Annotated in this window: 57 protein-coding genes and 1 pseudogene (2 of these 58 cut by a window edge); 32 read left to right on the forward strand and 26 right to left on the reverse strand. The window is 45.4% G+C overall.

Translation table 11 applies throughout. The features are described 5' to 3' along the window. The 19 genes from secY to NDA03_RS10405 form a co-directional block, all read left to right on the forward strand. Positions 1–489 carry the 3' portion of a preprotein translocase subunit SecY gene (gene secY, locus NDA03_RS10315; protein ID WP_190411881.1) on the forward strand. Its footprint begins 852 nt before the window's first position, so the window shows 489 of its 1,341 coding nt (coding positions 853–1,341); its start codon lies beyond the left edge, outside the window; the stop codon is at positions 487–489. Then, complete coding sequence (locus NDA03_RS10320) at positions 489–1,055, forward strand: adenylate kinase (protein ID WP_190425621.1); 567 nt, start codon at positions 489–491, stop codon at positions 1,053–1,055. Before secY ends, NDA03_RS10320 begins: the two co-directional genes overlap by 1 nt. Before the next feature lie 194 nt (positions 1,056–1,249). After that, positions 1,250–1,477 (forward strand): translation initiation factor IF-1, encoded by a 228-nt coding sequence (gene infA / locus NDA03_RS10325; protein ID WP_015203280.1) that lies wholly within the window; start codon positions 1,250–1,252, stop codon positions 1,475–1,477. Positions 1,478–1,604: 127 nt separating this feature from the next. Beyond that, positions 1,605–1,718, forward strand: a complete 114-nt coding sequence (rpmJ, locus tag NDA03_RS10330) for a 50S ribosomal protein L36 (protein ID WP_071782548.1) — start codon at positions 1,605–1,607, stop codon at positions 1,716–1,718. 61 nt (positions 1,719–1,779) lie between these two features. Then, complete coding sequence (gene rpsM, locus NDA03_RS10335; RefSeq protein ID WP_190411879.1) at positions 1,780–2,163, forward strand: 30S ribosomal protein S13; 384 nt, start codon at positions 1,780–1,782, stop codon at positions 2,161–2,163. A 117-nt stretch (positions 2,164–2,280) separates the two neighbouring features. Then, positions 2,281–2,676, forward strand: coding sequence for a 30S ribosomal protein S11 (gene rpsK, locus NDA03_RS10340; protein ID WP_190411878.1), 396 nt, complete (start codon positions 2,281–2,283; stop codon positions 2,674–2,676). 135 nt (positions 2,677–2,811) lie between these two features. Next, positions 2,812–3,780 (forward strand): DNA-directed RNA polymerase subunit alpha, encoded by a 969-nt coding sequence (locus NDA03_RS10345; protein ID WP_190411877.1) that lies wholly within the window; start codon positions 2,812–2,814, stop codon positions 3,778–3,780. Between the two features lie 107 nt (positions 3,781–3,887). Continuing rightward, a complete protein-coding gene (rplQ, locus tag NDA03_RS10350) occupies positions 3,888–4,238 on the forward strand; it encodes a 50S ribosomal protein L17 (protein ID WP_190411876.1) in 351 nt (116 codons plus the stop codon). 58 nt (positions 4,239–4,296) lie between these two features. Beyond that, positions 4,297–5,145: a tRNA pseudouridine(38-40) synthase TruA gene (gene truA / locus NDA03_RS10355; protein WP_190529469.1), complete on the forward strand. Its 849-nt coding sequence runs from the start codon at positions 4,297–4,299 to the stop codon at positions 5,143–5,145. Positions 5,146–5,246: 101 nt separating this feature from the next. Beyond that, positions 5,247–5,702 carry a 50S ribosomal protein L13 gene (rplM, locus tag NDA03_RS10360; protein WP_190411874.1) on the forward strand — a complete coding sequence of 152 codons (456 nt, stop codon included), beginning with the start codon at positions 5,247–5,249 and terminating at the stop codon, positions 5,700–5,702. After that, entirely contained in the window at positions 5,702–6,115 is a 414-nt protein-coding gene (gene rpsI, locus NDA03_RS10365; RefSeq protein WP_190411873.1) for a 30S ribosomal protein S9, read from the forward strand. The genes rplM and rpsI overlap by 1 nt, the downstream gene beginning before the upstream one ends. Before the next feature lie 113 nt (positions 6,116–6,228). Beyond that, a complete protein-coding gene (gene rpmE, locus NDA03_RS10370; protein ID WP_190529471.1) occupies positions 6,229–6,483 on the forward strand; it encodes a 50S ribosomal protein L31 in 255 nt (84 codons plus the stop codon). Between the two features lie 93 nt (positions 6,484–6,576). Next, on the forward strand, positions 6,577–7,689 hold the full coding sequence (prfA, locus tag NDA03_RS10375; protein ID WP_190426507.1) for a peptide chain release factor 1: 1,113 nt from the start codon (positions 6,577–6,579) through the stop codon (positions 7,687–7,689). Positions 7,690–8,262: 573 nt separating this feature from the next. Continuing rightward, complete coding sequence (locus NDA03_RS10380) at positions 8,263–8,760, forward strand: hypothetical protein (protein ID WP_348237969.1); 498 nt, start codon at positions 8,263–8,265, stop codon at positions 8,758–8,760. 395 nt (positions 8,761–9,155) lie between these two features. After that, entirely contained in the window at positions 9,156–10,850 is a 1,695-nt protein-coding gene (locus NDA03_RS10385) for an ABC-F family ATP-binding cassette domain-containing protein (RefSeq protein ID WP_348237970.1), read from the forward strand. A 303-nt stretch (positions 10,851–11,153) separates the two neighbouring features. Further along, positions 11,154–11,330 (forward strand): hypothetical protein, encoded by a 177-nt coding sequence (locus NDA03_RS10390; RefSeq protein ID WP_348237971.1) that lies wholly within the window; start codon positions 11,154–11,156, stop codon positions 11,328–11,330. Positions 11,331–11,800: 470 nt separating this feature from the next. After that, entirely contained in the window at positions 11,801–13,399 is a 1,599-nt protein-coding gene (gpmI, locus tag NDA03_RS10395) for a 2,3-bisphosphoglycerate-independent phosphoglycerate mutase (protein ID WP_348237972.1), read from the forward strand. A 111-nt stretch (positions 13,400–13,510) separates the two neighbouring features. Further along, entirely contained in the window at positions 13,511–13,744 is a 234-nt protein-coding gene (secG, locus tag NDA03_RS10400) for a preprotein translocase subunit SecG (RefSeq protein ID WP_190411866.1), read from the forward strand. A 23-nt stretch (positions 13,745–13,767) separates the two neighbouring features. Further along, positions 13,768–14,733, forward strand: a complete 966-nt coding sequence (locus tag NDA03_RS10405; protein ID WP_348237973.1) for a peptidase — start codon at positions 13,768–13,770, stop codon at positions 14,731–14,733. Here the strand turns inward: NDA03_RS10405 and NDA03_RS10410 are convergent. From NDA03_RS10410 to deoC, 4 genes and pseudogenes are all read right to left on the reverse strand, one after another. Continuing rightward, the gene (locus NDA03_RS10410) at positions 14,726–15,916 is read right to left on the reverse strand and encodes a glycosyltransferase family 4 protein (protein ID WP_190529477.1); all 1,191 of its coding nucleotides are present in this window, start codon (positions 15,914–15,916) and stop codon (positions 14,726–14,728) included. The genes NDA03_RS10405 and NDA03_RS10410 overlap by 8 nt on opposite strands. A 77-nt stretch (positions 15,917–15,993) precedes the next feature. Then, on the reverse strand, positions 15,994–17,688 hold the full coding sequence (locus tag NDA03_RS10415) for an MFS transporter (RefSeq protein WP_348237974.1): 1,695 nt from the start codon (positions 17,686–17,688) through the stop codon (positions 15,994–15,996). Next, a pseudogene (gene recO, locus NDA03_RS10420) lies at positions 17,672–18,696 on the reverse strand (DNA repair protein RecO). Before recO ends, NDA03_RS10415 begins: the two are co-directional and overlap by 17 nt. A gap of 86 nt (positions 18,697–18,782) precedes the next feature. Then, entirely contained in the window at positions 18,783–19,472 is a 690-nt protein-coding gene (gene deoC / locus NDA03_RS10425; RefSeq protein ID WP_190411862.1) for a deoxyribose-phosphate aldolase, read from the reverse strand. Between the two features lie 253 nt (positions 19,473–19,725). On the opposite strand from deoC, the gene NDA03_RS10430 reads away from it, so the two are divergent. After that, positions 19,726–20,184: a DUF3592 domain-containing protein gene (locus NDA03_RS10430; protein WP_348237975.1), complete on the forward strand. Its 459-nt coding sequence runs from the start codon at positions 19,726–19,728 to the stop codon at positions 20,182–20,184. A gap of 230 nt (positions 20,185–20,414) precedes the next feature. Here NDA03_RS10430 and NDA03_RS10435 read toward each other — a convergent pair whose 3' ends face one another. Next, positions 20,415–21,458, reverse strand: coding sequence for a metal ABC transporter substrate-binding protein (locus NDA03_RS10435; RefSeq protein ID WP_348237976.1), 1,044 nt, complete (start codon positions 21,456–21,458; stop codon positions 20,415–20,417). A gap of 141 nt (positions 21,459–21,599) precedes the next feature. Between NDA03_RS10435 and NDA03_RS10440 the strand changes: the two genes are divergently transcribed. Continuing rightward, the gene (locus NDA03_RS10440) at positions 21,600–22,370 is read left to right on the forward strand and encodes a metal ABC transporter ATP-binding protein (protein ID WP_242031488.1); all 771 of its coding nucleotides are present in this window, start codon (positions 21,600–21,602) and stop codon (positions 22,368–22,370) included. A 148-nt stretch (positions 22,371–22,518) separates the two neighbouring features. Continuing rightward, a complete protein-coding gene (locus NDA03_RS10445) occupies positions 22,519–23,418 on the forward strand; it encodes a metal ABC transporter permease (protein ID WP_190411858.1) in 900 nt (299 codons plus the stop codon). A 23-nt stretch (positions 23,419–23,441) separates the two neighbouring features. Here NDA03_RS10445 and NDA03_RS10450 read toward each other — a convergent pair whose 3' ends face one another. Then, on the reverse strand, positions 23,442–23,849 hold the full coding sequence (locus tag NDA03_RS10450; protein WP_190411857.1) for a hypothetical protein: 408 nt from the start codon (positions 23,847–23,849) through the stop codon (positions 23,442–23,444). A 586-nt stretch (positions 23,850–24,435) separates the two neighbouring features. After that, positions 24,436–25,092 (reverse strand): ribosome-associated translation inhibitor RaiA, encoded by a 657-nt coding sequence (gene raiA / locus NDA03_RS10455; protein WP_190411856.1) that lies wholly within the window; start codon positions 25,090–25,092, stop codon positions 24,436–24,438. 498 nt (positions 25,093–25,590) lie between these two features. Between raiA and lipB the strand changes: the two genes are divergently transcribed. Continuing rightward, positions 25,591–26,286 (forward strand): lipoyl(octanoyl) transferase LipB, encoded by a 696-nt coding sequence (gene lipB, locus NDA03_RS10460; RefSeq protein ID WP_348237977.1) that lies wholly within the window; start codon positions 25,591–25,593, stop codon positions 26,284–26,286. Between the two features lie 14 nt (positions 26,287–26,300). Here lipB and NDA03_RS10465 read toward each other — a convergent pair whose 3' ends face one another. After that, positions 26,301–27,290: an FHA domain-containing protein gene (locus tag NDA03_RS10465; protein WP_190411854.1), complete on the reverse strand. Its 990-nt coding sequence runs from the start codon at positions 27,288–27,290 to the stop codon at positions 26,301–26,303. A 139-nt stretch (positions 27,291–27,429) separates the two neighbouring features. Then, complete coding sequence (locus NDA03_RS10470) at positions 27,430–28,095, reverse strand: DUF3120 domain-containing protein (RefSeq protein WP_348237999.1); 666 nt, start codon at positions 28,093–28,095, stop codon at positions 27,430–27,432. Positions 28,096–28,477: 382 nt separating this feature from the next. On the opposite strand from NDA03_RS10470, the gene NDA03_RS10475 reads away from it, so the two are divergent. Further along, entirely contained in the window at positions 28,478–29,443 is a 966-nt protein-coding gene (locus NDA03_RS10475; protein WP_348237978.1) for an undecaprenyl-diphosphate phosphatase, read from the forward strand. 55 nt (positions 29,444–29,498) lie between these two features. Then, positions 29,499–30,830 carry a TIGR03279 family radical SAM protein gene (locus NDA03_RS10480; RefSeq protein ID WP_348237979.1) on the forward strand — a complete coding sequence of 444 codons (1,332 nt, stop codon included), beginning with the start codon at positions 29,499–29,501 and terminating at the stop codon, positions 30,828–30,830. Here the strand turns inward: NDA03_RS10480 and NDA03_RS10485 are convergent. The 3 genes from NDA03_RS10485 to NDA03_RS10495 all read right to left on the reverse strand — a co-directional run bounded on the left by NDA03_RS10485 (position 30,821) and on the right by NDA03_RS10495 (position 34,304). After that, on the reverse strand, positions 30,821–32,086 hold the full coding sequence (locus tag NDA03_RS10485) for a glycosyltransferase family 4 protein (protein WP_348237980.1): 1,266 nt from the start codon (positions 32,084–32,086) through the stop codon (positions 30,821–30,823). The two genes, NDA03_RS10480 and NDA03_RS10485, sit on opposite strands and share 10 nt — an antisense overlap. 146 nt (positions 32,087–32,232) lie before the next feature. Continuing rightward, the gene (locus NDA03_RS10490; protein ID WP_190411849.1) at positions 32,233–33,435 is read right to left on the reverse strand and encodes a glycosyltransferase family 4 protein; all 1,203 of its coding nucleotides are present in this window, start codon (positions 33,433–33,435) and stop codon (positions 32,233–32,235) included. Further along, entirely contained in the window at positions 33,432–34,304 is an 873-nt protein-coding gene (locus tag NDA03_RS10495) for a glycosyltransferase family 2 protein (RefSeq protein WP_190411848.1), read from the reverse strand. The genes NDA03_RS10490 and NDA03_RS10495 overlap by 4 nt, the downstream gene beginning before the upstream one ends. A gap of 251 nt (positions 34,305–34,555) precedes the next feature. On the opposite strand from NDA03_RS10495, the gene NDA03_RS10500 reads away from it, so the two are divergent. After that, complete coding sequence (locus NDA03_RS10500) at positions 34,556–35,158, forward strand: methyltransferase domain-containing protein (protein ID WP_339380615.1); 603 nt, start codon at positions 34,556–34,558, stop codon at positions 35,156–35,158. A 46-nt stretch (positions 35,159–35,204) separates the two neighbouring features. On the opposite strand, the gene NDA03_RS10505 is transcribed toward NDA03_RS10500, so the two are convergent. The 10 genes from NDA03_RS10505 to NDA03_RS10550 all read right to left on the reverse strand — a co-directional run bounded on the left by NDA03_RS10505 (position 35,205) and on the right by NDA03_RS10550 (position 46,344). Continuing rightward, positions 35,205–36,695 carry a hypothetical protein gene (locus NDA03_RS10505; protein WP_190411846.1) on the reverse strand — a complete coding sequence of 497 codons (1,491 nt, stop codon included), beginning with the start codon at positions 36,693–36,695 and terminating at the stop codon, positions 35,205–35,207. Positions 36,696–36,725: 30 nt separating this feature from the next. After that, positions 36,726–37,859, reverse strand: a complete 1,134-nt coding sequence (locus NDA03_RS10510; RefSeq protein WP_339380614.1) for a glycosyltransferase family 1 protein — start codon at positions 37,857–37,859, stop codon at positions 36,726–36,728. 23 nt (positions 37,860–37,882) lie between these two features. Continuing rightward, positions 37,883–38,806, reverse strand: coding sequence for an NAD-dependent epimerase/dehydratase family protein (locus NDA03_RS10515; protein ID WP_190411844.1), 924 nt, complete (start codon positions 38,804–38,806; stop codon positions 37,883–37,885). Positions 38,807–38,856: 50 nt separating this feature from the next. Further along, entirely contained in the window at positions 38,857–39,588 is a 732-nt protein-coding gene (locus NDA03_RS10520; RefSeq protein ID WP_348237981.1) for an acyltransferase, read from the reverse strand. A gap of 6 nt (positions 39,589–39,594) precedes the next feature. Next, a complete protein-coding gene (locus NDA03_RS10525) occupies positions 39,595–40,212 on the reverse strand; it encodes an acyltransferase (RefSeq protein ID WP_190411842.1) in 618 nt (205 codons plus the stop codon). A 14-nt stretch (positions 40,213–40,226) separates the two neighbouring features. Further along, positions 40,227–41,135 carry a glycosyltransferase family 2 protein gene (locus NDA03_RS10530; protein WP_348232665.1) on the reverse strand — a complete coding sequence of 303 codons (909 nt, stop codon included), beginning with the start codon at positions 41,133–41,135 and terminating at the stop codon, positions 40,227–40,229. Between the two features lie 2 nt (positions 41,136–41,137). After that, positions 41,138–42,331 carry a hypothetical protein gene (locus tag NDA03_RS10535; protein WP_190411840.1) on the reverse strand — a complete coding sequence of 398 codons (1,194 nt, stop codon included), beginning with the start codon at positions 42,329–42,331 and terminating at the stop codon, positions 41,138–41,140. Further along, positions 42,328–43,686 carry a flippase gene (locus NDA03_RS10540; RefSeq protein WP_190411839.1) on the reverse strand — a complete coding sequence of 453 codons (1,359 nt, stop codon included), beginning with the start codon at positions 43,684–43,686 and terminating at the stop codon, positions 42,328–42,330. The genes NDA03_RS10535 and NDA03_RS10540 overlap by 4 nt, the downstream gene beginning before the upstream one ends. A 98-nt stretch (positions 43,687–43,784) precedes the next feature. Then, positions 43,785–44,699 carry a phytanoyl-CoA dioxygenase family protein gene (locus NDA03_RS10545; RefSeq protein ID WP_190411838.1) on the reverse strand — a complete coding sequence of 305 codons (915 nt, stop codon included), beginning with the start codon at positions 44,697–44,699 and terminating at the stop codon, positions 43,785–43,787. Between the two features lie 274 nt (positions 44,700–44,973). Continuing rightward, on the reverse strand, positions 44,974–46,344 hold the full coding sequence (locus NDA03_RS10550) for an O-antigen ligase family protein (RefSeq protein WP_190411837.1): 1,371 nt from the start codon (positions 46,342–46,344) through the stop codon (positions 44,974–44,976). 270 nt (positions 46,345–46,614) lie between these two features. Between NDA03_RS10550 and NDA03_RS10555 the strand changes: the two genes are divergently transcribed. The 4 genes from NDA03_RS10555 (at position 46,615) to NDA03_RS10570 (ending at position 53,449) form a co-directional block, all read left to right on the forward strand. Continuing rightward, entirely contained in the window at positions 46,615–48,090 is a 1,476-nt protein-coding gene (locus NDA03_RS10555) for an SLBB domain-containing protein (protein WP_190411836.1), read from the forward strand. Between the two features lie 88 nt (positions 48,091–48,178). After that, the gene (locus NDA03_RS10560; protein ID WP_190411835.1) at positions 48,179–50,470 is read left to right on the forward strand and encodes a polysaccharide biosynthesis tyrosine autokinase; all 2,292 of its coding nucleotides are present in this window, start codon (positions 48,179–48,181) and stop codon (positions 50,468–50,470) included. A 191-nt stretch (positions 50,471–50,661) separates the two neighbouring features. After that, positions 50,662–52,476: an alpha/beta fold hydrolase gene (locus NDA03_RS10565; RefSeq protein WP_348237982.1), complete on the forward strand. Its 1,815-nt coding sequence runs from the start codon at positions 50,662–50,664 to the stop codon at positions 52,474–52,476. Between the two features lie 160 nt (positions 52,477–52,636). Next, positions 52,637–53,449 carry a stomatin-like protein gene (locus tag NDA03_RS10570; RefSeq protein WP_190429171.1) on the forward strand — a complete coding sequence of 271 codons (813 nt, stop codon included), beginning with the start codon at positions 52,637–52,639 and terminating at the stop codon, positions 53,447–53,449. Positions 53,450–53,560: 111 nt separating this feature from the next. Here the strand turns inward: NDA03_RS10570 and folP are convergent, their stop codons facing one another. Next, the gene (gene folP / locus NDA03_RS10575; protein WP_347277018.1) at positions 53,561–54,514 is read right to left on the reverse strand and encodes a dihydropteroate synthase; all 954 of its coding nucleotides are present in this window, start codon (positions 54,512–54,514) and stop codon (positions 53,561–53,563) included. Between the two features lie 54 nt (positions 54,515–54,568). After that, positions 54,569–55,300 carry a triose-phosphate isomerase gene (tpiA, locus tag NDA03_RS10580; protein ID WP_190411832.1) on the reverse strand — a complete coding sequence of 244 codons (732 nt, stop codon included), beginning with the start codon at positions 55,298–55,300 and terminating at the stop codon, positions 54,569–54,571. Between the two features lie 22 nt (positions 55,301–55,322). Between tpiA and NDA03_RS10585 the strand changes: the two genes are divergently transcribed. Both NDA03_RS10585 and NDA03_RS10590 read left to right on the forward strand, forming a co-directional pair. Further along, positions 55,323–55,505 carry a hypothetical protein gene (locus NDA03_RS10585; RefSeq protein WP_190411831.1) on the forward strand — a complete coding sequence of 61 codons (183 nt, stop codon included), beginning with the start codon at positions 55,323–55,325 and terminating at the stop codon, positions 55,503–55,505. Positions 55,506–55,651: 146 nt separating this feature from the next. Continuing rightward, on the forward strand, positions 55,652–56,059 hold the full coding sequence (locus NDA03_RS10590) for a pentapeptide repeat-containing protein (RefSeq protein ID WP_190411830.1): 408 nt from the start codon (positions 55,652–55,654) through the stop codon (positions 56,057–56,059). 108 nt (positions 56,060–56,167) lie between these two features. Here NDA03_RS10590 and NDA03_RS10595 read toward each other — a convergent pair whose 3' ends face one another. After that, on the reverse strand, positions 56,168–56,533 hold the full coding sequence (locus NDA03_RS10595) for a hypothetical protein (RefSeq protein WP_242031478.1): 366 nt from the start codon (positions 56,531–56,533) through the stop codon (positions 56,168–56,170). Positions 56,534–56,751: 218 nt separating this feature from the next. After that, positions 56,752–57,671: the 3' portion of a glycosyltransferase family 1 protein gene (locus tag NDA03_RS10600; protein WP_348237983.1), read on the reverse strand. It continues 358 nt past the right edge of the window; only the last 920 of its 1,278 coding nucleotides appear in the window; its start codon lies beyond the right edge, outside the window; its stop codon occupies positions 56,752–56,754.

The raw sequence follows: 57,671 nt of genomic DNA on the forward strand, positions 1-57,671 counted from the left end.
TTCCCAGGTTTCCTAGCTCAGATGACTCAAAATACGGGCAATAATCCGGTCTTGAGTCAAATACATCAAGTTCTCAATCAAGTTGCGAATGCTCTAAATCCCAATAGTCAGACGCCCGGAGTTTATGAGGTTGTTTATCTGATCTTGATTCTGTTTTTCAGCTACTTTTACGCATCTTTGATTGTAAATCCTGTGGATTTATCACAGAACTTGAAAAAGATGGGAGCCAGCATACCTGGCATCCGTCCAGGTCGGGCTACTAGCGATTACGTGGAAGGAGTTTTGAATCGGCTAACTTTCTTAGGCGCTATCTTTTTGGGATTAGTGGCAATTGTGCCCACAATTGTAGAAAGAGCCACCGGCATTACAACTTTTCAAGGGCTGGGAGCTACTTCTTTGCTGATTTTGGTGGGCGTGGCAATTGATACAGCAAAGCAAATCCAAACCTATGTCATTTCCCAGCGCTATGAAGGAATGGTGAAGCAGTAGTGACGCGATTGATTTTTTTGGGGCCGCCAGGAGCGGGGAAGGGAACTCAGGCACATATCCTCGCTCAAGAGCTGGAAATTCCTCATGTTTCCACGGGTGATATCTTGAGAAATGCCAAGGCGGCTGGAACTGAACTCGGTTTGAAGGCGAAGTCCTATATGGATCGAGGTGAGTTGGTTCCCGATGCTTTGATATTGGATTTGGTGCGCGATCGCTTGACCCAAACAGATGCCCAACCTGGTTGGATTTTAGATGGTTTCCCCCGTAACGTCTCTCAGGCAACTTTTCTGGATGAATTGTTGCAAAAATTAGACCAAGTCTCCGATTACGTTCTCAATCTGGAAGTTGCGGACGAAGTTTTGGTAGATCGGATGCTGGAACGAGGTCGCAAGCAAGGACGAACAGATGATACAGAAGAAGTCATTCGTCATCGTTTGGAAGTTTATCGCAACCAAACGGCTCCGCTAATTGATTTCTACAAGCAGCGCCAACAGTTGGTTTCAATTGATGGCGATCGCTCTCTAGAGGAAGTTACTTCCGCACTCAAACAAGTTGTTCATTCTTGACAGGAGCGGGTGCGATCTCCCAATGTCAGGGGTCAGTTCGTTGCCAATCTACTTTCCGACAGGCGGCTGGGACTGACCCCCAACCTGATGAAGTAAATTTTTGATAAAATATGTTAATAAGACCTTGACTGTCAGTCAGGGGAATGAGCTGTGAATGACAGTAGGCAAGCTGAAGAATTGAGGAAAAGGATAACTTGGCTAAACAAGATTTAATTGAAATGGAAGGCACGGTAACAGAATCCCTGCCTAATGCAATGTTTCGCGTTGATTTAGACAATGGGTTTAATGTATTAGCCCATATTTCCGGGAAAATCCGCCGGAATTACATCAAGATTCTACCGGGTGATCGCGTCAAAGTGGAACTCACCCCATACGACCTAACCAAAGGCAGAATAACTTACCGGCTACGCAACAAAAAGTAGTTGCCAAAAAAAGCGACTCGCTCGTTTTTAAAAGCTTGTGTTATGAAAAACTTCATCAATTAGATGAACTTTTAAATACACTTAAAAAGTGATATAATGTAGAGCTTGCAATGTAGCCAAAATAGGCATGAAAGTTCGAGCATCAGTCCGAAAAATTTGTGAAAAATGCCGCGTCATTCGGCGGCGCGGTCGAGTCATGGTGATTTGTTCTAACCCAAAACACAAGCAACGCCAAGGTTAACTCAACCCGATCCTCAGGACAAGTTTATAGCACTAAAAGCAAGACTAGGGAGACAACAAGCGTGGCACGGATTGCTGGGGTAGACCTTCCTCGCGATAAACGCGTAGAAATTGGTCTGACTTACATTTATGGAATTGGACTCTCGCGCTCCAAAGAAATTTTGGCAGCATCCAAAGTTAATCCAGACACAAGAGTAAAAGACTTAAGCGATTCCGACGTTGCTGCTCTGCGCGAAGCAGTGGAAAGCAACTATCAAATTGAAGGGGATCTCAGACGCTGGGAGGCGATGAACATCAAGCGCCTGATTGACATTGGCACCTACCGGGGTCGGCGTCATCGAATGGGCTTGCCAGTACGGGGTCAACGAACTCGTACAAATGCGCGAACCCGTCGCGGTAGACGTCTCACAGTCGCAGGCAAGAGAAAGGCACCAGGGCCGAAATAACCTTCTTCTGCTAGCTGAAAAGCTAAAAGCAGAGGCTTGGATTTCGTTCATTTGCTAAAAGCAAAATTGACCAACCAATTCAGCCAACCCATTATAACTACTGTCAACTAGATCCACATGGCGCGACAACCAACAAAAAAAACAGGTCCGAAAAAACAAAAACGCAACGTACCTAATGGCGTAGCCTTCATCCAGTCTACTTTTAACAACACGATTGTCACGATTTCTGACACGAATGGAGACGTCCTCTCCTGGGCTTCAGCTGGCTCAAGTGGCTTTAAAGGAGCGAAAAAAGGAACTCCTTTTGCAGCGCAAACCGCAGCTGAAAGCGCGGCTCGCCGAGCGACCGATCAGGGGATGCGTCAAATTGAAGTCATGGTTAGCGGTCCAGGAGCTGGTCGAGAAACCGCGATTCGAGCGCTGCAAGGGGCGGGGCTAGAAATTACCTTAATTCGAGATGTGACGCCAATCCCCCACAATGGCTGCCGTCCGCCCAAGCGACGTCGAGTCTAGAATTGCTTTGACAGCGATCGCTGTCAAAGCAATTCGTAATTAGCAGCAAGTGGCAAACAGCTAACTGCTAAATTGGCATTGAGACAGTAGGGGCAATGCTAGGGAAGAGCTTCTAGCGTTCTTTCCAGGGGTTTTATGAAGAAGGGAGGTCACTCCGTGGCGCAGTTTCAAATTGAGTGTGTAGAGTCCAAAACTGAGAATAATCGGAGCCAATATAGCAAATTTGTCCTGGAGCCTCTAGAACGGGGTCAAGGTACCACCGTCGGCAATGCACTGAGGCGGGTTCTACTGTCTAATTTAGAAGGGACAGCCGTGACAGCTGTTCGGATTGCTGGGGTTAATCATGAGTTTGCCACAGTTGAGGGAGTTCGGGAGGATGTCCTAGAAATTCTGCTGAACATGAAGGACATTGTACTCAAAAGTCACTCCTCCCATCCCCAAATTGCTCGATTAACTGTCACAGGCCCAGCAACGGTGACAGCCGGACGATTTGATTTACCCTCTGAAGTTGAGGTGGTCGATCCTAATCAATACGTTGCTACCCTAGCAGACGACGCTAGGTTGGAAATGGAATTCCGCATCGAACGAGGAAAGGGATATCGCGCCGTAGACCGGGGACGAGATGACACTGCTGCTTTAGACTTCCTCCAGATTGACGCTGTGTTTATGCCCGTGCATAAAGTTAACTACAGCATTGAAGATGCCCGGATTGACGGTTCTCTGGAAAGAGACCGACTAATCCTTGAAATCTGGACGAATGGCAGCCTCAGTCCCCAAGAGGCACTTTCTCAAGCGGCAAGTATTCTGGTGGATTTGTTCAATCCCCTGAAAGATATCACCCTCGATCCGATGACGGTAGACTATGCCGATGATGAAGATCCTACCAGCCAGATCCCAATCGAAGAATTGCAGCTTTCGGTGAGGGCATACAACTGTCTCAAGCGAGCGCAAATTAACTCTGTAGCTGACTTGCTGGATTACAGCCAAGAGGATCTACTAGAGATTAAAAACTTTGGTCAAAAGTCGGCAGAAGAAGTCATCGAAGCCTTACAGCGGCGACTAGGAATTACCCTGCCTCACGAAAAGGCTGCGAAAACAACTTGAAGTAAAGAGTAATGGTAATAGGTAGAATTAATTACCGATTACCCATTACTTCTTCACCGAGTACCCATTAGCAGTTACCAATTCCCAATTAGCAATTCAAAATCGTTATGCGTCACTGTCGTCGTATTCCAAAACTAGGTAAGCCTGCCGACCAGCGTCGAGCGCTGTTAAGGGCGCTGACAACCGAATTAATCCGTCAGGGCCGAATCACAACCACAAAGACGCGTGCTAAGGCGCTGCGCCCGGAAGTGGAAAAAATGATTACTCTGGCAAAGGACGGCTCTCTGGCAGCCCGCAGGCAAGCCATGGGCTACATTTATGACAAACAGTTGGTTCATGCCCTGTTTGAGCAAGCCGCTAGCCGTTACGGCGAACGCAACGGGGGATACACCCGTATCCTGCGAACTGTGCCACGTCGGGGTGATAATGCTGAAATGGCAATCATCGAGCTGGTTTAACGTGAGGACTGAGGACTGAGAGAATTCAAAACTCATTACTCACTACTCAAAGCTCATCATGTTACAAGCCATGCCATTATCAACCCAGCGAGTTGCCCTGGTAATCCAATACCTGGGCACTCATTTTCATGGCTGGCAGCGACAACCTAATGGGCGCACCGTGCAGGAAGAGATTGAAACAGTTCTGTCTAAGGTGCAGGAACGACCTGTTACTCTACACGGTGCGGGGCGCACTGATAGCGGTGTGCATGCAGCAGCACAAGTGGCACACTTTGAGGCTACGGGTCCCATTCCGGCTGAGAAATGGGCTGCGATTCTTAATTCTCATCTGCCCGATGATATTCTGATTCGAGCCTCAGCGGCTGTAGGTTCAAATTGGCACGCTCGGTTTTCTGCGAGCTGGCGTCGGTATCGATACACGCTCTATACAGATCCCAAGCCAAACTTGTTTGTGCAGCCCTTCAGTTGGCATTATTATTATGCACCGCTAGATGAATCTCTCATCCAGGCAGCTTTAACCCCTTTGATAGGTAGCCATCATTTGGCTGCTTTTCACAGGGCAAATTCGGCGCGATCGCATTCCTGGGTGGATGTGCAGGCGGCAGAGTGCTACCGAGACGGCTCATTTATTCATATTGAGATTCAAGCCAACGGATTTTTGTATGGCATGGTGCGGCTGCTGGTGGGATTACTGGTGCAGGTAGGAAAGGGAGAGCGATCGCCAGAAAGCTTCACCGAGTTGTGGGTAAACCAGCGTCGTCACGAAGTAAAGTACTCTGCGCCCGCTAAAGGCTTGTGCCTGTTGCGAGTTGGCTACCCAGAGTTTCCCTTTCCCCCGGAAGTCTGGTTTGACACCCAGCCTAAGTTGGTCTTGCCGACTGTCACCGCCGAATATTGCCTAAGTTGAAAGCTTGAAGATGAGAAGGTTGAAGGTTACAAGGTTCTTCAACATTCAAAGCTCCAACTTACCAACTTTTGACTCACCCCTTGAAGCGTATAAAAAGAACCATGAACAAAACCCCCATCCCATCTCAAGATTCCATCGAACGCAATTGGTACGTCGTTGATGCCGCAGAGCAGCGGCTGGGTCGTCTGGCGAGTGAAATTGCCATGATTCTCAGAGGCAAAAACAAGCCTACCTTTACTCCCCATCTGGATACCGGCGATTTCGTGATCGTCGTCAATGCCGAAAAAGTGGTAGTCACCGGAAAAAAACGCACTCAAAAGCTCTACCGGAAACATTCTGGACGTCCGGGCGGAATGAAGACGGAAACCTTTGCTAAGCTACAGGGCCGTATCCCAGAGCGGATTATCGAACACGCCGTGCGCGGGATGTTGCCCAAGAGTTCTCTAGGGAAACAACTGTTCACCAAGCTGAAAGTTTATCCGGGACCATCCCATCCCCATGAATCTCAACAGCCCCAGGAACTCAAAATTCAAACAATTCCAGGAGGAGAAAATTAATGCAAGCAGTAGAACAAAGTGGTCGAGTCGTTTATTGGGGAACAGGTCGCCGGAAGTCGTCCGTAGCAAGAGTTCGCCTGGTTCCCGGAAGCGGTCAAATGATTGTCAATGACCGACCGGGCGACAATTACTTCAATTACCAACCGGCTTATATGTCAGCGGCAAAAGCCCCCCTGGAAACTCTGGGTCTGGAAAATGAGTATGACATTCTGGTGAAAGCCCACGGTGGTGGATTAACGGGGCAAGCTGATTCGATTCGTTTGGGAGTAGCGAGAGCCTTGTGCCAACTCGACCCGGACAATCGCCAACCGCTGAAAAGCGAAGGCTACTTAACCCGCGATCCCAGAGCGAAAGAGCGGAAGAAATACGGCTTGCACAAAGCCCGGAAGGCTCCGCAGTACTCGAAGCGATAAAAAAGCGATCGCATTTGAGTTGGTTATCGATGGTAGGTGCGAGGTCTGCCTCGCACTCGCTGATGCTGGAAAGCTAGAATTATATAGGGACATTACCCAGTCGAGGAGTAATCATGGCAAGACAAGGAATTCATCCAGAGTGGTATCCAGAAGCAAAAGTTTACTGCAACGGAGAAGTGGTAATGACCGTTGGCTCAACACAGCCAGAACTTCACGTTGATGTTTGGTCGGGGAACCACCCCTTTTACACTGGAACCCAGAAAATTATTGACACCGAAGGTCGGGTAGAGCGCTTCATGCGGAAATATGGAATGTTGGAAACTACCCAACCCCAAGGTGATGATTCGGGTTCCCAAGGCAAAAAGTAGCGGGTCGGCTTGCTCGTAGCGAGACCCGCCTGTTGGGTCGAAGTTATTGATGATAAGCTTTCCTGCTGTTTTTGTGGAGCGATCGCATTTCCTATGGCTGAAACATACCTGCTGGAAAAATTAAATTCCGTTGAGCAAACCTTTAATGAGTTAACTCGCCGACTGGCAGATCCAGATACCGCCTCCAATCCAGATGAGTATCAACGGGTGGCAAAAGCTCGTTCCTCATTGGAGGACGTTGTTAATACCTATGAAAGCTGGAAAACCACTCAGCAAAACTTGGTAGGAGCAAAACTGGTACAGAAGGAATCTGCCAGCGATCCTGAGTTGCAGGAAATGGCAGCCTTGGAAGTGGAAGAACTGGAAAGCAAGCTTGAGCATTTGGAAACACGCCTCAAGATTTTACTTTTGCCCCGCGATCCTAATGATGACAAAAACATCATGTTGGAAATTCGCGCGGGTACAGGTGGAGATGAGGCGAGTATCTGGGCTGGAGATTTGGTGCGGATGTACTCGTACTATGCCCAAACTCAAAACTGGAAGATTAAGTTACTCAGCGAGTCGCGGGCAGAGTCGGGTGGTTTTAAAGAAGCCATCTTGGAAATCCAAGGCGACAACGTTTACAGCCAACTGAAATTTGAAGCAGGCGTTCATCGGGTACAACGAGTGCCAGTGACGGAAGCTGGAGGGAGGGTTCACACCTCAACGGCAACAGTGGCGGTGATGCCAGAGGTGGATGATGTAGAGATACACATTGACCCGAAGGATATTGAAATGAGTACAGCTCGCTCTGGCGGTGCTGGCGGTCAAAATGTGAACAAGGTAGAAACTGCTGCCGACTTGTTCCACAAGCCGACGGGGATTCGGATTTTTTGTACGGAAGAGCGATCGCAGTTGCAAAACAAAGAACGCGCGATGCAAATCCTCCGTGCCAAGCTTTACGAAATGAAGCTGCGCGAACAGCAGGAAGCTGTGACCTCCATGCGGCGTTCTCAGGTAGGTACTGGCTCCCGTTCGGAAAAAATTCGTACTTACAATTACAAAGATAACCGCGTCACCGACCATCGCCTGGGTCAGAATTACAGCCTTAACCCAGTTCTGCAAGGCGACCTAGAACATATTATTCAGGCTTGTATTTCTCAAGATCAGCAAGAACGCTTGGCAGAATTAGCCGCTTCCACTACCAACGCTGAGTCGCTTAATTAAGATGAGCGCTAAATGTATCGACAGATACGATTAATCGCGTTTTTGCCATCCTGAACCCAGCCGACGTATAAACGGCTGGGTTTTTATTTTTATCCAGATCATCTCTAGTAAATTGCCCATAATCAGGGAAACTCAGCCTGCCAGCGAATGCTGGAAAATTAACAAACCTGCTCTTAGACGCGATCGCTTCAACATCAGCGGTTTTGCCTCCTATATCACTATCCGCAGGCTGAAATTCTGGCAAAATTAGCTAAGGAACGGTTAGACCCTGCTGTGTTGCTCGAAAATTGGAATAGCGATCGCCCTTACCTAAAAAAGAGCTAACTTTTCCTCTATCTATGTGGATTGGAAGTGAGACTAGGATAAATCAAACTGTCCAAATGCCTTTTTTTCTTGTATTTTATTCTTATTAGAGAGATATCAATAATTCCTCATGTATTATTAATAACACTATTAAGTCAAGGTTCTCTAACTCTATGTTTAAGTAAATCAATGTAAAAATAGACTCTTGTAAATTCCTTAAAAAAACCGTTCTAAAGGCTTGTATAAATAGCGTTGACCAGAGGTACCGAGATGCCAAACAATAATCAAGCTTCGGATTGGAATTACGATCCAAACGATCCCTATTCTCCAATTTACTATAAAGGAGCAGTCGTTGGATTTATAAAATCAGAATATGCACTCCGAATCGTTGACTTTCTCAATGAAGATGAACGGCTACGCAAAGCTCTCAAAATGGCTTGTTTTGACTTGATAACTGAGGCGGGGGGCGATACGAGTAGAGTCGATCTTCTAATGAAAAAATATATTGCAAGTACCGAACGCCCTAAATATGGATCGGCGGCGGTTGCCCTGCTATTAAGGGATAGACAAGATGAACTTGATATTAGCGATAAAGAATTTGCCCGATTTTGCGATTCTTATCGATTGTCTTGGAAAGAGCTGAAGGAAATTTTCCTAGGAAAAGACATTAACGATAATCAGCTAGGACCAATTGCACGAATCGTAGGGAAATCCATCGAAGAGCTGATTGAAGTGCGGGATGGGCCACCTCCCAGAGGCGATCGCTAATGTGAGTAAGCGTGCGGGAAAAATTAAATACAACTGACTATTTGGGAAATTTGAGGCTGGAGAAGATTTACCAATCTTTGATCGCTTTCCTGAATCAAGGACTACTAGTAGTTGTTATTTGCTCTGAGCAGGTGATAACAAAAGCGCCTGAAGTCATAGACGAGAAGAAGGACTTATGTAATCTAAAATCAGCTTTCCACTCAGTACACCTAGAGAAAGGCGATCGCGCTGTCGGATTTTCAACTTGCCTTCCAACAGTTGCCAATTCCGATTTTAGAATTAAATTTTGTTAAGATAAACTGGACTCTCGCGATCGCCTGACGGACTTACTGGCAATACCAACCGACATCCGTCAAATAATTCGCTCATTCCCCCAGCATCCTTGGAGACTCTTGATGTTACGACTTGAACATATCAGTAAAATTTATCCCACCGGCGAAGTTCTCAAGGATGTCAACTGGGAAGTCAAACCGGGCGATCGCATTGGCTTAGTCGGCGTTAACGGTGCCGGAAAATCGACTCAGCTCAAAATTATTGCAGGGGAAATGGAACCCACTGCTGGGGAAGTGATTCGTCCTGCAAATTTGCACATTGCCTATCTGACTCAAGAATTTGAGGTAGATCCGACGCGCACTGTGCGAGAAGAACTTTGGACGGTTTTTAAAGAAGCCAACGAAGTACAGCACGCTCTAGCGCAGGTGCCGAGAGAAATGGAAACTGCGAATCCAGAGGAATTAGACCGCCTGATCCACAAATTGGATCGGCTACAGCGGCAATTTGAAGCGTTGGATGGCTATGGGTTAGATGCACGGATTGAGAAGATGTTGCCAGAAATGGGGTTTGCGCCAGAAGATGGCGATCGCCTCGTTAGCGCTTTCAGCGGTGGCTGGCAAATGCGGATGAGTTTGGGCAAAATCTTACTCCAAAAACCCGATTTATTACTACTGGATGAACCGACGAACCACCTGGATCTAGAAACCATTGAGTGGCTGGAAACCTACCTCAAAGGGCTGAAGACTCCAATCGTGATAGTATCGCACGACCGAGAATTTCTCGACCGTCTTTGCACCCAAATTGTAGAAACAGAACGCGGCGTTTCTACCACCTACTTAGGCAACTATTCTTCTTATTTACAACAAAAAGCGGAAAACCAAGAAGCCCAACTTAGCGCCTACGAACGCCAGCAAAAAGAACTAGAAAAGCAGCAAGTCTTTGTTGACCGTTTCCGTGCCAGTGCTACTCGCAGCACCCAAGCGAAAAGCCGTGAGAAACAACTAGAAAAAATCGAACGGATTGAAGCGCCGACTGGGGGATTACGAACCCTGCGCTTCCGCTTTCCTGACGCTCCCCGCAGTGGTCGCGAGGTAGTAGAAATTCAGAATTTGGTACATACTTACGACGAAAAAATTCTATTTTTAGATGCGAATCTACTAATGGAACGAGGCGATCGCATTGCCTTTCTCGGCCCGAATGGAGCTGGAAAATCTACCTTGTTGCGTCTAATTATGGGCATGGAAAAACCTACTGAAGGTTCAGTGCAATTAGGCGCTCACAACGTTATTCCTGGCTACTTCGAGCAAAATCAGGCGGAAGCGTTGGATCTGTCTAGAACTGTCATGGAAACTATCCATGATGAAGTACCTGAATGGAAAAACGAGGAAGTTCGGACACTTCTAGGGCGCTTTTTGTTCAGCGGTGACACCGTATTTAAAAAAGTTGAGGCTCTTAGTGGGGGTGAAAAGGCTCGTCTGGCGTTAGCAAAAATGCTTTTGCGCCCAGTTAATTTAATGATTTTGGACGAGCCTACTAACCACTTGGATATTCCGGCTAAAGAAATGTTGGAAGAGGCAATCCAAAACTACGAAGGTACGGTAATTTTAGTCTCCCACGACCGATATTTTATTTCCAAAGTTGCCAATAAAATTGTCGAGATCCGTGACGGCGAATTCCGCCTGTATCGAGGAGATTACCATTACTATCTAGACAAAATTGCTGAAGAAAAAGAGCAGGCAAGATTAGAGGCGATCGCTGCTGATAAAGCTGCTAAGAAAGCTGCAAAAGCTGCTAAGGAATCTAGCAAACGCAAATAAAGTCTAGAAGTCGTTTTTTAAATGCAGAGAACGTAAAGAATCGTTGCAAAGGAACGTCAGCAGTAGTCTCACCACTGCTGACGTTCCTTTGGCAATAAAGATAGGTTTAAACCCTTGCTTATTGCGTTCTTGAGAGCTAAAAAGGTACGGCGCTTAGGGTGGGCTTTCTAAGTTTCCAAAAGTCTTACTTTAGGTAGATGCAAGTTATAATAAAAAGACTAAGCTTCCATCGCTGGAGGAAATCGTGCCACTTTCCTCGACCTGGCGAACAACCAGCAACAAGCCTTAGAAATCCCGGAGCCTTTGAAGCCGCTTTATGCAGACTTTCCTTGTCATCTCAATTACGAACCGCCTGTGCATCTGCTGCTGGCTGTAACTATGGCGGCTCAAGGCACCGACGAGCTAGCTAACCAAGTCACCGCAGAACTGTATCGCTGGTTTCTCAATGCGATCGCGATCGCTCTTGGCAGATCCCGCTGAGTTAGAAACCACTCTACGCTCCAGCAAGAATCGGGAATTGTTTCGTTTTCTTGACATATCACGGTCGATCTGTTCTTAAAGCCAAAAAGCCTGCTTGCAAAGCCTGTACCTTATTAGACTTGTTTGCTAGTGCGGGTTAGATGGTTTAACAGACACAACAACCGGGGAAGACCAACGCATCGTGGCAGACTAGGCGATGTGTAAGCTTGACGCCTACTGATCTTGCAAGTGCGTCAAGCGGTTGTCATCAAGGGAGTAGCGCTCCCTTACATACTTTTAGCGATCGCTTCCTACCAGGACTGTCTTCAGAACCCTGTAACAAAATAGTCATCCGAGCTAGAGAGAATTGCTGTGCTGTCCCTGGCAAAAAAACTAAAAAAGCTAGCAGAAGCTACTAAAAATAACACTGCGAGTACAAAGGGCGATGATATCATGACGGAGAAATTACTGAAAACAAAGGGCAATTGAGTATGGCGCAAGCACCTGTCTCTCCCGTGGTGCTAGTCATTCTAGACGGCTGGGGGTACCGCGAAGAAACCGATGGCAACGCCATAGCCGCCGCTAACACACCTGTGATGGATAGCCTCTGGGAAGTCTATCCCCACACACTCATCTATACCTCCGGCAAGGCTGTAGGGTTGCCAGAAGGTCAGATGGGTAACTCAGAAGTAGGCCATCTCAACATTGGTGCTGGTCGGGTTGTACCGCAAGAATTAGTTCGTATTTCAGACGCCGTGGAAGACGGTAGTTTACTGAGCAATCCTGCACTGGTGCAAGTCTGTCAGGAAGTCAAGAGCCGGGGTGGTAAGCTTCACCTAGTTGGGCTTTGTTCCGAAGGTGGGGTGCATTCTCATCTGGCGCATCTTCTAGGATTACTAGATTTAGCGAAAGCGCAAGAGATTCCCTCAGTTTGTATCCACGCGATCGCAGATGGACGCGATACCTATCCCCACGAGGGGATAGAGGCAATTCAGAAGATTCAAGACCACATTGACCAGATTGGGGTCGGGCGCATTGTCACCCTCAGCGGTCGCTACTACGCAATGGATCGAGACCAGCGGTGGGATCGGGTGAAACGCGCCTACGATGTGATGACTCAGGATGGGTTAGAAGATGGTCGCTCGGCGCAAGAAGTTTTGCAGGCTTCCTATGCTGAAAATGTCACAGATGAATTTATCATCCCAACCCGAATTGCTCCTGGAGCTATAGAAGCGGGGGATGGTGTGATTTTCTTTAACTTCCGACCTGATAGATCCAGACAACTTACCCAAGCCTTCGTGTCTCCAGGCTTTAAGAGGTTCGAACGACAGCATATCGAGCCACTGAGCTTTGTTACTTTTACTCAGTACGAACCGAATTTACCAGTTTTGGTGGCTTTTGAACCCCAGAACTTGAGTAACATCCTGGGAGAAGTCATTGCCAGTCGGGGACTGCGCCAGTTTCGGACTGCTGAAACCGAAAAATACGCTCACGTTACTTATTTCTTCAACGGCGGTCGGGAACAGCCTTTTGAAGGGGAAGATCGGGAACTGGTACCGAGTCCAATGGTTCCAACCTATGACCAAGCACCGGAGATGTCAGCAGCAGCGGCGACGGATGTAGCGATCGCTGCCGTTGAAAAACGCATTTACTCCTTCATGGTCATCAACTACGCCAACCCAGACATGGTGGGGCATACAGGTCAGATGGAACCCACCATTCAAGCACTGGAAACGGTAGACCGATGTTTGGGACGCCTTCTAGAAAGCATCAATAAGGCGGGTGGTACGGCGATCATCATTGCCGACCACGGGAACGCTGAATATATGCAGGATAAAGAAGGCAACCCTTGGACGGCTCACACAACGAACCCTGTGCCCTTTATCCTGGTGGAAGGGGAAGGGTTAAAAATTCCCGGCTATGGGACTGAAGTGACTTTGCGAAGTGATGGACGTTTGTCGGACATTGCACCGACGATTCTGGAAATCTTAAAGCTGCCACAGCCAGTAGAGATGACAGGTCGTTCGATGCTGGTTCCTCTGGAATTTGATGTCCGCGCCAATCGCACACCCGTGCGAGTTTCTCTGTAAAGTGCTAGGAGCTAATAGCTAATGACTCATTGCATCTTTCTGATGCTTAGCGGTTAGCTCTTAACGATCCGCAATTCACAATTCTTAAAAACTGACACCGAACAACCAACTATGAATCTATATAGCATCCTGCAAATTATATGGGCGGTTTCTTCCGCAATTCTGATTGTTTTAGTGCTGCTACATAGTCCTAAAGGAGACGGAATTGGGGGGATTGGCGGACAGGCTCAATTGTTTACCAGCACTAGAAGTGCAGAAACAGCCCTAAACCGAGTAACCTGGATATTCACTGTCATCTTTCTGGGTTTGTCGGTAATTTTGAGCATGGATCGGTTATGGCAATAGCATCAAATCGTGACGCATGATAAATGATGATTTTTGAGTGGAAAAAGGAGAAAAGTGGGAAAGTAAAAAAGGCGAAACCCTCAAACTTTCAAACTCTTAAACGAAGCCTACAGAACCGCCTGTGGTATCCAAACTCTTTTCAAAACTCAAAACGATTCATTCGGGTGGGGATCGCGATCGCTACTTGCTTATTGGCGGTTTTAGCCCATTTTCGGGTGGTGGATGCGGGTGATGTTTGGGCGTCTGAAGGGTCACGCCCGCTATCAGCAACCTCCTTACCGACACTCCAAGCGCACGTCTTACCACCGACACTGTTGCAATGGCAAGATACCAGCAACAGTGGTGATTACTTCTCTCAGGTGAAGCCTACCCCCGTTGGCTATCTGGTTTGGTCGCAGTTTCCGGTTAAGGTGTTCGTAGAGATGCCAGAAACTTCCACCGCCAGCCAACAGTGGGCAAGTGCTGTGTTAAAAGCTGTGCAGGAATGGCGCGTTTATTTGCCCCTCCAAGTGGTCGAGCAGTCAGAGATAGCTGATATCAAGATCGTGCGATCGCTTCCTCCCCTCAAGCCATCCTTTAACCGCCGCACCGGGGAATTTCACCTGCCTCGCGCTCGTTCTGCTGAAACCCGCTATGAATTCTACCTCAACCCAGCGACGGGCACGCCATCTGTACTATCCCATCGATTTACGATCCAATTGAGTCCAACTCAAACCGGCGACTATATTCAATCCGCTGCCCGTCACGAACTAGGTCACGCACTAGGTATCTGGGGGCACAGTCCTTTAGAAACAGACGCCCTGTATTTTTCCCAGGTGCGTAATCCTCCCCAGATTTCTTCGAGAGATATTAACACCCTCAAGCGGATCTACGAGCAGCCAACGCGACTGGGATGGCCTTTGTCCAATGCCACCCAAAGCCAGCTTCAGCTTAGAGTAGTGGCGAATAAAACAATACGCGATTACTCCTTGAGAAGGATGACTAGCTGATTTTCGTTCTCCCTGGATAACGCCAATCACTCAACTGGACTCGCCGTTCCTGTAGCAACTCAGTATAAAGTTTTACTAATTGCTCGATGTTGCGGCTGAGGGTGTATCGCTCTAAAACCCTTGCGATCGCTTTTTGTCCCAGTCGCTGCGTAAACTCCGGGTTGCCTCGTAACACAGGCAGTAGAGTTCGCAACTGCCCCGCAACCCCTTGAGTTCTGAGAATTATCCCAGCGTCTCCCTCTAATGGATTCCCCTCCAAAACTTCACCATCAGCACCAGCATCAGTTGCTACACAGGCGACGCCACAAGCCATTGCTTCTAGTAGGGAAAGTGAAAGTCCTTCCACCAGAGAAGGCAGAATAAACACATCAGCTCCCCGCAAAATTTCGATTCGCCGTTGCTCATCCGGTTCGGTTCCCCACCAGATGATGCCGTATTCTGAGTCGTAAAAAGGCTCTAAAGAGGGCTTCATCGGCCCGTCGCCGACAATTAATAATTTACACTCTGGCCCCATTTCTGACTCTTTCCAGGCTCGGAGCATTGCTTCCACATTTTTTTCGGTAGCAATTCGACCCTGGTAGACAAAGAGGCGCTTAGCGTTTAATTCAGATTTGATGTTAGAAGGCCCTGGACAATACTTCTGGACATCAACGCCATTCGGAATCACAGCTACCTTTGATGCTGCCACTCCCAATCGTGCGAGTAAATCCCGCTGAACTTGAGAAAAGATAACCGTTCGGTCGTAATACGCCAGGAAAGGTGCATACAGCTGATAAGTCAAAAGCTGAGTCCCTGATTTGAGATTTCGTCGCTTCCCGTCAAAAGGGGTATGGAAGGTGGAAACCAGGGGTAAATTCAGTTCTTCGCAGATTTCCGGCAGTAGGAAATCTAGGGGTGATAAAGTGAGCGAGGCATGCACCAGGTCTGGCTTTAGCTCTTCAAGCGATTGCGTCAAAACCTTTCTCGATCTCAGGGTGGGAATCGTATAAACCTGGGACTTGTACAGGAAAGGTAGAGACACTTCTTCACATCCAGGCCAAGCCTGGAGGTCAGATTCTTCGTCTTGGGCAAAGTGGAGAAAGCTAACTCGATGGCCCTGGTCTAACAACGCATTCGTAACTTCTCGACTGTAGGTGACATTGCCGCAAAAGGGTGATTTTTTTCCGAGCCAGGCTATGTGCATTTTCTAAGAGTTTTGAGTTTTTAGTTTTGAGTTTTGAGTTATGAGTTAATCATTCAAAACTCGTCATTCAAAACTCATCACTTTTCTTTTCCTGTACCGGAAATATACCAGGTTAAGAGTCCTCCTGCGATCGCAATCGCTGCTAAACCGAGAAATACTGCCTGTAACCCTAAAATCGTCTCTGCAACGCCTGCTAAGGCTAAAGGCAAGCTGAGAGCAATATTAATGACGTTGTTTTGTAACCCAAAGACTTTCCCTCGCATTTGGTCGGGAGTTTCGGCTTGGATGGTTGTCTGCATCGGGATAGCCACCAGCGACCCAAAAAAGCCCAAAAGCGTTGTCAACAGGAATGCCAGCAATAGCTGCTTCGTAAACAATCCCAGACCAACCAAAGAGGCTGCCGTTCCGATAGAACCATAGAGGCTGAGCCGAGTATGGGAGAACCGCTGCCCAAAGTGTCCTAGCACCGTTGCCCCCCCAACCATGCCAACCCCACCAGCTGCGAGTAAAAAACCGAACTGAGAGGATTTCAAACCAGGAATAACTTCTGCCATCCGCACAGCTAGAACCGACAGCGCCGCAAAAACTGAAAATAAAATTACCAGTTGGATCAGGGCATTGCGAACGCGGCTTTGTTCGTTTAGGTAACGCAGTCCGTCGCGCAGGTCTTCCCAAACATGGGGTGATTCGTGTTCGGGAGCGTTCGTTTTTTCCCCTGTGCGGAGGATCATCAACAGCAATCCCGCGATCGCATAACTGCCACCCACCACCAATTCTTTGCCAATGTCCGCTCCCCCACCCAAGCGTCCCACCAAGGTGTCGGCAATTCCGAGTAACGGCTCTCCCACGGCAAATCCCACGATCACTGAAGCCATCATTGTCATCGTGTACAGCGAGTTCGCTGAAAGCAGATGATGGCGTCCCACAACTAGCGGAATCACTGACTGCTCGGCAGGAGCAAAAAACTGCGTCAGTGTAGAAATCAGAAACGTTAATCCCAGCAGGATGCAGAATCCCACCGGCAACCCTCCAAGCGTTAACCAGCCATGCGAGATCCACAGCAGCGGTGGCACTGCCAAAACCAGTGCCCCCCGCAGCAGGTTCGTTGCCACTAGCACTGCCTTCTTAGGCCACCGATCCACATACACACCCGCCACGGAACCAAACAGTATGGCGGGAATCGTAAAAGCCATCATGATCGCCGATACCCACACGCTGATTGTCTGATCGGGTGCTTGAAAGTGAGTGGCAATCAATGCAATCACCAGCACCAGATACACCTTATCCGCTATCTGCGAGAAAACTTGTCCCCCCCATAGCGCCAGGAAATTCCGGTTTTTTAGAACCGGCAAAAATCCTTGTGCGTCCTCCTGTACTTCCTCATTCTTTACTTCCTCATTGACAACCAGATTGGACGGTGAGGCGCTGTGGTTCAACCCTCCATTTGAGGGAGCGTCCGTTTCTGTTTCTGTATCTATCTCTGGGGTTACAGCATCGTCCACCGGGGAGTGGGGGAAAGAAATCGCAGGGCGAACCTCTTCCCATTCAGAAGTTTCAGGGGGTGTTAAGCGCTCGTCAGACAAGGGGCGTGATGTGGTAGGTGTTGACGATCCAGTAAAAGCAGGGTGGGGGCGCTCGGAAGCGGGAACGCTGAGTCCGGAAGAGCGAGGAAATTTTCCTTCCTCAGTCCACCGTTCGCCGTCCTCAATCCTCTGTCTAGACTGACTTAGGGACATTCGAGCTTGTAGATCGGAATCATACCGTTGCATCATGGTTCAGGATAAATTCAGCTGGGACGAGAAACAAGCATCCATCAAAGCAGCAGAGCGAATTGACCGACCAAAGTGATACTGGACGTACTGACGTAACAGTTGCTCTACTGAAACCCAAGCGGAGTCTTCGGAAGGATGAGGGGTTAGGGATGTCGGATGAGTTAATTTTTCATTGCTTTTTCCGTTCTGGGGTAGCTCTGGCTGAGCCAGCTGCTGTAGCAGCGCCAGCTCGATGGCGTTCAGTTTGGTGTTCAGCATCAAGGGCGTTTGTGGATGAACAACTGTTTGGTAGTTCCCACTGGCTTCCTCTGGCATTGTGCTTTGACCTTGAGATGAAAAGCCGATGGCTGTAGGCGAGAATTTCTCCTTTACTGCCATGCCTTTTGCTGTACTACCAGACGTGCGCGATCGCGCTTCGGCTTGCAACCGTTCTAATGCTGGTAAGCTCACCGTTCCACCGGCAGCAGTACTAAACCCAACTCGCCAGTCTGGATCGGTAAATTCCGGCATCAGGGGATGCCGCGAGACACAACAATGTTGAACCTGCGGCGCAACGCCAGCCAAAGCCATCAGGTGAAACACGCCGTGGGCTAAGTGAGCTAAAACCAGAGCCGCGCTGTTGGCAGGCAACCGCTCTAACCGATGCAGATGTTCGTTGAGCAGCTCATACAATTCCATTTGCGGCTGATCGCTCAACGCTTGACAAAGAACCACTTCCGCCAAGTATTGGCTGGCTGTCAGTTTTTGGAGATCCTGACTTAAGCCGGGGAAAGATTCTAGCGTTTCTGCCTGAGTAATTTTATCGAGCGATCGCCCTTTGGCAATCAGTAGCTCATTCACTACAAACAAAGCACTCCTACCGCCTAGCTTCGAGTGGTGCTTGCGTGCCCCCGGTGCTACAGCCCGAATCAAACCAAATTCAGGGGTCAAAATCGTTAGCAGCCGGTCAGACTCGCCCAGCGCCATACTCTTTAGATTGATTCCGGTTGCTTTGTAAGTTCGACTCATGACGTGGGGTAATTGGTCAAGAGGTGATGGGTAATTGATCAAGAGGTAATGGGTCAAGAGTTAGCAGACTCATTCCCGATTACTCATTACCAATTCCCCTTTCCCTCCTTCTCCAGCGTATCGCGCTGACGAATCAGATCGGGGCCGTGCGACGTGCCTAACCGCGTCGCTCCTGCCATGATTAACTCCAAGGCTTGCTCCGGGGTACGGATTCCCCCCGATGCTTTAATTCCGACCCGTTCTCGTGCGACTTCTTTCAAAAGTTGGATATCCGCTACTGTGGCACCCCCAAACAAACCAGTGCTGGTTTTTAAAAATGCCACTCCTGCATCCATACATATTTCCGCTGCCAGTCGTTTCTCTGCATCTGTCAGGCGGGTGGTTTCCAAAATTGCCTTGACAGTTTGACCCGTTTCACAAATTTCTGCAATTTCCCGGTGTAGTTCCTCAGTCTTCCCAATTTTCAGCCAACCCTGGTTGATGACAACATCCAATTCCACCGCCCCATTTTCGACGGCTTCTTGGGCTTCGTAGAGCTTAACCGCCGATGTCGTCGCTCCAGAGGGAAAACCGATGACTGTACAGACTTTGGGCCGCCTGCCTTTGAGAAGCTCAGCCGCTTGCCGCACGTATGCCGGATAGACGCACACTGCCGCGAACTGAAACCTTTCAGCTTCTTCACACCACTGCTTAACCTGCTCTGGAGTAGCCGTTGGATTTAGCAGCGCATGATCGATCAATGGAGCAATATCAATATTTGGCTGAGTAACAGCCATTGCTTCTCCTCTCGCTCACCTCACCTATTGTTAAGTTTTATCAGATATTTAAGAAAAATTAAACAAAAGATCGCGGAATCTTTACAGGCTTGTCTGTAGCTTTAATCGTACAGGTCATCCAAATAGACAGTTGTTCTTTCCTTACCTGATGAGGGGTTGACACTCCCAGCCAGAAGATAGTGAGAGAAATTAGATAGTTAAGCTGTCGCAAACTTAGTTCAAAAATTTTTAGGAAAAGGAGAATAAGTTGAAAATGTCTGATAAGCAAGGGTTAATGGCAATGGGTAGCATATTTTTTGTAGTTGGAGCGGGTATGCTACTTGGTAGTTTTGTAAATTACCATCAAACGCAAGATTTTATTAAAAACTCGTCCTCCACTACAGGTACTGTCATTGATTTGAAACTTCAAGCATCTAGAAAATCACATATTTATTTCCCTTTATTCCAATTTCAGACACCAAATGGAGAGATCGTAAAGGTTGAATCCAATATGGGAAGTAATCCACCCGGATATCAAGTTGGGCAATCTGTTCCAATCATTTATAATCCTAATAGTCCGAACGAAGCAGAGATAAACTCTTTTTGGTCGCTTTGGTTTGCAGCTATTTTTTTATTAGGGATGGGTGGTCTTTTTGCCGGAATAGGTTTAAATATGCTTGTTAACTCTTTCCCTATCAAAAAATCTCAAACTACAGGGAATTTTGCTGATTAAGAATCTTTGATAAATTAGGAGTAAATTTTGGTTTACAAAGAATATATCTAGTAATTTTTAGCTCAGTTAAAAGAATTTTGGAATTTTTTTCCGATATCAGACAGTTAAGTTTAAAGTCTAAGTTTTAGAGAGATCGCTTTGTGTAACCTACTCTAGCCTCAGTTTGATGCAGGTGAAGACAGGGAAGCGATCGCTCTTTATCTTAATTGACGCTAGTTTATCTAAACAGCTTATTTTTTCGGTGTCTTTGCTACCTCAAATGGCGTATATTTCCCGCCTAAAGCTTCCACAATAGCGCGGGTATTCGCAACCATCATCTTAATATAAGAATCTCCATCGCTACCAGCAGCACCAATCGAGTCAGAATAGAGCTGGCGTGGGGCTAACTTTACCCCAGATTCCTCGGCTACAGTCTTAATCAAAGCCGGGTTAATCGTTGTTTCTGCAAAAATCGTCGGTACAGTCGCTGCCTTTACAGATTCTACTAATCGCTTTACTGTTTGGGCGCTGGGTTGTTCTTCTGTACTGATGCCAATCAAAGTGCCAGCAACGGGAATGCTATAGGCACGAGCATAATATTGAAAAGCGTCGTGGCTTGTTACTAATTTGCGCTTATTTTCTGGAATCGTTTTAATTTCCTGGGTAATCCAACTATCCAGTTGTTTTAATTCACCCGTTAGCTGCGCCGCATTCTGAGTAAATTTCTCTCTGTCTTCGGGTGATAGCTCAATCAAGGCGTCACGAATGGCATTTACCATTTGAATGACGTTATCAACATCGCCCCAAACATGGGGATCTGGCACCACTTCTCCTCTGCCTTTATCCAGTTGCAAAGACTTCACAACTTCCCCTACAGCAACTTTGCGAATCTTGCCGCCGGTTGCGTTCATCAGTTTAATCAGCCCTGGCTCCAGGTTATAGCCGTTATATAGAATCAGGTTCGCTTTCTCTAAAGCCTGACTATCTTGAGGCACAGGTTCATAAACATGGGGATCGGTTCCCGGTTTAAGAATGCCTTGGAGCTGAATTTCGTCTCCCGCCACCTCCGCAGCCAAGTCTTCAATGATAGTGCTAGTGGCAACTACATTAGGTTTACCATTTGCAATTGGATTTGCACGATTTGAGGAAGGCTGGGTACAGCTGGATAAGGCAAAAGGCAAGAGAATTCCTAGGCAAAGGCTAGAAACCAGAGCCAGAGGATTCCCCGATTTTGCCTTGGAAAGGCAAAAATTACTTTCTTTTACCTTTTGGAAGAGCCTAGAGCGCTGTACCATCAATTTCACCTATCTTTTAGATTATTTCTCTTTATAGATGTTTTCATATTCTTTTCATTATTAGAGTAATCTAAAAAGAAAGCAAGATAAAACCACCCTATGAATACTGCCACCTTCTCTCCTGATACCGATTGGGCAAAAATGGTTTGCCATCTGCCAGCCGCCTCGCTAGAGGCATCTACAGCAATTAAAATCAGCCAGGTGGGAGTGCAGTACCGTACGGTAGAGGCGCTACGGAATGTCAGTTGTGTAGTGGCACCGGGACGTTTAACGGGGATTATTGGCCCCAATGGTGCGGGAAAAAGTACCTTGATGAAGGCGATGTTGGGATTGATTCCCGTGACGGGTGGCACGGTGCTGTATGGCGATAGACCTTTGATGGAGCAACGGGAACGGGTAGCCTATGTGCCACAGCGATCGCAAATTGACTGGACTTATCCGGCGACTGTTTGGGATGCTGTAATGATGGGGCGTGTCAAGAAAACTGGCTGGTTTCGTCGCTTCTCTACGGTAAGCCGACGGGTGGCAGCAGAGGCTTTGGATCGGGTGGGAATGAGCAATTATCGCGATCGCCCGATTGGACAACTCTCCGGAGGACAGCAGCAGCGGGTATTTTTAGCGCGGGCTTTAGCCCAAGAAGCAGAGGTTTTCTGCTTTGATGAACCGTTTGCCGGGATCGATCAGAAAACCCAAGCAATTATTTTTGACATTTTCCGCGACCTTGCCGACGCTGGAAAAACGGTTCTCGTTGTCAATCACGACTTAGGGGCATCTATCACCCACTTTGATGACTTAATTTTATTGAATACTGAGTTAATTGCCTCTGGTTCGCGCCACGAGGTGCTGAGTCAGGAAAACCTGTATCGTGCCTATGGCGGGCAGGTGATGTTCTTTACAGAAGCAGCGGCGTAGAGGCGGTCTTTATCTCATTATCTATCCGCCCAGAAATATATTTCATCAATCCGCCCGGAGTGAGTTTTAAATTAAAGAAATCACTTCTCACTCCCTCTTAAACTTTGTGTCCTTTGCGCCTGGAGCGGTTAGAATCCTCTAAATTTTTATGTTAGAAGCGTTGATTGAGCCGTTGCAGTACGGCTTCATGCAGCGATCGCTGATTATTGCCATTCTCGTCGGCTTGCTGTGCGCTGTTGTCGGTAGCTATCTGATGGTGCAACGGCTGGCATTGTTGGGAGATGCCATCAGCCACTCGGTTTTGCCAGGGTTAGCGATCGCGTTTATGGTAGGTGCCAATATCTTTGTCGGGGCATTTATTGCCGGGGTTTTGAGTACGATGGCGATCGCTTGGATCAGAACGCGATCGCCAATTAAAGAAGATGCCGCAATGGGTATTGTTTTCTCTGCCTTTTTTGCCCTCGGCGTCACCTTAATTACCACGATCCAAAAAGATAACAAAATTGACCTCAATCACTTCTTATTTGGCAATATCTTGGGTGTTACCGTTGAAGAAGTCCGCGACACTGCGATCATTGCCGCAATTGTCCTATTGGTGGTCGTCCTACTGTACAAAGAATTATTATTTTATACCTTCGATCCATTGGGAGCGCAGGCAGCGGGATTGCCTACTAACTTGCTCAATTTTGGCTTAATGCTGCTGATTGCCTTAACCATTGTTGCCAGCATGAAAGCTGTGGGTGTCATCCTAGTGCTATCGCTGTTAATTACACCAGGAGCAACCGCCTATCTATTAGTGAAGCGGCTGCACAATGTGATGATAGTTGGGGCGGGGATTGGCATTATTTCCAGCATCAGCGGGATGTACCTCAGTTATTACCAAAATTTGCCCTCCGGCCCAGCGATTGTATTAGTTGCATCAGGATTATTTGTTTTAGCTTTATTATTCAGCCCTAGCTACGGAATCTTCACGAATAAACAATCGGATTTTGGACAACTCTCGCCAGTTTGGCGAGAGTTGAAACAGCTGATGCGATCGCGCTCGTAAGGCATATAGATATCCAAATCAAGTTATCGTTTGTCCAACAATTTCTTGGATGTCTCTACCTGCTCCTGTGCTACCTGGACGAACTCCTGTGCTACCTGGAGGAACTCCTTGACTGCTTTGGTATGTTTTTCTGTTGCCTTGGAGTGTTCCTGTGCAGCTTTCACGAATTCCTCTGTTGAGTTTCCATCATGCTGCTGCGATGCCTTCGCGTGCTGCTGCGATGCCTTCGCATGCTGCTGTGTGGCCTTTCCGTACTCTTCTATCAACTTTCCATGCTCTTGGGCGCTCTTTCCACGCTCCTTTAGAGTCTTTCCTACCTCCTCGATTAACTTCCCATGTCCCTCTGAGACCTTCGCGTGTTCCTCTGCGGCCTTCGCGTGTTCCTCTGATACCTCATGCATAATGACTTTACCTTCCTTTTTCTCTACCAACCTGTTTTTTGTACAACCCGCTTGTCTCAGGTTAATACTTGTTTATCCTTCTCATCCTCTGGCTTAATATAGGTTTGGTCATGTTGACCCACTCATCGCAACGACAATCCTACTTATTGCCAACTAGCTCCTTTAAAAATTGAGGAAGAAGTTGTTTTGAAGTTTCAACTGCATCTGGTTGATTTTGAAGGGAAAAACAGCAGCACTTAGTTGACCTATCCCTGCAAGTGGCTGCCTAAGAAAACCCAGGGATAAAACTACTGCGGCGCTGAGTTTATCTAATTTCTTGTTTGTGTTGATCGTTAGAAATTAAGGTTTCAACAAAGTGTTATGTAGACAAATTGTTTAAGAATTTCAGAAGATGAACTACGAGCAATGCAAGGTGCGATCGCTCAGTTTCGTAATGAGGCTGGGAAAGCGATCGCAACCTAAATTGGAATCAACACCAGGATAGTAGTGATGGGTGCGATCTGCAAGAAAAATGAAATCAGGAAGGTAGGGGAATCCACAAGGAATGCCCCTCCCTTATCAAGTTAGAGTCCACTAAGAGTCTGGGAACGAGAATCTAGATACTCTTCAGTTCTGGTTATGCCTTTGCAGAGCTTGACTTCTCTGGCGTTCCACTGCTGTGGTTGTCAGTTTTGCCATTTTTGTGATGGGTATGTCCATTCCCATTACGCGGCAAAATCACTCCATAACCACCGTGGTTGCGCTCATAAATAACGTTAATCTCACCGCTTTCGGCATTGCGGAACATATAGAAGTCATGATCCACCAGTTGCAACTGTTCCAAGGCTTCGTCCATCGTCATTGGCGGCATTGCGAAGTACTTGGTACGCACCACTTCTGAGGGGAGTTCGGGGGTGCGAGAACCAATGAGATCCTCTGGCACTGGCTCTTGTTCTACCACAATGCCAGTCTTCATTTGAGTCTGAGTCTTCTTATCCAGACGCTTTTCTTTATATTTCCGGAGTTTGCGGGCAATTTTATCGGCAACTAGGTCGATGCTCGCGTAGAGACTCTCGCTACTCTCTTCAGCACGGATTACTGTACCGTTCGCAAAGATAGTCACCTCAGCGGCTTGTTTTGGATTTATCCGGGGATTGCGAGCCACACTAAGATGCACGTTTACTTCGCTCGTCAAACTCTGAAAGTGGCTGACTGCCTTGTCAATTTTTTGATTTACGTACTCACGAATCGCGTCGGTAATTTCAATGTTTTTGCCGTGGATAACAAGCTTCATACCGGATACTCCATGCTGTACCGTTGTGATAATTTAGAAAGCTCAGCAGAATTGCGGCTTTCTCAGTAGCGATCGCGTTCCCGTTTTTTGGTGTTAGCAAACGTTGAACGGAGCCAAAACTTTGAGCAGTAGCAAATTTTTCCCGATTTCACACTGTTGCTAGGATGTTCTTGCTGGCAGTCCCTCAGCTAGAGGGGTTGTCAGCAGCCCTATCGCAAATAAGCAACTGCCGATGTTCTTGTTTAGGTTTCCTAGGGTGCTATTTAACTAATGTACATTCCCCAGCTTGGTTGCGATCTCCAAGTCTATCTTTGGGGTTATTTTGAAGAGGCATCCTCCCTCAACACTTGAGGTTATAACTTCAACACTAGCACTTTGTATTCTAGAGAACTTATGCCTTTGACTTCTCTTCAGAATCCTTTGCATCTTTTGACATTTCTTGATTGCAGCAGATTAATTATGCAAAAAATATAAGTCAAATTACTGTTGATTTTTGCCATGATTTTAAGTAAGTCTGAAAGTTCTGCCGGAAATGCCTCGGAGCAACTGCGCCAACTCTGGTTATACAATCGGGGGCAGATGTCCTATTCGGCAGCTTGGGACTGGCAGCGATCGCTGGTTTCCGAACGCATCAACGATCCTAGTCTGGCGGATGCCCTGATTTTGCTAGAGCATCCGCCGGTTTACACGCTTGGGCAGGGAGCCAGTCTAGAATTTCTTAAGTTTGACCCCGCAGCAACCGACTGGGAGGTTTTCCGAGTGGAACGGGGGGGTGAGGTAACATACCACTGTCCGGGTCAGCTGGTGGGTTACCCAATCCTGAATCTGCGCTATTACCAGCAAGATTTGCACTGGTACTTGCGGCAGTTAGAAGAGGTATTGATTCGGGTGCTGGATGTTTACGGGTTAAAGGGCGATCGCGTTGCCGGAATGACTGGCGTTTGGCTGGAAGGCTGTAAGGTAGCAGCGATTGGCATTAAGGTCAGCAAGTGGATTACCATGCACGGCTTTGCCTTAAATGTTTGTCCCGACCTTACCGGATTTGAGCGCATTGTCCCCTGCGGTATTGCTGATAAGTCGGTTGGCAGTCTTGCCCAATTCGTACCCGGAATTGACTTGCACCAGGTGCGCCAAGAAGTGGCGAAAGCCTTTGCGGAAGTTTTCCACGTTCAGCTAATTGTGCAAAATTGCTAATTGTTTATTGCTGTTTAGTCTTTATTGAGCGTATTGACCTGCAAAAAACTATCTAAGTCAGCGTAGGAGCCTGCATAGGTCACGGTGGGCACTTCATAGCCCTTTAGATTGACGATATATTGCTTAAAACCAGTCTCTTGCTTTGCTAAAGAGATGAGATATTCGTGAGTGGTTTCTCCCACAGCAATATCCAGACCCAGTTGCTTGGTGGCAGATTCCAGACGAAATGCCGCATTCACCGTATCCCCAATCGCGGTGTAATCGGGGCGATCGCCACTACCCGTGTTCCCAACCATTGCAAAACCCGTATTAATTCCTGCCCCAATTCGCAGCGGAAAGGGCACGGGATATTTATTACTCAAATCCATTGTGATTTTATGGAGGGCGCTCACTGCTTGACAAATGTTGAGCATATCCTCATCGGTCACTCCTTGGGGTCCATGAAACCAAATCGCCATGACCGCATCGCCAATATATTTATCAACCCAGCTGCCATACTCTCGGATGATATTTCCTGCATGACGGAACCAAGTACCAATCACCGCCGATAATATTTTTTCATCTAGTTGCCGGGTGAGAACTGTGAAGTCGCGGATGTCTACCACCATGACTGACATCAGACGGCGTACGTGCAAAGTCGAAGTGAGCGTATCCTTGTCCCCGCTTGGTAATGGCTCATTGTTGCGGTTGGCGGTAGGACAGTGAAACTCTAGATCCGTCTGACCAAAGGTAAGGCGATCGCCATTGCGTAAAGTAACTGGAATACTGACTCGTCTGCCATTAACAAAGGAGCCGTTGCGACTTCCTAGGTCAATTAGGTAGAACTCGCCGGTTTCGGTACACTGCAACATTGCATGGTTGCGAGAAATCCAACGATCCGGCAACACAAAATTGTTGTCGTCACTGCGACCAACTGTCCAGCAGTTACTACTTACCAAGGGGAGATAGCGATTGCCGGACTCGGTACGAAGGAGTAAGTAAGGAGTGGGTCGCAAAGTCACCACAGGCTAGAGAAGCAACGACGCATCGTATGGAGTGGTTAAATTTTAGCTTTCTTCTGGAGCTTGATGGGTAATTTGGGAACCTTTGTAACTAGATGTCCCGACATGAATAAATTTTTCAGGGGACACTTTCAAGATATTTTTAAGCCATAGTAGCAGCCAGCCAAAACAGACCGTCTACCAAGATTGTACTCAAAACGGCTCCACCAAAGGCCCACCAATGCAGCTGGCGCGATCGCAATGGTACCAGACCAACACCTAATAGGACTCCGAGAAGCACGAGTGCCCAACTGATTCCCCAGGGGGTGCTGACTTGAGCGATCGCACTTTGAAAAACCAGTGATGCCTCGCTTGGTGCAACTTGCATGACGGTTCGCCAGTGTGGAATCAAACCAGCTAAGTAGAAGTATATATCTGTTACTGCCGTGCCAAACAGGGAGCCAAGATAAAATAGGTTGCCGACAAGACCCCAACGACGGCTCAAACACCATAAGGCAAACGGTAAACCAATTGCTTCCACCGGCAAGTGGATCGTAGGTTCCCACCGCAGCCAGCCCCAATAAATCGACCCTGCCAACCAACTCCAGCTAAATCCCAGCAGCAAATCTCCCCACACATGAGTCGCAGGACGCCGTCTGAGAACCACACTCAGCCAAACCCATCCCGCTGTCATTACTAAACTCAGTTCTGGTAGCAGCCGCACTAAAGGGGCTTGCACAAACACTGGCACGGATACCAGAAAAGACGCAGCTGCGAAAACTAACCAAGCTTGGCGGGTGCCGATTCCCCAATCAAAAAACCCCAACAGAGTTTTACTTGGCTGGGGGAGATTACCAGGAACAGAAGAAGATGAGTTAGAAAACCAGGTATCGTTAAACAAGATTTTGTTAATATTCTTTACTTTAGTTTACATCTTTTACGATATCACAGGAAAAATGCCCTAGGGGGGGATATAGAAATCTTAGCTGAGTTTTATTGAGCAATACAAGTGGCTTTTCGGAGTAGGGTGGCAGAAAATGAATGGGAAGTTGGGAGAAACTCGGCGTTGAGAGTCGGAGATTTTCTAAAAATTGCTCGTCTTATGTAATGCCTGTGTTATGTGTAGTGGCGCAAGATGCCTCTGCCGGTGACTCGCAAAGAAGAAAGAAGAAAGGCTGACTTGTCTGGAATGCTGCTTATTAGAGGATTTCATGGCTGTATCAAAACGTAAAAAATTGGCGATTCTTCGTGTCGGTGCTGCCAGCACTGTGTTGACCTTCCCCTTAGAAGCGATGGTAAGGGCGCAAGACGTGGCACCCGTTGCCGCAACCACACCTCAGATGAATATCTTTCAAGCGGTGGTTCTAGGCATGGTGCAAGGGTTGACTGAGTTTCTGCCCATTAGCAGTACGGCGCATTTGAAGGTGGTGCCGGTGGCGCTAGGATGGGGCGATCCAGGAGTCGCCTTTACCGCCGTGATTCAGCTGGGCAGTATTGCCGCAGTGCTGTGGTATTTCTGGGGGGATTTGACGCAAATTACAACGGGTGCCTTTAAGGCGATCGCTCACAAGAATTACGAATCCAACGACTTCCGTATGGCACTGGGAATCGTTTTGGGAACCTTACCCATCCTCTTTTTTGGACTGCTGATCAAAAAGTTTATTCCCGACTTTGACAACTCCCCGTTACGGAGTATGGCAGCGATCGCCATTGCCTCTATTTTCATGGCTTTATTATTGGGAATTGCCGAGCGCATTGGCAAGAAAAAGCGTAACTTTGCGCAATTAACACTTCAAGATGGCATTTTGATGGGATTGGCTCAGGCTTTGGCGTTAATTCCCGGCGTTTCTCGCTCCGGATCCACCCTGACTGCTGGACTATTTATGAATTTAGAACGGGCAACCGCTGCCCGCTTTTCTTTTTTATTAGGAATCCCAGCAATTACCCTGGCAGGGTTAGTGGAATTAAAAGGTGTTTTAGAAACAGGACTAGGAGATGGTGGACTGCTGCCTTTGCTGGCAGGAGTCATCTCAGCTGGAGTATTTTCCTATCTCGCGATCGCGTGGCTGCTGCGCTTCCTGCAAACCCAGAGTACGTGGGTATTTATTTGGTATCGGTTAGCATTTGGAATAGCTATCTTGGGCGCGATCTTTGTCAAACTAATCCCTAATATTTAATTACTTTTTCTTCTCCTCCCTCCGTACCTGAAGCGGTTCGTTTCCTCCTAGTTTTATGAGCGAGATTTCTATTCGTCCAGCCTTAATTACCCAAGTCCTCCCCGACTCCATTGCTGCCGAAGTCGGGTTTGAACCGGGAGATGCAATTGTTTCCATCAACGGGATGCGCCCCCGCGACCTTATTGACTACCAGTTTTTGTGTGCGGATGAAGTGCTGGAACTGGAAGTTTTAGATACTGCTGGCAAAAGCCACTCGGTGGAAATTGAGAAAGACTACGACGATGACTTGGGGTTGGAATTTGAAACTGCCCTATTTGATGGCTTAATTCAGTGTAATAACCGCTGTCCTTTTTGCTTCATTGATCAACAGCCTCCCGGTAAAAGGCGATCGCTTTATCTCAAAGATGACGACTACCGCCTCAGCTTTCTCTATGGCTCATACTTAACCCTGACCAATCTCACCCAGAGGGAATGGGACAGGATTGAGCAGATGCGCCTCTCTCCCCTCTACGTTTCCATCCATGCTACCGAACCAGAAGTCCGCAGCCGCCTGTTAAAAAATCCCCGCGCCGCTGAGATTTTGCAGCAACTGCGGTGGTTTCAAGAACGGCGTCTGCAAATCCATGCCCAGGTTGTTCTCTGTCCCGGCATCAACGATGGCGATCGCCTAGAGACTACCCTGGGGGATTTAGCCTCTTTTCACAAGGGAGATATCCCGGCTGTCGCCTCTGTGGCAGTAGTTCCGGTCGGTTTGACACGTTTCCGTCCAACCGAAGACGAACTAACCCCAGTGACGCCCCAGAAAGCCGCTGAAGTGATTTTGCAAGTCCAGGCACTCCAGGAGAAATTCCGCACCCAGATGGGATCTACTTTCGCCTGGTTAGCCGACGAGTGGTTTTTAATTGCTGGGCAAGAGTTACCGCCTGAATCAGACTACGAAGACTATCCTCAAATCGGCAATGGAGTCGGTTCGATTCGCCAATTTCTCAAGGAATTTCAGCAGGTTGCCGCGAAAAAATTGCCGCGACGTTTAAAAACATCCCAAAAATTAACTTGGGTGGTGGGGAATGCAGTGGAAAAAGCCTTTGAGCCTATCTTGCAACGTCTGAATCAAGTGGAAGGACTGCAAGTAAATCTGGCGGCGTTGCGTAGCGAATACTGGGGACAAGAGATTAGCGTCACTGGCTTGTTAACGGGTCAAGATTTGCTGAAACTAAAGGGAAGAGATTTGGGCGATCGCATTCTCCTCCCCTCAGTCATGCTAAAACATGACGATTCTTGCTTCCTAGATGACATGACTGTGGAACAACTCGCCACTGAGTTGGGTACACCAATCTTGCCCATCAATGGCATCCAAGAACTCATCGACGCCTGCATTCACCCTTGATCCCTTAATCCCTTAGTAAGTGAAGGGACGATAACAGACTGAGGCAGCATTTTTTCATACAAATCGAGCAAAAGCCTTTCCTTGAGATCCCAGTCAAAGACTTCCTTCACCCGCTTTTGTCCTGCTTGTCCCATTCGCACCCGTAACACTGGATCTTCCGCTAAACGAGTCATCGCAGCAGCTATGTCGCGTGCGACTTGTTCGGGATCTATCGCAGCCACTTTAATCCCAGTTTCCTCTGTTACCTGTACGGCTGGCCCTCCCAAATCCAAGCAAATGACTGGACGCCCCGCCGCCATCATTTCCGCACAAACAAACCCCCCAGATTCGTGCAGGCTGGGGTGAACGAGAACGTGGCAATGCCCGATTTTAGATAGGGTTTCCTGGCGCGGTAAAGCCCCCCAAAAGCGAACTCTATCCGCCACTCCCAATGAGTGAGCGATCGCTTCCAATTGTTGCCGTTCCCGTCCATCTCCTACAATCCAGTATTCTGCGTGGGGAATTTGAGCCAAAGCAAAAGCTCGAATTCCCAGATGGACTCCTTTCCAGTGGATGAGGCGACCCACGGTAATAAAACGGATGGGGCTATCATCAGGCACAATATGGTGTGCCAATTGACTAATTTCTTCCTTAGATAAACCTACTTGCGAAGCGATTTGGACATTTTTCACTCCAAGCGATCGCAACCGTTCTGCCGTTTCCTCAGTGGTTGCTAATCCTACACAACTTCGCTTTGCAGTCAGCCGCACAAATGGATCTTGTTCACCCAGCGATTGAGCGAAGTTTCGCAGCAATTCGTAAACCTTGCCACGCCGACTAAAATCTTTCCAGAAAGCTTTTGGAGCCGATTCAGCGCCTCCGACAGGCCCCCAAATGAAGGGGACTGGCAATAGGGCTAAAAAGCTAGGAGACCAGTGTTTCACATAAGTAACATGACGCACCAAGTCAAAGCCAATCTCCCGATGGAGCCGCCTTGCCAAAAAATAAGCTTGTATTTGCCAAAGGTAGTAATGAAGTTGCACTAACCCTTGTTTATTTCGCCAATCTTCCGTCCAATTAAATGGATCGAAATAAATAAAGTGTAAATTGGGAACCGGGTGACAAGCTAGCTCGGCTTCAATTGCTGCACGATAACCAATTCGAGTTAACACCCAAACTTCGTGATGATTTGCTACTTGCCGAACTGTATTCCAGCCTACCCCTTCCTCAGAGCCACACCCAGGCTCACAAGCGTATGCAGATAGAAGGATTTTCATAGGCTTTTACCTTTTATAAAATTAGCCGTTTTCTCTATCTATAGTTCCCACCCACTTTCAAAATTACCCATTTACCCAAAATTATTTTTATGGTTTCCAGCCTAAGCTGAGAAACGCAATTTTAGAAGTGCTGTCTCAATTCAATATCATTCGGCATTTATTTGAATTTTTTGTAAAACATTCATTGCTACTTCTGCCATCGATTTGGCTGCTGCCTCTGGAGTGTACTGCCCGATCAACTGCTTTGATTTTTCTCCCATTGAGGCAGCAAGCTCTGGATTATCTATAAAACGGCGCATTCCTTCAGCAATTTCTTCTGGGTTTTGCGATTCAAACAAATACCCATTTTCTCCTTCTATCACCATTTCATAAGCGCCTGCACCTTTAGAACACAATATGGGTTTGCCAAATACCATCGCCTCTAGCACCACCATTCCCCATACATCTTCAAAGGTAGGAAAAACAAAGACATCGGCATCCTGAAAATATGCCCCTAGTTGCCCGTAATCTAACCATCCTGTCCAGGTCACACGCTCTGTTAGATTATTGTTTTTAACAAAAACTTCCAATTCCTCACGTTGCGCTCCATCCCCAATAATTACCAGCGAATAATCAGAATATCCCTGACTTGTAAGAAGAGAACATGCCTCCAACAACGACTTTATTCCTTTTCTAGAAATCACTTGCCCGACAAATAGAAAAACCGGACGCTTTAGCTTTAGTTCACTAGGTTTTGCAGCTTCAAGACGTTCCCGCAAAGCTTGGGGTTCAGGCACCAGATAAGTTTTTGTAAAAATTCTCCTTTCCTCAGCTCCAATTACCTTATAAAGATACTTTTTGCCATCGTTACTATTAGCAATAAAAGCATCTGTAAATTTAACCATTAAACGACGCGAAAAGGTACGAAGTTTAGAATCTTCAAAATTTGTATTCGGCGAACTGCCATCATAAATGATTACAACTTTCCAACCTCCCAAGGGTTTGAAAAGCAGTGCTAAAACAGTCCATATAGAAAAAGCGCTGACAAAAACAACATGAGGTTTAAACTCAAGTAACTCATTCACAATCTTTGGGGAAGCTACCATAAAACCGCGACCATAGCCACCCGATACTTGAGTTGCCTCTACAAATTTAAATTTTCCTACAAGTTTAACCGCGGAAGCTCCTGGAGCATCAGCATCGAATTTCGGCCAAAGACAGCCAGTATAAAAAATTGTATTCTTACAGATTTTCGTAAGTTCGTACAAAACAGGTCGCCAGTAAGAGCCAAATTCGACTGAGGGGATCGCAATAGCAATGCGGAGATCGTCTACTTTTAATTCTGTATCGTCAGAATTTCTAATTTTCATGTTCCCACCTGTCCCCGTTTGCTAAAGCTTGAGAAAAGCAATTTTCTGTAGGGCAGCAACCAATAAATAGGCCATAAAATTCCAGCATGGCGCTGAGCAAATAACTTCCTTTCTTGAAATGTAAAATTTTTAGGTTGTTCTGCCTTTTGCCATCGTTCGCGAATCGGCAAATTAGAATCCATCCAGTTTGCGTACAGAGGGTTTCCGGAACAGGTTCCGATGTAGCCTGGAGCTAGCCAAACCGTATATCCTTTTCGTCTCGCGCGTAACCCATAATCGAAGTCTCCCGCATAATGCTTAAAGTCAGGATCTAAGTTTCCGATTGCTTGGAATATCTCTTTAGGAATCAATACACAATTTCCATGCATGGTGTCACATCGTATAGCTTTTTGGCTCGGTTCTAGCCAGCGAAATTTGAAGGGATGCCACCACGTACTTTTCACAACGCCGCCATAAGAAACCGTATTCGTCTCCGGATCGCAAGTCGCCCCGGTTACAATGGCTGCTGCATTTCCTTGCGAGGCTAAAAAATGAGAGGTTGTCAGCAAATTACTTAAAGCTTCTGGGTAAATTAGCGTGTCATCATTCAGCCAGAGATGATAATCATGAGGGTGCTTAATGGCTTCAGAAAATGCCACTCGCATTCCTCCATTCCAGAATAAATTTCCATCTCCCTGGATAATCTTTACTTGAGGATAATGTTGGTTGACGGCTGCTGCTGTACCGTCAGTACTGCCGTCATCTACAAGATAGACCCAAAGATTAACGTTAGTTGGGAGTACCTGGTTGAAAAGTGCCTCTAGACTTGCTAAAGTCTTTTGCTTGCGGTTATAGCAAGTGATAAGAACAGCTATGCTAGTATTTTCCATCAGCGCCTCACATTATTAAAATAAATGTTAGTTGTCATAATAGCTATATTATTCCTGAACTTGGGAATACTAAAATTAGAAGCATGAACAATGTATCAACGTAATTACTTTTTTTGGTCAACCTATATTCTACAATTTAGCAAGCCCTAAGCTTACCTTTTCTAAAATTAAAGAATATTTTCAATATTCTTGATATTGGTTTTTATTAAGCTAGTTTATAGCGGCTTAATTCACTTTCTGAGGTTAACAATATGTCTGAGGCAATGAAATTAAATTTAGGCTCTTTCGACCGCATTTTTTCTGGCTGGATCAATACAGATATTACTCCTCATATCTGGGTTTCAAAAATCCCCTTTTTACCTGATCTCATGTATAAAGTAGGGAAGCTCGATCGAGAACGATATGACGAGCATCAAAAAGGAATTTTTCGTCAGCTTACATATCTGGATCTGACTAAAAAATTTCCCTGGTCTGATAATAGTGTTGATGCAGCATATACATCTCATGTACTTGAGCATTTATACTTGGAAGGCGCTTTAAATTGTATCTCTGAAGTTTATCGAGTTCTGAAGCCAGGTGGAATATTTCGGGTTGCAGTTCCAGACCTCGATCAATTAATAAAGAGCTACAATCCTAGCTGTCCTGAAGTATTTTTGACAGAATTTTTAGAAGCAACGCAGACGTTAGAAAAAAATCGCCACCACTGGCACTATAACGAAAATTCGTTGCGAAAAATTCTCTTGGATACTGGATTTCGGGAAGTGGTTAGAGGCCACTACCGAGACAGTAAAATACCAGGGATTGCAGAACGAGAAGAACGCCCAGAATCCCTATTTATGGAATGTATTAAATAATAGTTGAATTAGTAGGGTGGGCAATGCTCACCCTAAAATTTTATGTTTATGGAACATAAGTGGAGGGGAAAAGAGGGATAAGATGATACAGACCCATATAAGTCTGAAAACCCGTGTTTAAACCTACATAGTATGAAGGAATAATAATATTTACAATGACCAGATAAAATAATATAAAATGCCCCGTAAAGACTTTTTCTTCCCGGATCAGGATAGCAAAAGCGATTAACATTCCAAAAAAACCATAGCCTACATTTCTGCTAGTATCCACAATCAAAAACATTGTAGAAATAGGGAATGCAATTATACTAGCGATCGCACTTACCAAAAGTGTCTCGCCCTGACGCCAAAGTATCCACAAGATATACAGGATAATAATCCACAATAGCTTGTAGGAGAAAAAGAACCCTGCTAACCCCAACATTGGATTTTCAGCTAAGTACTGCAATGCCGTCTTATTCTCCAGTATCAAGTGTGCCTTTACTGGACTATCCAGAGAAAATCCACTGCCAGCAAACCAAATAAAACAATAAATGGGGACTAAGGATAAAGCGGTTAATACTTCTCTTCTGGGAAAACAGAAAATAACAATTGGGATAAAGACAAAAGCACTGGCTTCATGTGTGGCTAAGGCAAAAGCAAGGGTTGCGAGTCTTCCCTGCCGAGTCATAGGGATACAAGCTGGAAGTAATAGCAGGCTAAAAAATAACTGATCGACATAGCCCGGAAATTGACAATTAAAAATTAAATAACTACTGGTTGCAATTGAAAGGTAATATAAACCAAGTTTTTGATAATTTATCGATTTGGATTCAATTTCTTGTTGCCCCTCATCAGTCTCCTTTGAACCGAAGATTTTGGACTCGATAAAGGTTAAAGTCAAGAAGATTAAAAGATAGGTACAAGCCAGAGAAAAAATGTAATATAGGAATGGTCCACTCATATGGATAAAGTTAGCGATCGCTAGCATAAACAAGCGTCGATAATACCAGTCAGCATTTTGACTAAAAGGCTCTAAACTCCTAATGGCATACTCTAAACCCATCACCCCTGGACCTAAAGGATAGCGAAAAGGGACGATGAGTAAAGATATAATTGCAAAGATGGTTAGAGACGCGATCGCTCTTCTTTTAAACCCAAACTGAAATAGTGAATGGCGCGGCTTAATAACCGATATTAAAATTGGGTATGCAATAACTAAAGTTGCGATAAAAAAGAGAAATCCTTTGATAGGGATTATGCCGTAATTAGTAGTAATCTCAGCTAGTTGCTGCGGAGCAGTTTTGGCTAGGATTTCTGGAGAAATTACCCCTTGGCTGAAACGACTTTCGATTGCTTGAACAGTTGTAGAAACCCAATCTTGAGGCAGGCGATTGAAAATTGCTTGAAACGCCATGATTATCCTATTCTTCGGCGCATTCGCTACTGCATACAAAGTAGCTACAGCTATCCAGAAAAAGGCTGGAGGAATAACATTCTTTTCTTTGAGCGTATCAAAGAGTACGTAATGTAAGTATTTCTCTGAGCGTTTCAACATCTAAAAAATCCCTAGATAAAATTTTGTTGGTTATACAACACTGCGTACTATCTCTAAAAAACGCCTACCGTATCCTTTGATTTGTTCAACATTATCCTGTTTAGCTAAACTTTCTTTTTCTACATCTGGTCCTGGTGTTAATGTAGTGAAACTTTTATCAATCAGTGCTGCTAGTTGTTCCGCATTACTACGCTCAAAAAAGTAAGAATCAGGAGGATTCTGCTCCAGGTGAACAGGAAAGTCAGAAAGTAACATGGGTTTACCAAGAGAACGTGCGTCCTCTACAACCGTACTCCAACCTTCAAATAAAGAAGGCTGAATTACAGCTAAAGACCTCCTCATGAGCTGAATTTGGTCTACACGAGGAATTAATCCTAAAAGACGTACTTGTTCGCTAATTCCTAATTCCTCAATTCTTGTTAAGAGGTAATTGTAATAATCAGGATTACGATAATCAGTAGCACTTCCAGTACAAACAACGGTAGGTGTAAGCCCCTGTTGTTTCAGTAGCCCCAAAGCTTCAATTACCACAGCATGATCTTTATGTTTCCAAAATTGATTGCTGATCAGGAAAAATTTATCTGGAAGTTGATAACTTTCTTGCGTTAGTTTAGGATCTAACTCAAACCATTCAGGTGCGGGACAGCTTACAAAATTCATTACAACACTTCGAGAAGCTGCTTCCGGATAAAGATGTTTAAAGTCTTCTTGTGCCATATTGCTACTGAGGACAATAATAGGAGCAGCGTGAGCAATTTGTTGCTGATCTCGATTACGTTGAGCGATTTCTTCCGGAGAGAAAAGGTTGGGTAAGTGATAGTGTTGAAAGTCAGGAATCCAACCTCCCCACTGATAAGGTGAGCGGGTTCCTGCTATCGCCGGGTAAAGAAAATTTATTTTTTGAGGATTTAGTAGTTCCAGAGGAATGAAAGAGATACGCTCAGCTAAAAAATTACACATTTTTAGATAGGCACGCTGCCACTTGGAAGTAGCATAAATTTGGTTAACGTAACCCCGGGCTGGTTCTATTAAATTTATATCTTTATCGTGAACAGCGATTGTTAGCTTGATATTCGCTTTTTCTGTTTCTGGTAAAGTAGCGATCGCACGAGCTAAATTCTGAATATATAGCACGCCCCCTAGCCAGCCAGAGCCACCCACCATGTTGAGGCAAATATGTAGATTTTTTACCATCCTAAAATCTCAGCTCGACACCATTGAACATAGACGTTTACACCCCTTTCTATCGTTACTTCAGGGGTAAATCCAATTTGGGAAAGTTTGCTCATATCGGCTTGCCAGTTTATCGGAGTTCCGACAGGAGTACTATTATCAAATTCAACCGGAATATCTTCTCCTAGTTTAGCTAACACTAATGCTGCTAATTCTTTGATTGTTGTTTCGACACCATTTGCAAGGTTATAAACCTCGGCTTCAAAATTAGCTTTTTCAGCAAGAATCTGAAGTGCCCTTGCTACGTCTCTACCATGAATAAAATCGCGGCTTTCGTTGCCAGTACCTCGTAACTTTAGTGCGGGGTTTATCAAAGCTTTTTGACACATATCCCAAAGAACTTGTCGCCTCAGTCCTGGCCCATAACCCGAAAAAATGCGTACTATAGCAGTGGGTAAGTTATAAACTTGGAAAAACTCAGCGCAAAGTTGCTCAGACATCAGCTTATGAAAGCCGTAGGGAGAAATTGGCTTCAAGCTTTGGTTTTCCTGAATGGGTAAGGTTTCTGGATTTCCATAGACAGCAGCACTAGAAAGATAGATTAAGCGACATTTTGGAACATAAAGACGTAATGTATCTAAAAGGTTGAAAGTGACAGCAACACTGTTGCTAAAATCTGCTGATGGATCGCTAATTGAAAGCTCTACTGAAGCTCTTCCAGCGCAGTGAATACAAACTTCCGGTTGCAACTCTTGAACAATTTTTGCTAGATCCGCAGAAGGCAAATTTAATTGTTCATAGCGAAACAAATCTTGTCTAGGTGCATTCTCTGGAGGGCGATTTCCCAGCCCAATAACACTCCATCCAGTTTCTGTAAACTGACGAGCAACATATCGCCCGATAAACCCTGTAACACCTGTAATTAAAACAGTTTTCATGGAAATATTTTTTATTTATTCGTAAAATTATCTATTTTCTTCCTACTTTGTTAGTCTAAATCCCCGAAGAACTTGCTAACAGCGATTGTTGGCATTCTAGTAGCGGGAAAATTTTTTTTTAATATTGCTAAATATTCATCTTCACCAGGAAGATATCGATCGCCATCTTCAGAATAATCTTTAGCCCTTACCCACTCTTGCAATCGCATATCAAATCTTTTAACGATTCGACATGGATTTCCTACCACCACGCTGAATGGGGGAATATTGCAATTTACTAAGGTGGAAGCTCCAATGATTGAGCCGTATCCTACTTGGACGCCTTTCAAAATAGTCACGTCTACACCCAGCCAGCAATTTGTGCCGATGTCTATTACTCCATCAGTAGTTGTTAAAGCAGTGTGATACGGAATAAACGGAGAAGTGTATTCGTGCCCACTTCCTAACAGTTTACAGTCATTACCAATTAAACTGTAGTCACCGACTTTTATTAAAGCTCCAGCACTATAAAAGTTTCTGCGACCGATAAAACAGTTATCACCAACAATGACAGAAATTTTTTCTTTTTCTCGTTTGTTAATGACAATTACTGTTTCCGAACCGATAACTGAATTTTGACCAATTTTTACATTACCCCACCCCAGTACATGAACCGATGGATCGATATAAGAGTTTTTACCTACATTTTGCCTTTTACTAAAATGGGCTTTTAAGTTACCTCCTAGCCATTTAATCCTGTCTATTTGAGCGTCTGTTAGTTTAGATACTATAAAGCGCTTCATTGCTTTTTACCCGCGATCGCTTACTACTTCTTTGCTATTTAAAATCTTCCGTTCACCTTCAGGAACTTTGCCAATAATCTGGGCTGGATTCCCCGCAACAATCGTCCAAGCAGGGACATCTTTTGTAACGACTGAGCCAGCACCGATAATTGAGCATTTTCCAATCGTCACCCCTCTTAAAATAATTGAGTTACAAGCAATCCAAACATCCTCTTCAATAATGACTGGTTTTCCATTTAGGTTTAAGTCTTTAGGAAAGCCTTTTTGGATAATGTGAACGAATTGTTGATGACGCGCTACCGGATCGAGTGGATGAGTTTGATTGTCGAATATATTTACATTATGAGCAATGATTGTTCTATCTTTTATTTCAATTAAAGTGTCTGACCAAATTTTAGAGCCTTGGGCTAAATAACAGAAATTGCCTATTTTTATTTTTCCTCCAGGAAAAGTCATTAATTGACCTTCGATGTGAGTGTTTTCACCAAGAATAATACTATTTTTATCGCGATCGTGGCTTATCAGTGAATTGTGGTCTAAAACGCTTGAACTATTGCCAATTACACACTTTTTTTTGGTTAAATTAGCATTAATTTTAAACTTAATTTTGGAGAAGGGGTTCATCTCGTAATTACTCCTTAAGCAAAACTTTTTTGAAGTTTATTTTTAACTTTAGTAAATAGGCTTCTATTGTCAAAAAAGTTTTTTTGAAATAAGGTATCTGCTTCTACATCTCGAATCATAAAAGGAGGATGCTTCAAAGGAAAGCTAATTTCTTGCGTCCCCATTTTACCTAAGGGATTTTCAGTAGAAAAAGTGTGAGTTGCATTAGCTCCGAAACCAATATTCGTAATCAAATTAACTTCAGGCACTATTTTTAATCCATGTTGAAGCCAACAAGCTAGCAACCATTGATAATCCCAACAGGATCTGTTTTTATTTTGGTAGGCATCTTGAAATATTTTTTGCCAAAATAAATAATGTTTTGGTACCCTTAAGTAATTTTCTAGGAACCGACTCTCGAAAATTTCAGGCCATTGCTTAATGTCATAATCAAAATATTTCCAAGCTCTACGCCAGGATGCCCAACCCCAATTTCCACCAAAGTAGGAAAAATAATAACTTTGCCCGGGTAATTTCCGTTCGCCTAAAAGATTGGTTCCCGCAATACTCATTACTCTTTCATCATCGCGATATTTTTCTAATAACTCCTCGCAAAACTGAAAGAAAGTTGGATGAGGTAAACAATCATCCTCGAAAAGGATGGCTTCTTCTACTTGTTCAAATACCCAATTAATACCTGTAGCTGGACGTAAACCGCAGCCTAAATTTACATCTGAATAATTTTTTAGAACTTCGCAATCCCAATCTACAGTGTCAATAATTGCACGAGCAGCAGCGCACTTTTCTGCTTCACCTAGTTGATCGCTACGAGGGCCATCAGCAACTACTAAAAGCTTCGGCGGTTTTGCCTGACGAATTACCTCAAAAACCTTGGATGTAGTCTCAGGTCGTTTAAAGATTAACAAAGCAACGGGAGTTTTCATGGTCACTTATCAGCAGTCATATTCTGTTTATATTCGGAGTAATGTAGGAGCATACTGGAAGCGATCGCTCCTATTTCATCTAAAGGAGTCTGAAGCGAAACATAGCGATATCGAAAAGCAGCCAATCGAGGCTCTGTCTCTTGATAGAGGATATCTTGCGCCACGTTTCCCCACCGATCCTCTGGCATCAGATCGAGAGTCATGCCAGCATGACCAGAAGGTAACAGCATATTAGAACCATGTACACCAATGACCAAGCGGCTTTGGGAATAAACTTGGCACATTTGCCTCTCAGTGTCTGAATTAAACTTGTTTACCCGCAAATCTTCAATCCAGTCGGGAAACTGAGTTTTCCTCCCCAAACCAGCGATCGTAAACTTTGCTAAAGGAACTTTAGAGCGAATCTTTAAAAATAGTTTTTGCACCCTTTCATTCTGAAGCTTGAGGGCAATATCAACCATCTTTAATTTCCTCAAGGTTTTGAAGAGAAGCGGATTACACCAAATCCGATCGTCGCGCCAAATAAAGGTTATTTGGTTTGAATCTTTATCAAAGCTATGAGTGGGAACCCGCGTAAATTTACTAATATCAAACTGACTCGGATGAGAATATGCCTTACTTACGTAAATTTTATCAAAACGCTTGGATTCCTCAGAGATAAATTGGTCAAACTTCGGATAGTAGCATTGCCCTTGCTGTAAAGAGATATTTACCGTCCAAATTTCTGTAACGCCCTCTGGAACCATCCATCTCAAAAACTTTGGGACGATGACAATTAAGCCGCAATCTGGGTAATTATTTAGATATCTTTGGACATTAAGCAGCTTTAACAAACTATGCCCATAAAGATAATCAATACAGTTTAAGATAATGACACGTTGATGCTGCTTAAAAACCTCCTTAGATATCGCAATCTCTTCAGATTGGGGATTTTGCAGAGAGTAAAGAAGTTTTTGACCTAACCAATATTTACAAGATTCATTTCCAAAAACGTCGCCTTTTGCTAAATCAATTTGATAAGGAAAAGTGACAGCATGACCAACTTCTAAATCTTCAATAATTTCTATATTACAGGAGTCGCACTTAGATTTTACGCAAATATGCATTCCCTGCCAAAGAATACCTTGAGGCTTCAGCAGTGTACCGCTGTGGGGACAGGTGGATTTGTGCTGAATGCTTGGTTTTATTTCAATCATTGCACGATTCCTTTAATTCTTGTAGCAGCCTTATATAAATTGCAAGAACGTAAAATAAACTTACTGATTGGCTTTAAATCGGGAATTATAAAGTTGAGAACTACAGTTACGATGAAATAAGTAATCAAGGTTGCTATGGTGGCTCCAACCGCCCCATACTTAGGAATTAGATGTAAATTTAAAACTATATTTATGACTGCCCCTATAAAGGTTAAAAGTAATTCATTTTTGGCTTTTCCTTCAATCATAATAAACGCATTTCTCGCAAGACCAAAACCGCTACCAAACTGTGACCAAACATAGATTGATAATATTATTGCTGAAGCTGCATACTTATCTCCGTACAAGAAATGAACAATGTAAGTGGAAAGCAGTGAAACTGGAATTGCGATTATCAACCACAAAATTAAGGTTAAATCAAAGTAAGCCTGAAATTTTTTGAAATATTCAATCTCCCCTTGAGCCTTCGCTTCAGTGAGTTTTGGGAAAAAAGATATTTGCATGATAGAGGGAATAAAATCAAATATCTGCGAGATCTTCACAGCAGCGGCATAAATGCCTAATTCATATTTAGGATCGAATTTAAGTTCTTGAGCAGAGAAGGAACCCAGCATGACCTGATCGATAGTGGAATAAATATAAATGGCGATTCCTGACACAATCAGGGGCCAGCTTTCTTTGATTAAGTTTTTCGCCTGAGGGAGACTGCTACGCCATGCTTTTATATCTTGTCCACTAGTCTGATAAATTATTATCAATCCCACAGCAGCTAAGGCAAGCTCTCCACATCTTGCCCAGGCAAATGCAATGAGAGGAGCTTTAATTTGAATTAAGACAATTCTGACAGCACAGACAAGCAAATAGGCGCAGTTTTTAACAACAACTGTATACTTAGATTTAACTTGTGAGCGGAACCAGAGATCGATCGTCTCGAAAGCTTGAAAAATGGTTCCAGCAGCGATAATTCCTACCAGCCAATGAGTTAAAGAGTCCTGGGGCTGTAGTAAGGAAATTGCGCCAACCGCTAACAAAGTTGTTACAGCACCGCCAATAAGTTTTAGTACGAGGGAAGTCCCAAGTGTTTCATTCTTGGTAAACGGATCGCGCACAATGTCGCGTACTACGATGCTATCAAGCCCCAGGTTGGCAATTGGCCCCAACAGCGCTACAAATGCGATCGCATAATTAAATAAGCCAAACTGTTCCGGCCCTAGATAGCGAGCCACCCATATCCCTACAATTAGGCTTAAGCCCATTTGGAGGATTTTGTCAGCGAACAGCCACGCGATGTTGCTGAACACCTTGCGTAGACCAGGGCTAAGCTTTTGATTGACCAGACTCAGCTTGTCTAACATTAGAATTGGGCAATTTATGAAGGAATAAAGATAGGGTTTGAGAACTGGGTCGTCCTACAAAACCCTATTTGTTGTTGCGGTGAACAGAACGGAATCGATTATTTACCTTTAGCACCTTGCAAGACTTTTCTCACAAATTTTGCGGTTCGCATTAGTTTCGGTTGCTCCCACAAATACTGCAATAAATCTGTTTTCAGTTTCGCTGCCGCTGAATAATTTTTGTACATTGCAGGAATCAAACGATACTTCATTCCTTTGTACGTGGCATAATCTACAGCAGTCGGAGATTCTGCATTGCGGCTACCGAATTCATATATTGCTGGTAAATAATGAGCCGTGAGAGATTTGCGAGAATATTGGGGATTGAGTGTTTCCAAGGAACCGTGAATCGTTCTAGAGTTCCAGAATAAGACGTCCCCTTTTTTCAAGGCAGGAGCTTGAATATTACTCTTGTGAACATTGATATACTCCTTCAACTTTTCCAAGTAAAACCGATTAGATAGTTTTTCATCATCTGTTAACTCAAAGTCAACCAGATGAGATGTTGGTAAAACATAGAATCGACCCGCTTCTTCGTGGATATCCTCCAGAGCAAACCATCCAGCCAGCAAATGACCATTGGGCATGGAATCTAAATAGTACCAATCTTGATGGGCAGGGGTAGCTGTGTTCATATCAAAGAACATAGTTTGCATGAGGTTATGCTCCTTACTACCCGTCAGTTCAGTCAGTGCTTCCCTAACCTGCTGCAAACAGAAAACTTCTTTAGCTGCCTCAGTAAATCCTGGATAATCTGGGTAATCGTGAACATCTCTAAAAGATTCTTCAGAATATCCATTGGGAGTAATTGTATTGGTTTCCCATTTATTCGTTGATTGTCTAAAGAAAGGAGAGTTAGATGAAAGGATATTGGAGTTATACTCTTTTAAAATATTATTAATTAAATTTTCAGGAATGAGATTTCTAAAGACATAGTATCCGTTAGTTTCGTAATAATCTTTAGGGGTGTCCATAAATTAAATCCTTTAGGAACTGATTGTTTTAGTTCACTTTTAAACGTATATTATTAGATATCGAGAAAATTTTCCTACGTAAATATCCGGAAATTAGATAGCGAGAAAGTTTTCCTAGGTAAATATCCCGAAAAAGTGTTGAATGTTATTGCAACACGGCTTAACATATTTGGCTGAAACTCATCCTTAATTAAAGCGATCGCTTACCGAGCCTCTAACCCTTCTAGCGATCGCCTGCTTGGTTAGGCACCCCTCAAGACCGGCAAATCAGTTCTTAAGCGCTGGAATTCTCTTGAGAACTGTTTCCTGTAGCGTCCAGGCATAATCGAACTGTTGCTATAACATAAAACAGCCAAGCATAGGTAATTGATATCAATCCAGTTTCAGTAATATTTGTCAGAACTGCCCAGGTAATCAGTAGCAGGGGCATGACTAATTCAGGTTCTTGGGTACGCTTCATATACTGAACTGCTAAAGCAATATTCGTTAAGAAAGAAAGGCAAAAGAACCCTAATCCTACGAATCCCAAGTCTACAGCTAGGTCTAAAAAACCATTATGAGAATGCTCTGGCTTAAATTGGGTTTTTACCACGATGATGTCAGCCGCTGGATCGGCTGCTCCTCGCCAAGACTGCCAAAATCCTTGGTATCCATAGCCCAGCAGTGGATGTTGTTTAATGTGGTTGATTACTAAAGGCCAGAAGTCTGTGCGTCCGGTTAATGTCAAATCTTTATTCAGTGTATCTACAATAATAAATTCGGCATTTTGGGTAATTACAATACACAAACACATGGCGATAGCCATAAAAAAGATTATGCAGGCAAAAGCTAATCGTGGAGGCAAGTTTTTGATAAAGCGGATAACGATTAACACGCTTATCAGTAGAACCAACAGAACTTTCCCCATTCCGCTATTTGAGCGTTGTAAAGAAAAAATAGATAAAGCAGCAAAACCCAGAGATTGCCATTTAGTTTTTGGTTTGCGAACTGACTGTATATAACACATAACAGCTGTTAGACCCATCAAGAATCCAAAAGCATTTCCGTGGGGTAAAATTCCTTGCCAGCCCTTAGACGTTACTCCAATTGACGGTCTGAACAAAGCATAAAATACACTCAGTAAAAGTATGATTTTGTTGATAGTAAGCAATAAATCAAATAGTTCTTTCCATTTATACTGCTTACCAACGTAAACACAAAAAGCAGTTGTGCCTAAAAAAACTATACTAGCTTTGAGTGTATAAGTTGGAGTTCCTGACCAAGCCGCAGATAGAATTAATAAAAAGAGTAATCCGCAAAAATAAACATTATTAATGAGAAGCCTAGAAATAACAAAAACTGAGTCTTTAATATTTTGCAAGAATCGCGAATAAATAATGAATATAAAGGTGGCGTAAATGCCGATTTGAAAAATCGTCGAATAAAGCTTTTTTCCCTGTAGATATAAAGCTCTAGGATGGATTTTATCAAATCCGCTTAAAGTAACTCCTGCGATCGCAAAGATTATTAAACCAATAAAAACTTTTTCTAATGTTTTAGAGGTCGCTTGACTTCTACCAGCAAAGTTAAACAATAATAAGATATAAATAATCGCACTGGTGGCAGCGATTATTAACAATAGAGGGTTTGAAGCGAGAGTACTCATGTTTAATATTCTTAGACAAGAAATAACGCGAAGCTGACCCTATATGAGTATAGCGACTGATTAAACCAGAGAAGAATAATGAATTTCCGTATATTTACGAGTATTTAATTCTTTTAAAGATACAAACTAAAAACTAGTAACTTCAAAAAGCTTACTATAAATAGGTTTAAGAGATTTACCTATAAAATGAGGATAAATAAATACTATTTAGAGTGGCAGGTTTCTACTCACACAGCTTAAATTTAAAAATATAAAACAAGTAGGTTATGTATGGTCGATCTAGGTTTTTATAGACAACTCACTCGAACTTCTGCCGGGATAACCTTAGTGGCAACATTTGCCTTTGCTTGCCCCAATCCTACGCAGGGGACTGTACCGCGTTTTCAAAAACCTACAATTCTTGCACAAGCGAATACTAATCCTGCTCGACCAGATATAGCCTATACATTGGGTGGAGGCGATCGCATCCGCCTTGATATCTTCGAGGTTCCCCAATATAGCGGCGAGTACCAAGTTCTCGCAGATGGCTCCTTATCCCTACCCTTGATTGGAACCCTATCGGTTCAGGGGCTAACCGTGCCACAAGCGACGAATGCCATTTCATCTGCATACTTTCGCTTCCTCAAACGACCCATCATCACCATTAGCGTTCTGTCTCCTCGCCCTATCAATGTTCGGGTGGGAGGAGAGGTGACTCGCCCAGGGGGCTTCACAATTCCTCTGATAGCTGGAGTCGGGAGCGTGCCTGGGTTCCAATATCCCACCGTAACCCAGGCAATTGAGCTGGCACAGGGAATTACGCTGACGGCTGATATTCGTAAGGTTCAGGTGCGTCGCAAGCTAGCATCCGGTTCCGAGCAAGTAATCAATCTGAATCTTTGGGATCTGATACAAACCGGCGACAGCAGGCAAGATTTAAATTTGCGGGATGGAGACACTGTCTTTATTCCCACAACCAGCACCATTAACTTAGACGAAGTACGCCAAATTGCCACGACTCGTTTTTCACCTCCTTTAGAGGAACCCCGCAGTGTTGCAGTCGTAGGAGAAGTCAACCGTCCTGGTACTTATGTTGTGATTGGAGGAAAGACAACACTAGAGCAAAGAACCCTGGGGCTGCCAACTGTAACGCGGGCAATCGATTTGGCTGGGGGGATTAAGCCCTTGGCAGATATTCGCCGTATCCAGCTGCGGCGACTCACCAAAGCAGGGACAGAACAAATCATCGATCTGAATCTTTGGCAACTCTTGCAGGCTGGGGATTTCAGTCAAGATACGCTTTTGCAAGATGGAGATACCATTTTCATTCCCACTGCATCAGCAGTTAACCCGGCAGAAATTTCTGAATTAGCGACCACTAGCTTTTCTCCCGGTACTATTAAGGTAAGTGTGGTCGGAGAAGTGAAAAGTCCAGGAGTGGTGCAGGTTGCGCCAAACACAACCTTGAATCAAGCATTGCTGACTGCGGGAGGATTCAATGATGCTAGAGCGAATCGAAAGGCGGTTGATTTAATTCGCCTCAACCCTGACGGTACAGTGTCAAAAAGTAAAGTCAATATTGATTTAACCCAAGGAATCAATGAGACAAATAATCCACTCGTCCGCAATAACGACATTATTGTCGTCAGCCGTTCTGGAAGCGCCAAAACTTCTGACAGTGTGCGAACATTCTTAGAACCGATCGAAAAGGTTTTCACATTCTTCAACATTTTTAATTTATTTGGAATCTTGGGAGACGATGACTAGGTAAGCATATATTCAGGGTGTATCTATAAACGTTTTCTTAAACCGTAGTTAGCTTTTTTTGTTCTATCTACTTCTATCTAATAGGTAAATGGATACCGAACACAATTCACAGCCGTTCTTTAATAAGCGCACTAGTAATAGCAAGTTGACTCAGTCCTTGCCAGGGCACCTGACTCGACCCTCTGACGACAGTGAGGAACAGAAGCTGGACTTGGCATGGCTATTAGGGGTTGTGCGCCGCCGACTCCCAGTTATGGCAGGGGTAACAATTATATTAACTGTCATGTCAGGAAGCATGATTGTCTTTACCTCAAAGCAGATTGCTCCAGAATACGAAGGAGCTTTTCGGCTTTTGGTGGAACCCGTGACTGCTGAAGATAGATTGGCGAAGCAATTTTTATCGTCTCAAACGAACAATGCAGATATCCAAAAAATCGAAGTAGAAAAATCTAGTTTATTGGATTATGAGACGCAAATCCGAGTTTTGCAAAGTACGAAATTAATGTTGCCAGTCATCAAGGAATTGCAAAAAAAATATCCGGAGATAACATATAACTCCTTAATGACGAAACTCTTAATTTTTCGAGTCAATTATGAAAAAGATGGAGTTCAATACGGCACCAAAATTTTAGAAGTTAGTTACCGGGATGAAGACCAGCAAAAAATTCAGTTTGTATTGGATAGTCTTTATAAAAATTATCTGAATTACAGCCGCCAAGAGCGCCTGTCAAGCCTTAAACAAGGAATTGAGTTTATCAATCAGCAGCTACCTCAGCTACAAGGGCAAGTTGATACGCTGCAAGCACAACTCCAAAAACTGCGGCAGCAGTATAATGTCAGCGATCCGGAACAAGCAGATTCCTTGCTATACGAGCAGGCTTTGACGCTTGAAAGACAAAGATCGGATACCCAAGCGGAACTCGCTGACGCGCAAGCGCAATATGCCAGTATGCAAAAACAGTTGCAAGAAGGGAACTCTACCGCAATTTTGTCTACTGATGCAAAAACCTACGAAACCTTGCTAGCGCAGATTCAAACTCTAGATAGTACTATTGCGGCACAATCCCCCCAATTTCGGGACGATAGCCCACCGATTCTGGTTCTTAAGGAAAAGCGGGAAAATTTGCAACGGTTGCTGAGCGAACAAGCCCAAGGGCTTCTCAAAAAATTGGAGGGAAGAATCCAAGGAATACAGGAGCGCTACCAAACAATTCTGAAAACTGAAAGGAAAATCAAAGCACAACTGCAAGAATTACCTGCGGTAGCCCGCCAGCACGCCGATATACAGCGAAAATTATTAGTTGCAACCGATAACCTCAAGCAATTTTTAGGCAAACGAGAAGCCTTGAACTTAGATGCTGCCCAGCAGGAAGTGCCTTGGGAACTGATTGAAGAGCCTCAGCTACGGCGCGATGAAGATGGCAACCTGATATCAGTAGCAACGAAACAAACGAAAAAACAGTTAGCGATCGCAATTGTTTTAAGTGCGCTATTGGGTATCGGGTTGGGTTTTCTCATCGAGGCTCTCAATACAGTCTTCCATACCCCCGAAGATGTCAAAGGGGAAACGAAACTGCCGATTTTGGGAGTGATTCCTTTTGCCAAGGAACTCAAGAAACCGCCCAAGAAACCCAGCAAACTCTCTACCGCAGCGGATGTTGCCGGTTTAAATCAACTTTTGGGTGACAATAAAGCAAATGGCAATGGTCGCAAGAAGCTAAATGTATACACCGATTCGCCATTTTTGGAAGCCTTCCGTTCTCTCTATACCAATATTCGCTTGCTCAGTTCCGGGACGCCGATTACTTCTTTGGCAATCAGTTCCGCAACACCGGGAGATGGAAAATCAACGGTTGCCATTCACTTGGCGAAAGCCGCAGCGGCAATTGGTCAGCGGGTATTATTGATAGACGCCGATTTGCGGCGTCCGAGTCTGCATACTCGCTTAAGCTTACCGAACGTGCGCGGACTCAGCGATATCATCGCCACGGATTTGAGTCTGAATGATGCCATTCAGCGATCGCCAGAAGACAACAACCTGTTTGTCTTAACATCGGGTCACAACTCTTCAGACCCGATCAAACTGCTTTCGTCAGATAAAATGCAGTATCTGATCGAGCAATTTCAAGCCCGTTTCGACTTAGTGATCTACGACTCACCACCCCTAGTTGGTTTAGCAGACAGCAACATCTTGGCAGCGAATACAGATGGCACTATTTTAGTTGTGGGGATCGATCAAACAGACCGTTCCATGCTGATGAAAGCATTAGATGGACTAAAAATCTCCGGTGGCACAGTCTTGGGTATCGTCGCCAATGGCATTAAAGGGTATACTTCTCCCGCGTATCCTTCCTATAGCCGCACCTATAGTCGCAATTAAGCGAGCTTCGGGGCAGGGGCGTATTCTTATGTTCGCTGAGTCCATGCTTGGCTTTGCTGTGCTAACAGCACTGACTATCCAGTTTCTATAAAAGCGATCGCACAAGTGCAGAGCTTTTTAAGAATGGGAACAACCACAATCGAATTGCTTCTACATTACGGCGCTGCTGCACTCAAACGGGGTAAATGGAAATGATGAAGTTAAAGCTGGACTGGTTTCGGGACAAGGGTTTCCGAAAGTCGCTTTCAAGAACGCAAACGCCGCCATTTTCAGAAACGGCAAGGCAGATCGGACGGACGCGCTTACTTGCTCAAAGCTTATTATGGGGCGTTACGCTAACTTCTTTAAGCAACGCGATCGCACTTTTGCTAATTGAGGCACCCGTCTTAGCAGCAGAACGGGTAACGCTGCGCTTGGGACCGTTTCAGCAATCGGTCGCGATCGAAGATTTAGAGGATTTTGCCAAAACGGGGGAAGTTCCTGCAAGTCTCAAGCCTTACAAGGCATTGCTCAGCTCAGAATTTCGAGACATCCTCAACCGTCGCTTGCACCTAGATCCGAATTTGGGAGACAAAGTGGTGAAAGACGTGTTGCGATCGCCCGTTGGAGAAGAATTAATCAAGAAGCTGGGATTGGCGCTCCCGAATAGTACGGTAGAACAACTGCAAGCAGGTCTAACTCTAGCCTTGCGGCAAGCCAACGGCTTAAGCGTTATCAGCTTTTTGCAGTCCTATCCAGCCGACACCATTACCATAGACGCCTCTTCAGCGATCGCGATCGCCCTAGAATTCAACGCCCCCTACTGGCAAAGCGGAGCTTTAAGCCCTCTACTGGAGCGGGAACTGACCGTCACCAAAGGAAAATTTCGTCCCGCGTTTAACCCCGCCCAAGCGGGTTCCGAAACAGTACAGCAGCAGACCCTGACCTTTCACGACTGGCGACGCCAAGAGCCGATTCTGGGGACATACACCAGCGATCGCAAGATCGTCGTCGATCTTTACTGGGCAAACACAAACGAGAAGCCCGCTTACCAAAATTCTCAAAATCCCCTCGTCGTCCTCTCCCACGGCTTTGGAGCCGATCGCTCCTTCCTGGCTTATGTAGCCCGTCACCTAGCTTCTCACGGCATCACCGTCGCCGCCATCGAACATCCGGGCAGCAATGCCAACCAAATCTTTGGCGGGCATTTTGGCAGCAACTCTGTGGGAGTACCCGGTTTAGTGCCTTTGTTACCGGCGTCCGAATTTGTCGCCATGCCCAAAGATATTAGCTTTTTGCTTGATGAGCTAGCTCGGCTAAACCAGCTACCAGGTTCCCTTCAGGGGAAACTGAATACTGAGAAAGTGAGCGTGATTGGTCATTCCTTGGGTGGCTACACGGCTTTAGCGTTAGCAGGAGGCGAACTGAATCTGGATGAGTTGCGACAATTTTGCAAAAATCGCAATCCTCTAGGGAAATCGGGGGGCGATTGGTTGCAGTGTGCAGCAGCGGATCTGCCCAATCAACGTTTGAGCTTGCGGGATCGGCGCGTGGTGCAAGCGATCGCGCTGAACCCCGTCGTGGGAGACTTATTTGGCAAAAAAGGTCTTGGCAAAGTTAGCACTCCTACCTTAATCTTGACTGGCACCAGCGATCCCCTCACTCCATCGCTGAACCATCAACTACGACCTTTTACCCAACTACCCAGCCCGAAATATCTCCTCACAGCAATTGGCGGAACTCACTTAAGCATTAGCGATTTTGCTCCTGGTAGCCAAGGCGAACAGCTCACTCAAACAACCCTCGTCAACGAACGCACTGGTGAAGTAGCGGCTCCCCTGCGTCAGTTGCTTAAAGGCGTCACCTTGGCATTTGTCAAACAGCTGACTCCAGCCGCCTCAACTTACGAACCCTTTTTAACACCCGTCTACGCCCAATCTCTCTCTACCCCAGAACTGGCGCTGCGCCTGAATACGCAACTACCCCCAAGCGTTACTTCGTGGCTGGCTTTGCCACCACTGCCCTAGAAAGGCGGGCATCCCAATGAAATGTTTCTCAAAACTAAGGCAAGGCTCCGAGTTTTGGATAAAAATCCTGATTTAATCAAAGTCAAGCTGTGACTAATTAAAAGTTAGCATTAAGCTAATCGCTACTTTTGACAGTAGCCTCTTCAGGAGAGAGCGCATTATGGACCCCATCACGATTCTTGCCCCCCTCGCCTTAGTGATTATCGGCTATACAGTGGGTTCTGTGAAAATTATCAACGAAGGAAATCAAGCTTTAGTAGAGCGCTTGGGTCAGTACAATCGAAGACTCGCGCCCGGTCTCAACTTTATCGTTCCCTTTGTTGACTCAATTGTGGTGGAGGAAACCAGCCGCGAGAAGTTTTTGAACATTGACCCTCAACAGGCAATTACCAAAGACAACGTTTCGCTGAAAGTTGATGCAGTGGTGTACTGGCAGATTCTGGATTTGGAAAAAGCCTACTACGCCGTTGAAGATATTGAGCAAGCAATCGAAAACTTAGTTTTGACGACGCTTCGCTCTGCGATTGGTCAAATGGAACTGGAGCAAACGTATTCTTCCAGAACCGAAATTAATCAGACTTTGTTACAGCAGTTGGATGAAGCGACGGCTGCGTGGGGAGTTAAGGTGACTCGCGTCGAGGTACGAGACATTACGCCCGCAAAAACTGTCTTGGAGTCTCTGGAGCTGGAACGAGCAGCGGAAAGTAAGAAACGCGCTTCCATCTTGGAAGCGGAGGGAACTGTGAAGTCGATAGAAATTCTGAGCCAAGCTTTGCAGTCACAACCTTTAAGTAGAGAAGTATTGCAGTTTCTCGTTGCTCAAAGATATGTCGATGCCAATCAGAAATTGAGTGCGAGTCCTAACTCCAAAGTGGTATTTATGGACCCGAAAGCTTTATCAGAAGCCATGACTGATTTAATGTCTACTCCTGAACCGCCTAATGGCTCTAATGGCAATGGATCGGGAACTTAGAAGGTAAAAGGTAAAAAACAAAAATGAAAAGAGTTTTAAGAGTCGAGCTGATTTGAAATTAAAAACATCACTTTTTAAGGCATTTCAAGACAGCGATCGCTCTTAGCTTTTCTATTTTTGTTTTCTGAAAATGGCATCCGCGACGCGACAAACGTCGTGCATAGGTTGGACATCGTGAATTCGGAGGATATCAGCACCTCCCGCGATCGCTCCGCAACAAGCCGCCGCCGTTCCCCACACTCTGCCTTTGGGATCGGGTTGATTTAAAATCCGCCCGATAAAACTTTTCCGGGATGGTCCCACTAACAAAGGAACACCTAAAGAATGCAACATCGGCAGGCGTTGCAGAATTTCCAAACTTTGCTCGTAAGTTTTGGCAAAGCCAATGCCGGGATCGATGATAATTTTTGAGCGATCGATGCCAGATGCGATCGCTTGCTCAATTTGACTTGACAAAAACTCGGAGATTTGCCCCATCAAGTCCTGATAATTCGTCATCTGCTGCATGGTAGCTGGCGTCCCTCGGATGTGCATCAACACAATGGGGACTCCCAACTCTGCCACCACAGCAAACATCTCCGGGTCGAAAGTACCGCCGGAAATATCATTGACGATATCAGCCCCCGCCCCAATCGCTGCCCGTGCCACAGATGCCCGTGTTGTATCCACGGAAATCGGAACCTCAGAAGGATGAGGGATGTATCCCGGAGGGTGGGATAAGGGATTGCTGTGTTGAGCAGATTCTATGACTCCTACCGCAGAATCGGAGTCATCCTCGATCTTTCCTTCTGCACCCTTTCGGAGGGCTTGCACTACTGGTAGCACCCGATCCAATTCCTCTTCCAGAGAGATTTGGGCGGCTCCGGGGCGGGTTGATTGTCCCCCCACATCGAGGATATTGGCTCCGGCTGCCACAAGATGCTTAGCCTGAGCCAAGGCGTCTCCTAGCGTGTTAAAGTCTCCGCCGTCACTAAAACTATCAGGCGTCACATTCAACACACCCATTAAATAAGTGCGCTGTCCCCAGTCAAAAGTTTGACCCCGCAGGGTCAAGCTATTTTGGATTTTGGATTGATTCATCCGTCATCCGGCGAAGAAAGCGCCGCTTCGCTAACATCCTTATCCTTTTTGAAAGTTGACAATTCGGGCAAAACTGGCAGCCTCCAGACTGGCTCCCCCGACCAAAGCCCCATCGATTTCTGGCTGCGCCATGATTTCATCAATATTATTGGGCTTGACCGAGCCACCGTACTGAATCGAGACATTTGGATTTGTCAATTGAGTGCGAATCAAGCCAATCACCCGATTTGCTTCTTTTGACTCGCAGGTGTCGCCAGTACCAATTGCCCAAATAGGTTCGTAGGCAATAACCAGGTTCTCTTGATCAACGTCAACCAAGCCTTTTTTCAGTTGGGTAGAAATCAGGGATTCTGTTTCACCTGCATCGCGTTGTTGCTTGGTTTCGCCGACGCAGAGAATGGGCGTTAAACCGTAGCGTTGCGCTGCTTTCAGCCGTAGGTTCACAGTTTCATCGGTTTCGCCAAAGTATTGACGCCGTTCGCTATGACCCACAATTACGAAACGCACCCCAATTTCTGTCAGCATGGGTCCGGCAATTTCACCTGTGTAGGCTCCCATTTCTTCCCAGTGGATGTTTTGGGCACCCAGCTGCACGCGGCTACCGTGCAGATTTTTAGACATGATGCTCAAAGCAGTGAAAGGAGCCGCTAGGACTACTTCCCGCTCGTCTGGGGTTTCTTCTAGGTGAGACATGAATCCTTGCAAAAACTCCAGACTCTCGGTCTGAGTTTTGTACATTTTCCAATTACCGGCAATAACTATTTTCCGCACAGCTAACTCAGTCAAGTTCAGAATGCTAAAAACTGTAACCTCCAGTTTAGTACGGCGGGGGAACCCCTGCTTTAAAGGCGATCGCATTTACACTTTCTGGTCGCTAAAAGCGCAAATGTCAAGCGACGCGATAATTTCACCCCGCAATCCTTGCACGCCAACACTCGATCCGCAGGAGCGATCGCTCTGGGGATGCTGCTCTTAGCCGCTACTCACTTCAAAAATCTTTTTATTACTTTAGGTGGGTATTTACCCGAAAGATTCCCCCCTATCGTAGGATGTTTCTCAAAAAAACATAGGTTTAAAATTATACCAGAACGTAAATAAAAAACTTAAATTATTGGAGTAAATATGAAACTAAAATTTTTAGCAGCCGCAGCGATTCTGCTTCCCTTAGGCTTAGTTGCTCCCGTCCGAGCCGAAAATCCCGCTCATGTCAGACGATTAATCGAAACTAAGCAATGTCAGAACTGCGACTTGAAAGGAGCCAATCTTGTAAGTGCCCATCTCACGGGGGCTGATTTGAGAGGGGCAAACTTGCAGGGAGCTAACCTAGCGAATGCCAACTTAGAAGGTGCCGATCTAACGCAGGCTAATCTGGAAAAAGCTAATTTAACGGGTGTATTTGCAAATAGCGCCGATCTCCAGAAAGCCGACTTAAGTAGTGCCAATTTGAGAGAGGCTAACTTGATAAATGCTAACTTGAAGGATGCGGCTCTCGACAACGCGATTTTGCCGAATAACGTTAAATGGGATTAGTGGTTTTTTCACAACTAAATATTTGACAAAAATACAAAACTCGGTCAGAAACTGACCGAGTTTTGTTTTGAGCGATCGCTCAAAGCACAAATGCAGCAGTGCTAGGCTCTATCGTGCAGTCTTTGCCGAGAGCCGAGAAGCTTCTTCCTTCAGAATCCATGACGAAGACAAATCTTCTACAAAACTCTTCTGGCTTAAACTTGCAGCTTCAACTACTCTGACAATAAGTGTTGGTAAGTATGTGCTATTAACCATCTGATAGCCATAGCCAAAAACCTTGCCTGAGCGTCCGGTTTTCTTATGTAGTACGCTATCTCCGATATTCAGCATGATTTCAACTCTCCTAATTTTGTGATTTGCCGTTTTCTTACTACTTGAATTGCTCTCAAATGATTGGATGGATATCCCGCTTTTACCGACAATCCATCGATTTGGAATAAATTTGTTTAGGGTTGGGGAATAGAGTTCTTGCAAAAATATTGAGAACCTGTCCTAACTTTCGGAAACGAAGAGGGAGTCTCATTTCCTCCTTGCAAGGAACAAAGAAGATTGATTGTTTTTATTGCAAGAAACGCTTATACACTGAAAGCTCACAACGTTGGATGGAAACTCTTTTCTAGTGCCTTTTCTTGCTCGCTATCGGGATTAAAATCCCATCCCAAAGGACTCAGCACTTTTCAGGGGAAAAAATCTCAAGCGACTAGCTGCGGTTTGCTCGTAGATTCAACAGCAGCTTGGCACAGTAATTTGGTGTACAGATGGCTGAGTCGTAATGCCACGCTATTCCAGCTAAAGGCAATTTCTACCCGTTGGCGACCCATTTGGCCTAATTGGTCTCGCCAATCGGGATCGGCTAGGATGCGGTCAATCGCCTGTCCAAAGGCGACTTCATCTTTGGGAGGTACCAGTAAACCCGTTACCTCTGGCACTACGGTAAACTGCAAGCCGCCTACATTACTTGCAATTACCGGCGTCCGGGTAGCCATTGCTTCAATGGCAACTAAACCGAAGGGTTCGTAATGACTGGGGACAACACACACATCGGCAGCTGAGTAGTAGAGAGGCAAATCGTTATCTTCCACACGACCGGGGAAGCAAGTGAGATCGCCAATGCCTTCTTCAGCTACGATTTTCTCAATGCGATCGCGTTCAATGCCGTCACTCTGTCCCGGACGACTTCCGCCTGCGATGAGGAGCTTTAGGTCGCAAGACTTGCGTAAGCTTGATTTTGCTACAGCTCGGACTAAAGTTTCAATTCCCTTGCGCCGATCGAAACGACCCACATACAGCACTACTTTGGCGTCGCTGGCAATTCCTAGCTGTTGGCGTGCTTCTTGGCGCTGAATGGAACCAAATTTAACGATATCTGTACCGCAGGGAATCATTTCAATCTGTCCCTGAGTGGAAACAAGCGATCGCATTTGATCTTCTTCTTGCGGACTGGTAGCAATCACTCGATCGACTGTTTCCAGACACGCTTTTTCAACGGCAAGTCGTGTGGAAGCGATCGCTGGAATTTCGGAAACTGTACGATACTTTACCGCCCCCAGCGAGTGATAAGTATGTACCTGTATCAAAGGTTGGTGCTTTTTCAGTTCCATTCCCACCCAAG

It is taken from the genome of Trichocoleus sp. Lan, from assembly GCF_039961855.1.
GTDB lineage: Bacteria > Cyanobacteriota > Cyanobacteriia > Cyanobacteriales > FACHB-T130 > FACHB-T130.

Coding starts and splice junctions, on each gene's coding strand:
- rpmJ (WP_071782548.1), top strand. CDS start 1,605: ATGAAAGTTCGAGCATCAGTCCGAAAAATTTGTGAAAAATGCCGCGTC.
- rpsK (WP_190411878.1), top strand. CDS start 2,281: ATGGCGCGACAACCAACAAAAAAAACAGGTCCGAAAAAACAAAAACGC.
- NDA03_RS10345 (WP_190411877.1), top strand. CDS start 2,812: ATGAAGAAGGGAGGTCACTCCGTGGCGCAGTTTCAAATTGAGTGTGTA.
- rplQ (WP_190411876.1), top strand. CDS start 3,888: ATGCGTCACTGTCGTCGTATTCCAAAACTAGGTAAGCCTGCCGACCAG.
- truA (WP_190529469.1), top strand. CDS start 4,297: ATGTTACAAGCCATGCCATTATCAACCCAGCGAGTTGCCCTGGTAATC.
- rplM (WP_190411874.1), top strand. CDS start 5,247: ATGAACAAAACCCCCATCCCATCTCAAGATTCCATCGAACGCAATTGG.
- rpsI (WP_190411873.1), top strand. CDS start 5,702: ATGCAAGCAGTAGAACAAAGTGGTCGAGTCGTTTATTGGGGAACAGGT.
- rpmE (WP_190529471.1), top strand. CDS start 6,229: ATGGCAAGACAAGGAATTCATCCAGAGTGGTATCCAGAAGCAAAAGTT.
- prfA (WP_190426507.1), top strand. CDS start 6,577: ATGGCTGAAACATACCTGCTGGAAAAATTAAATTCCGTTGAGCAAACC.
- NDA03_RS10380 (WP_348237969.1), top strand. CDS start 8,263: ATGCCAAACAATAATCAAGCTTCGGATTGGAATTACGATCCAAACGAT.
- NDA03_RS10385 (WP_348237970.1), top strand. CDS start 9,156: ATGTTACGACTTGAACATATCAGTAAAATTTATCCCACCGGCGAAGTT.
- gpmI (WP_348237972.1), top strand. CDS start 11,801: ATGGCGCAAGCACCTGTCTCTCCCGTGGTGCTAGTCATTCTAGACGGC.
- secG (WP_190411866.1), top strand. CDS start 13,511: ATGAATCTATATAGCATCCTGCAAATTATATGGGCGGTTTCTTCCGCA.
- NDA03_RS10405 (WP_348237973.1), top strand. CDS start 13,768: ATGATGATTTTTGAGTGGAAAAAGGAGAAAAGTGGGAAAGTAAAAAAG.
- NDA03_RS10410 (WP_190529477.1), bottom strand. CDS start 15,916: ATGCACATAGCCTGGCTCGGAAAAAAATCACCCTTTTGCGGCAATGTC.
- NDA03_RS10415 (WP_348237974.1), bottom strand. CDS start 17,688: ATGATGCAACGGTATGATTCCGATCTACAAGCTCGAATGTCCCTAAGT.
- deoC (WP_190411862.1), bottom strand. CDS start 19,472: ATGGCTGTTACTCAGCCAAATATTGATATTGCTCCATTGATCGATCAT.
- NDA03_RS10430 (WP_348237975.1), top strand. CDS start 19,726: ATGTCTGATAAGCAAGGGTTAATGGCAATGGGTAGCATATTTTTTGTA.
- NDA03_RS10435 (WP_348237976.1), bottom strand. CDS start 21,458: ATGGTACAGCGCTCTAGGCTCTTCCAAAAGGTAAAAGAAAGTAATTTT.
- NDA03_RS10440 (WP_242031488.1), top strand. CDS start 21,600: ATGGTTTGCCATCTGCCAGCCGCCTCGCTAGAGGCATCTACAGCAATT.
- NDA03_RS10445 (WP_190411858.1), top strand. CDS start 22,519: ATGTTAGAAGCGTTGATTGAGCCGTTGCAGTACGGCTTCATGCAGCGA.
- raiA (WP_190411856.1), bottom strand. CDS start 25,092: ATGAAGCTTGTTATCCACGGCAAAAACATTGAAATTACCGACGCGATT.
- lipB (WP_348237977.1), top strand. CDS start 25,591: ATGATTTTAAGTAAGTCTGAAAGTTCTGCCGGAAATGCCTCGGAGCAA.
- NDA03_RS10475 (WP_348237978.1), top strand. CDS start 28,478: ATGGCTGTATCAAAACGTAAAAAATTGGCGATTCTTCGTGTCGGTGCT.
- NDA03_RS10480 (WP_348237979.1), top strand. CDS start 29,499: ATGAGCGAGATTTCTATTCGTCCAGCCTTAATTACCCAAGTCCTCCCC.
- NDA03_RS10485 (WP_348237980.1), bottom strand. CDS start 32,086: ATGAAAATCCTTCTATCTGCATACGCTTGTGAGCCTGGGTGTGGCTCT.
- NDA03_RS10490 (WP_190411849.1), bottom strand. CDS start 33,435: ATGAAAATTAGAAATTCTGACGATACAGAATTAAAAGTAGACGATCTC.
- NDA03_RS10495 (WP_190411848.1), bottom strand. CDS start 34,304: ATGGAAAATACTAGCATAGCTGTTCTTATCACTTGCTATAACCGCAAG.
- NDA03_RS10500 (WP_339380615.1), top strand. CDS start 34,556: ATGTCTGAGGCAATGAAATTAAATTTAGGCTCTTTCGACCGCATTTTT.
- NDA03_RS10505 (WP_190411846.1), bottom strand. CDS start 36,695: ATGTTGAAACGCTCAGAGAAATACTTACATTACGTACTCTTTGATACG.
- NDA03_RS10510 (WP_339380614.1), bottom strand. CDS start 37,859: ATGGTGGGTGGCTCTGGCTGGCTAGGGGGCGTGCTATATATTCAGAAT.
- NDA03_RS10515 (WP_190411844.1), bottom strand. CDS start 38,806: ATGAAAACTGTTTTAATTACAGGTGTTACAGGGTTTATCGGGCGATAT.
- NDA03_RS10520 (WP_348237981.1), bottom strand. CDS start 39,588: ATGAAGCGCTTTATAGTATCTAAACTAACAGACGCTCAAATAGACAGG.
- NDA03_RS10525 (WP_190411842.1), bottom strand. CDS start 40,212: ATGAACCCCTTCTCCAAAATTAAGTTTAAAATTAATGCTAATTTAACC.
- NDA03_RS10530 (WP_348232665.1), bottom strand. CDS start 41,135: ATGAAAACTCCCGTTGCTTTGTTAATCTTTAAACGACCTGAGACTACA.
- NDA03_RS10535 (WP_190411840.1), bottom strand. CDS start 42,331: ATGATTGAAATAAAACCAAGCATTCAGCACAAATCCACCTGTCCCCAC.
- NDA03_RS10540 (WP_190411839.1), bottom strand. CDS start 43,686: ATGTTAGACAAGCTGAGTCTGGTCAATCAAAAGCTTAGCCCTGGTCTA.
- NDA03_RS10545 (WP_190411838.1), bottom strand. CDS start 44,699: ATGGACACCCCTAAAGATTATTACGAAACTAACGGATACTATGTCTTT.
- NDA03_RS10550 (WP_190411837.1), bottom strand. CDS start 46,344: ATGAGTACTCTCGCTTCAAACCCTCTATTGTTAATAATCGCTGCCACC.
- NDA03_RS10555 (WP_190411836.1), top strand. CDS start 46,615: ATGGTCGATCTAGGTTTTTATAGACAACTCACTCGAACTTCTGCCGGG.
- NDA03_RS10560 (WP_190411835.1), top strand. CDS start 48,179: ATGGATACCGAACACAATTCACAGCCGTTCTTTAATAAGCGCACTAGT.
- NDA03_RS10565 (WP_348237982.1), top strand. CDS start 50,662: ATGATGAAGTTAAAGCTGGACTGGTTTCGGGACAAGGGTTTCCGAAAG.
- NDA03_RS10570 (WP_190429171.1), top strand. CDS start 52,637: ATGGACCCCATCACGATTCTTGCCCCCCTCGCCTTAGTGATTATCGGC.
- NDA03_RS10585 (WP_190411831.1), top strand. CDS start 55,323: ATGCTAAAAACTGTAACCTCCAGTTTAGTACGGCGGGGGAACCCCTGC.
- NDA03_RS10590 (WP_190411830.1), top strand. CDS start 55,652: ATGAAACTAAAATTTTTAGCAGCCGCAGCGATTCTGCTTCCCTTAGGC.